The organism is Rhodococcus sp. 5A-K4 (genome assembly GCF_046097995.1).
GTDB classification, from domain to species: Bacteria; Actinomycetota; Actinomycetes; order Mycobacteriales; family Mycobacteriaceae; genus Rhodococcus_F; species Rhodococcus_F erythropolis.
Map to the genome: position 1 here is coordinate 1 of NZ_JBJURM010000020.1, position 57,671 is coordinate 57,671.

The 57,671-nt window shown below is 63.4% G+C and carries 56 protein-coding genes and 1 riboswitch (1 of these 57 running past the window's edge); of the genes, 24 read left to right on the forward strand and 32 right to left on the reverse strand.

Annotation, left to right across the window (positions count from 1 at the left end):
* The first annotated feature begins 103 nt into the window (after window positions 1-103).
* Genes ACKAMS_RS23285 through ACKAMS_RS23300 form a run of 4 tightly spaced genes read left to right on the forward strand, consistent with a single transcriptional unit; the run spans window position 104 to window position 4,682 of the window.
* Complete coding sequence (locus ACKAMS_RS23285) at window positions 104-871, forward strand: TSUP family transporter (RefSeq protein ID WP_080910376.1); 768 nt, start codon at window positions 104-106, stop codon at window positions 869-871.
* 30 nt (window positions 872-901) lie between these two features.
* On the forward strand, window positions 902-2,422 hold the full coding sequence (locus tag ACKAMS_RS23290; protein WP_021344293.1) for a TldD/PmbA family protein: 1,521 nt from the start codon (window positions 902-904) through the stop codon (window positions 2,420-2,422).
* Window positions 2,419-3,777 carry a metallopeptidase TldD-related protein gene (locus ACKAMS_RS23295; protein WP_029255375.1) on the forward strand — a complete coding sequence of 453 codons (1,359 nt, stop codon included), beginning with the start codon at window positions 2,419-2,421 and terminating at the stop codon, window positions 3,775-3,777. The genes ACKAMS_RS23290 and ACKAMS_RS23295 overlap by 4 nt, the downstream gene beginning before the upstream one ends.
* A complete protein-coding gene (locus ACKAMS_RS23300) occupies window positions 3,777-4,682 on the forward strand; it encodes a TIGR01777 family oxidoreductase (RefSeq protein WP_408989601.1) in 906 nt (301 codons plus the stop codon). Before ACKAMS_RS23295 ends, ACKAMS_RS23300 begins: the two co-directional genes overlap by 1 nt.
* 5 nt (window positions 4,683-4,687) lie before the next feature.
* On the opposite strand, the gene ACKAMS_RS23305 is transcribed toward ACKAMS_RS23300, so the two are convergent.
* A complete protein-coding gene (locus ACKAMS_RS23305; protein WP_197942236.1) occupies window positions 4,688-5,068 on the reverse strand; it encodes a PPOX class F420-dependent oxidoreductase in 381 nt (126 codons plus the stop codon).
* Between the two features lie 203 nt (window positions 5,069-5,271).
* Between ACKAMS_RS23305 and ACKAMS_RS23310 the strand changes: the two genes are divergently transcribed.
* On the forward strand, window positions 5,272-6,927 hold the full coding sequence (locus ACKAMS_RS23310; protein ID WP_408989602.1) for a GMC oxidoreductase: 1,656 nt from the start codon (window positions 5,272-5,274) through the stop codon (window positions 6,925-6,927).
* A 39-nt stretch (window positions 6,928-6,966) separates the two neighbouring features.
* On the opposite strand, the gene cobN is transcribed toward ACKAMS_RS23310, so the two are convergent.
* Complete coding sequence (cobN, locus tag ACKAMS_RS23315) at window positions 6,967-10,587, reverse strand: cobaltochelatase subunit CobN (RefSeq protein WP_408989603.1); 3,621 nt, start codon at window positions 10,585-10,587, stop codon at window positions 6,967-6,969.
* 63 nt (window positions 10,588-10,650) lie between these two features.
* Window positions 10,651-10,736, reverse strand: a riboswitch (cobalamin riboswitch).
* Between the two features lie 74 nt (window positions 10,737-10,810).
* Here cobN and cobG point away from each other — a divergent pair.
* From cobG to ACKAMS_RS23355, 8 genes are all read left to right on the forward strand, one after another.
* Window positions 10,811-11,953: a precorrin-3B synthase gene (cobG, locus tag ACKAMS_RS23320; protein ID WP_020969650.1), complete on the forward strand. Its 1,143-nt coding sequence runs from the start codon at window positions 10,811-10,813 to the stop codon at window positions 11,951-11,953.
* 19 nt (window positions 11,954-11,972) lie between these two features.
* A complete protein-coding gene (locus tag ACKAMS_RS23325; protein WP_007729839.1) occupies window positions 11,973-12,599 on the forward strand; it encodes a precorrin-8X methylmutase in 627 nt (208 codons plus the stop codon).
* Window positions 12,596-14,083 (forward strand): precorrin-3B C(17)-methyltransferase, encoded by a 1,488-nt coding sequence (gene cobJ / locus ACKAMS_RS23330; RefSeq protein WP_029255380.1) that lies wholly within the window; start codon window positions 12,596-12,598, stop codon window positions 14,081-14,083. Before ACKAMS_RS23325 ends, cobJ begins: the two co-directional genes overlap by 4 nt.
* Before the next feature lie 26 nt (window positions 14,084-14,109).
* Window positions 14,110-14,469: an HNH endonuclease gene (locus ACKAMS_RS23335; RefSeq protein WP_259120834.1), complete on the forward strand. Its 360-nt coding sequence runs from the start codon at window positions 14,110-14,112 to the stop codon at window positions 14,467-14,469.
* Window positions 14,466-14,870, forward strand: coding sequence for a hypothetical protein (locus ACKAMS_RS23340; RefSeq protein ID WP_259120832.1), 405 nt, complete (start codon window positions 14,466-14,468; stop codon window positions 14,868-14,870). Before ACKAMS_RS23335 ends, ACKAMS_RS23340 begins: the two co-directional genes overlap by 4 nt.
* Complete coding sequence (locus tag ACKAMS_RS23345; protein ID WP_408989604.1) at window positions 14,867-15,106, forward strand: PLDc N-terminal domain-containing protein; 240 nt, start codon at window positions 14,867-14,869, stop codon at window positions 15,104-15,106. Before ACKAMS_RS23340 ends, ACKAMS_RS23345 begins: the two co-directional genes overlap by 4 nt.
* Before the next feature lie 77 nt (window positions 15,107-15,183).
* Window positions 15,184-15,774, forward strand: a complete 591-nt coding sequence (locus ACKAMS_RS23350; protein WP_259120831.1) for a dihydrofolate reductase family protein — start codon at window positions 15,184-15,186, stop codon at window positions 15,772-15,774.
* Window positions 15,775-15,857: 83 nt separating this feature from the next.
* Complete coding sequence (locus tag ACKAMS_RS23355; RefSeq protein WP_259120830.1) at window positions 15,858-15,986, forward strand: hypothetical protein; 129 nt, start codon at window positions 15,858-15,860, stop codon at window positions 15,984-15,986.
* Between the two features lie 204 nt (window positions 15,987-16,190).
* Here the strand turns inward: ACKAMS_RS23355 and ACKAMS_RS23360 are convergent, their stop codons facing one another.
* Window positions 16,191-16,973 carry an alpha/beta hydrolase gene (locus ACKAMS_RS23360; protein WP_046378575.1) on the reverse strand — a complete coding sequence of 261 codons (783 nt, stop codon included), beginning with the start codon at window positions 16,971-16,973 and terminating at the stop codon, window positions 16,191-16,193.
* 274 nt (window positions 16,974-17,247) lie between these two features.
* Here ACKAMS_RS23360 and ccsB point away from each other — a divergent pair, with 274 nt between their 5' ends.
* On the forward strand, window positions 17,248-18,207 hold the full coding sequence (ccsB, locus tag ACKAMS_RS23365) for a c-type cytochrome biogenesis protein CcsB (RefSeq protein WP_408989605.1): 960 nt from the start codon (window positions 17,248-17,250) through the stop codon (window positions 18,205-18,207).
* A gap of 13 nt (window positions 18,208-18,220) precedes the next feature.
* Here ccsB and ACKAMS_RS23370 read toward each other — a convergent pair whose 3' ends face one another.
* The 8 genes from ACKAMS_RS23370 to ACKAMS_RS23405 all read right to left on the reverse strand — a co-directional run bounded on the left by ACKAMS_RS23370 (window position 18,221) and on the right by ACKAMS_RS23405 (window position 24,530).
* The gene (locus ACKAMS_RS23370) at window positions 18,221-18,736 is read right to left on the reverse strand and encodes a DUF1990 domain-containing protein (RefSeq protein WP_408989606.1); all 516 of its coding nucleotides are present in this window, start codon (window positions 18,734-18,736) and stop codon (window positions 18,221-18,223) included.
* A complete protein-coding gene (locus ACKAMS_RS23375; protein ID WP_019748498.1) occupies window positions 18,736-19,095 on the reverse strand; it encodes a VOC family protein in 360 nt (119 codons plus the stop codon). The genes ACKAMS_RS23370 and ACKAMS_RS23375 overlap by 1 nt, the downstream gene beginning before the upstream one ends.
* A 10-nt stretch (window positions 19,096-19,105) precedes the next feature.
* Window positions 19,106-19,747 carry a ScbR family autoregulator-binding transcription factor gene (locus tag ACKAMS_RS23380; RefSeq protein WP_019748499.1) on the reverse strand — a complete coding sequence of 214 codons (642 nt, stop codon included), beginning with the start codon at window positions 19,745-19,747 and terminating at the stop codon, window positions 19,106-19,108.
* A gap of 159 nt (window positions 19,748-19,906) precedes the next feature.
* Window positions 19,907-20,806: a HAMP domain-containing protein gene (locus tag ACKAMS_RS23385; protein WP_225320034.1), complete on the reverse strand. Its 900-nt coding sequence runs from the start codon at window positions 20,804-20,806 to the stop codon at window positions 19,907-19,909.
* A 166-nt stretch (window positions 20,807-20,972) separates the two neighbouring features.
* The gene (locus tag ACKAMS_RS23390) at window positions 20,973-21,719 is read right to left on the reverse strand and encodes a cobalt-precorrin-6A reductase (RefSeq protein WP_047888151.1); all 747 of its coding nucleotides are present in this window, start codon (window positions 21,717-21,719) and stop codon (window positions 20,973-20,975) included.
* A 23-nt stretch (window positions 21,720-21,742) separates the two neighbouring features.
* On the reverse strand, window positions 21,743-22,492 hold the full coding sequence (gene cobM / locus ACKAMS_RS23395) for a precorrin-4 C(11)-methyltransferase (protein WP_019748502.1): 750 nt from the start codon (window positions 22,490-22,492) through the stop codon (window positions 21,743-21,745).
* Window positions 22,489-23,772 carry a bifunctional cobalt-precorrin-7 (C(5))-methyltransferase/cobalt-precorrin-6B (C(15))-methyltransferase gene (locus ACKAMS_RS23400; protein ID WP_047888149.1) on the reverse strand — a complete coding sequence of 428 codons (1,284 nt, stop codon included), beginning with the start codon at window positions 23,770-23,772 and terminating at the stop codon, window positions 22,489-22,491. Before ACKAMS_RS23400 ends, cobM begins: the two co-directional genes overlap by 4 nt.
* Window positions 23,769-24,530: an SDR family NAD(P)-dependent oxidoreductase gene (locus ACKAMS_RS23405; RefSeq protein ID WP_020969664.1), complete on the reverse strand. Its 762-nt coding sequence runs from the start codon at window positions 24,528-24,530 to the stop codon at window positions 23,769-23,771. The genes ACKAMS_RS23400 and ACKAMS_RS23405 overlap by 4 nt, the downstream gene beginning before the upstream one ends.
* A 30-nt stretch (window positions 24,531-24,560) precedes the next feature.
* On the opposite strand from ACKAMS_RS23405, the gene ACKAMS_RS23410 reads away from it, so the two are divergent.
* On the forward strand, window positions 24,561-24,986 hold the full coding sequence (locus tag ACKAMS_RS23410) for a PPOX class F420-dependent oxidoreductase (protein ID WP_019748505.1): 426 nt from the start codon (window positions 24,561-24,563) through the stop codon (window positions 24,984-24,986).
* On the opposite strand, the gene ACKAMS_RS23415 is transcribed toward ACKAMS_RS23410, so the two are convergent.
* On the reverse strand, window positions 24,987-26,123 hold the full coding sequence (locus ACKAMS_RS23415; protein ID WP_020969665.1) for a Xaa-Pro peptidase family protein: 1,137 nt from the start codon (window positions 26,121-26,123) through the stop codon (window positions 24,987-24,989).
* A gap of 37 nt (window positions 26,124-26,160) precedes the next feature.
* Here ACKAMS_RS23415 and ACKAMS_RS23420 point away from each other — a divergent pair, with 37 nt between their 5' ends.
* Complete coding sequence (locus ACKAMS_RS23420) at window positions 26,161-27,126, forward strand: 5'-3' exonuclease (protein ID WP_069146631.1); 966 nt, start codon at window positions 26,161-26,163, stop codon at window positions 27,124-27,126.
* A 4-nt stretch (window positions 27,127-27,130) separates the two neighbouring features.
* Here ACKAMS_RS23420 and ACKAMS_RS23425 read toward each other — a convergent pair whose 3' ends face one another.
* The 7 genes from ACKAMS_RS23425 to pafA form a co-directional block, all read right to left on the reverse strand.
* Window positions 27,131-27,964, reverse strand: coding sequence for a DUF4333 domain-containing protein (locus tag ACKAMS_RS23425; RefSeq protein WP_080945669.1), 834 nt, complete (start codon window positions 27,962-27,964; stop codon window positions 27,131-27,133).
* Window positions 27,965-28,016: 52 nt separating this feature from the next.
* Complete coding sequence (locus ACKAMS_RS23430) at window positions 28,017-30,728, reverse strand: RNA helicase (RefSeq protein WP_021344319.1); 2,712 nt, start codon at window positions 30,726-30,728, stop codon at window positions 28,017-28,019.
* A gap of 48 nt (window positions 30,729-30,776) precedes the next feature.
* Entirely contained in the window at window positions 30,777-31,805 is a 1,029-nt protein-coding gene (tatC, locus tag ACKAMS_RS23435; protein ID WP_019748510.1) for a twin-arginine translocase subunit TatC, read from the reverse strand.
* Window positions 31,806-31,878: 73 nt separating this feature from the next.
* Window positions 31,879-32,154: a Sec-independent protein translocase subunit TatA gene (gene tatA, locus ACKAMS_RS23440; RefSeq protein ID WP_003944836.1), complete on the reverse strand. Its 276-nt coding sequence runs from the start codon at window positions 32,152-32,154 to the stop codon at window positions 31,879-31,881.
* A 134-nt stretch (window positions 32,155-32,288) separates the two neighbouring features.
* Window positions 32,289-33,266, reverse strand: a complete 978-nt coding sequence (locus ACKAMS_RS23445) for a YafY family protein (RefSeq protein WP_020907807.1) — start codon at window positions 33,264-33,266, stop codon at window positions 32,289-32,291.
* Window positions 33,266-34,279 carry a YafY family protein gene (locus tag ACKAMS_RS23450; RefSeq protein ID WP_019748512.1) on the reverse strand — a complete coding sequence of 338 codons (1,014 nt, stop codon included), beginning with the start codon at window positions 34,277-34,279 and terminating at the stop codon, window positions 33,266-33,268. The genes ACKAMS_RS23445 and ACKAMS_RS23450 overlap by 1 nt, the downstream gene beginning before the upstream one ends.
* A gap of 110 nt (window positions 34,280-34,389) precedes the next feature.
* Complete coding sequence (gene pafA / locus ACKAMS_RS23455; protein WP_007729869.1) at window positions 34,390-35,748, reverse strand: Pup--protein ligase; 1,359 nt, start codon at window positions 35,746-35,748, stop codon at window positions 34,390-34,392.
* A 144-nt stretch (window positions 35,749-35,892) separates the two neighbouring features.
* Here pafA and ACKAMS_RS23460 point away from each other — a divergent pair, with 144 nt between their 5' ends.
* Window positions 35,893-37,311 carry a phosphatase PAP2 family protein gene (locus ACKAMS_RS23460; RefSeq protein WP_021344323.1) on the forward strand — a complete coding sequence of 473 codons (1,419 nt, stop codon included), beginning with the start codon at window positions 35,893-35,895 and terminating at the stop codon, window positions 37,309-37,311.
* 37 nt (window positions 37,312-37,348) lie between these two features.
* Here the strand turns inward: ACKAMS_RS23460 and prcA are convergent, their stop codons facing one another.
* The 4 genes from prcA to dop form a co-directional block, all read right to left on the reverse strand.
* Complete coding sequence (gene prcA / locus ACKAMS_RS23465; RefSeq protein WP_019748514.1) at window positions 37,349-38,116, reverse strand: proteasome subunit alpha; 768 nt, start codon at window positions 38,114-38,116, stop codon at window positions 37,349-37,351.
* Window positions 38,113-38,991, reverse strand: coding sequence for a proteasome subunit beta (prcB, locus tag ACKAMS_RS23470; RefSeq protein ID WP_019748515.1), 879 nt, complete (start codon window positions 38,989-38,991; stop codon window positions 38,113-38,115). Before prcB ends, prcA begins: the two co-directional genes overlap by 4 nt.
* Window positions 38,988-39,182, reverse strand: coding sequence for a ubiquitin-like protein Pup (locus ACKAMS_RS23475; RefSeq protein ID WP_003944925.1), 195 nt, complete (start codon window positions 39,180-39,182; stop codon window positions 38,988-38,990). Before ACKAMS_RS23475 ends, prcB begins: the two co-directional genes overlap by 4 nt.
* Before the next feature lie 147 nt (window positions 39,183-39,329).
* Complete coding sequence (dop, locus tag ACKAMS_RS23480) at window positions 39,330-40,829, reverse strand: depupylase/deamidase Dop (protein WP_019748516.1); 1,500 nt, start codon at window positions 40,827-40,829, stop codon at window positions 39,330-39,332.
* A 58-nt stretch (window positions 40,830-40,887) separates the two neighbouring features.
* Here dop and ACKAMS_RS23485 point away from each other — a divergent pair, with 58 nt between their 5' ends.
* Complete coding sequence (locus ACKAMS_RS23485) at window positions 40,888-41,445, forward strand: NUDIX domain-containing protein (protein ID WP_020969670.1); 558 nt, start codon at window positions 40,888-40,890, stop codon at window positions 41,443-41,445.
* Window positions 41,446-41,496: 51 nt separating this feature from the next.
* Here ACKAMS_RS23485 and ACKAMS_RS23490 read toward each other — a convergent pair whose 3' ends face one another.
* Window positions 41,497-42,174 carry a TIGR00266 family protein gene (locus tag ACKAMS_RS23490; protein ID WP_003944961.1) on the reverse strand — a complete coding sequence of 226 codons (678 nt, stop codon included), beginning with the start codon at window positions 42,172-42,174 and terminating at the stop codon, window positions 41,497-41,499.
* A 118-nt stretch (window positions 42,175-42,292) separates the two neighbouring features.
* A complete protein-coding gene (gene arc / locus ACKAMS_RS23495; protein ID WP_003944870.1) occupies window positions 42,293-44,068 on the reverse strand; it encodes a proteasome ATPase in 1,776 nt (591 codons plus the stop codon).
* A 195-nt stretch (window positions 44,069-44,263) separates the two neighbouring features.
* Here arc and ACKAMS_RS23500 point away from each other — a divergent pair, with 195 nt between their 5' ends.
* Window positions 44,264-44,788 carry a hypothetical protein gene (locus tag ACKAMS_RS23500; RefSeq protein ID WP_259120812.1) on the forward strand — a complete coding sequence of 175 codons (525 nt, stop codon included), beginning with the start codon at window positions 44,264-44,266 and terminating at the stop codon, window positions 44,786-44,788.
* Between the two features lie 64 nt (window positions 44,789-44,852).
* Here the strand turns inward: ACKAMS_RS23500 and ACKAMS_RS23505 are convergent, their stop codons facing one another.
* A complete protein-coding gene (locus ACKAMS_RS23505; RefSeq protein WP_007729892.1) occupies window positions 44,853-45,776 on the reverse strand; it encodes a tRNA (adenine-N1)-methyltransferase in 924 nt (307 codons plus the stop codon).
* A gap of 138 nt (window positions 45,777-45,914) precedes the next feature.
* On the opposite strand from ACKAMS_RS23505, the gene ACKAMS_RS23510 reads away from it, so the two are divergent.
* On the forward strand, window positions 45,915-46,805 hold the full coding sequence (locus tag ACKAMS_RS23510; RefSeq protein ID WP_374761972.1) for a RecB family exonuclease: 891 nt from the start codon (window positions 45,915-45,917) through the stop codon (window positions 46,803-46,805).
* 1 nt (window position 46,806) lies between these two features.
* Window positions 46,807-47,616, forward strand: coding sequence for a thioesterase family protein (locus ACKAMS_RS23515; protein ID WP_408989607.1), 810 nt, complete (start codon window positions 46,807-46,809; stop codon window positions 47,614-47,616).
* Window positions 47,617-47,662: 46 nt separating this feature from the next.
* Here the strand turns inward: ACKAMS_RS23515 and hisG are convergent, their stop codons facing one another.
* From hisG to metH, 6 genes are all read right to left on the reverse strand, one after another.
* Window positions 47,663-48,514, reverse strand: a complete 852-nt coding sequence (gene hisG, locus ACKAMS_RS23520; RefSeq protein WP_003944905.1) for an ATP phosphoribosyltransferase — start codon at window positions 48,512-48,514, stop codon at window positions 47,663-47,665.
* A 97-nt stretch (window positions 48,515-48,611) separates the two neighbouring features.
* A complete protein-coding gene (locus tag ACKAMS_RS23525; RefSeq protein WP_003944933.1) occupies window positions 48,612-48,875 on the reverse strand; it encodes a phosphoribosyl-ATP diphosphatase in 264 nt (87 codons plus the stop codon).
* Window positions 48,876-48,934: 59 nt separating this feature from the next.
* Window positions 48,935-49,795, reverse strand: coding sequence for a pseudouridine synthase (locus tag ACKAMS_RS23530; protein ID WP_229757176.1), 861 nt, complete (start codon window positions 49,793-49,795; stop codon window positions 48,935-48,937).
* Window positions 49,796-49,852: 57 nt separating this feature from the next.
* Window positions 49,853-50,713: a rhodanese-related sulfurtransferase gene (locus tag ACKAMS_RS23535; protein WP_003944828.1), complete on the reverse strand. Its 861-nt coding sequence runs from the start codon at window positions 50,711-50,713 to the stop codon at window positions 49,853-49,855.
* Window positions 50,714-50,725: 12 nt separating this feature from the next.
* Window positions 50,726-51,424, reverse strand: coding sequence for an HAD family phosphatase (locus ACKAMS_RS23540; protein ID WP_003944849.1), 699 nt, complete (start codon window positions 51,422-51,424; stop codon window positions 50,726-50,728).
* Entirely contained in the window at window positions 51,417-54,986 is a 3,570-nt protein-coding gene (gene metH, locus ACKAMS_RS23545; RefSeq protein ID WP_020907816.1) for a methionine synthase, read from the reverse strand. Before metH ends, ACKAMS_RS23540 begins: the two co-directional genes overlap by 8 nt.
* 168 nt (window positions 54,987-55,154) lie before the next feature.
* On the opposite strand from metH, the gene ACKAMS_RS23550 reads away from it, so the two are divergent.
* The 3 genes from ACKAMS_RS23550 to ACKAMS_RS23560 form a co-directional block, all read left to right on the forward strand.
* Window positions 55,155-56,009, forward strand: a complete 855-nt coding sequence (locus ACKAMS_RS23550) for a PAC2 family protein (protein ID WP_223257810.1) — start codon at window positions 55,155-55,157, stop codon at window positions 56,007-56,009.
* Window positions 56,006-57,166: an MFS transporter gene (locus ACKAMS_RS23555; protein ID WP_020969675.1), complete on the forward strand. Its 1,161-nt coding sequence runs from the start codon at window positions 56,006-56,008 to the stop codon at window positions 57,164-57,166. The genes ACKAMS_RS23550 and ACKAMS_RS23555 overlap by 4 nt, the downstream gene beginning before the upstream one ends.
* Window positions 57,167-57,311: 145 nt before the next feature.
* Window positions 57,312-57,671: the start of a hypothetical protein gene (locus tag ACKAMS_RS23560; RefSeq protein ID WP_047888145.1), read on the forward strand. The gene runs 726 nt beyond the window's last position; only the first 360 of its 1,086 coding nucleotides appear in the window; its start codon is at window positions 57,312-57,314; its stop codon lies off the right edge, out of view.

Here is a 57,671-nt window from a genome sequence, read left to right on the forward strand (position 1 = left end):
ACGAGCGCCAGCGCGCTGTCCGCGATCATCGGCTTTCCTCGCAGCCACAGGCTGAACCTCCGCATGTGATCAAGAGTGTCACAGCTGTGAAAGAGTCACCGCCGTGGATATTGCTGATTGGGGACTGCTGATGACGGCAGCAACGGCGGCGGGTTGGGTGGACGCCGTCGTCGGCGGCGGCGGATTGATTCTGTTGCCCGCACTCTTTCTGGTCGCCCCGCAATTGACCCCGCAGGCCGCACTGGCCACCAACAAACTGACGGCATTCACCGGGACGAGTGCTGCGGTGTACACGTTCTCGCGTCGAATCCCGATGCAATGGCGGCAGATGGCGCCGGCAGCCGCCTTGGCAGCGGTGACGTCCGCGTGCGGGGCGGCGGCCGTTTCACTGATCGACAAGAAGTACTTCATTCCGATCGTGATGGTCGTACTCGTCGCTGTCGCCGTCTTCGTGACAATGCGGCCGACGCTGGGCACCACGATCGCCACTCATCGTCCGACGCAGCGCAAGACCGTCCTCGTCTTGCTGCTCTCCGCCGGACTCATCGGGCTTTACGACGGTCTGCTCGGACCCGGCACCGGCACTTTCCTCATCATCAGCTTCGCCACCTTCCTCGGAACCGAATTCGTTCGAAGCGCAGCCATGGCGAAGGTGATCAATCTCGGTTCCAATTTCGGCGCGCTCGCCTACTTCGCCGTCACCGGGCATGTCTGGTGGAGTTTGGGTTTGGCGATGGCGGTGTGCAACGTTCTCGGCGCGGTCATCGGTTCGCGGATGGCGCTGAGCAAGGGATCCGGATTCGTCCGGATCACGCTGTTGGTGGTCGTGATCGCCATGGTGATTCGCCTCGGATGGCAGCAGTTCGGTTGAGATCGGCGGTCGTCGGCTAGCGTCGTGTGCGTGACCGTCACCCGAGATGTCGATGCAGATTTCCTCGCCCTCCCGCTGCGAGCCGTCGCTGATGCGGCGCTGTCGGCAGCGAGAACAGCCGGCGCCCAGCACGCCGATGTTCGTGTCCACCGCGTGCTCACACAGTCGATCCGCTTGCGCGACGGCGTAGTTCAGGCGGTGTCCGACGGAGACGAGATCGGGGTCGCCGTCCGTGTGATCGTCGACGGCACGTGGGGATTCGCCTCGCACGCCGAGGTATCCCCTGACGTCGCGGCTGCGCTGGCACGCCAAGCGGTCGAGGTTGCGAAGGCATTACGCTCGCTCAATCGGGATCCGGTCACCCTCGCCGACGAGCCCGTCTATGCCGACGCGACGTGGGTGTCCCCGTACCTCGAAGATCCCTTCGCGACACCGACGGCCGACAAGGTAGCGCTGCTGGTCGACTACTCCGGACGGCTTCAAGCCGCTGACGGCGTGGATCACGTCACGGCGAGTGTCCTCCAGGTCAAGGAGCAAACTTTCTACGCGGATCTGGCCGGTTCGTCGATCACCCAGCAACGGGTGCGTCTGCACCCCGAGTTCGAGGCGACCGCCGTCGACAAGTCGGCCGGCAGCTTCGAATCGATGCGCACCTTGGCGCCGCCGGTAGGTCGCGGATGGGAGTACCTCGGGGCGCAGAGCACGTGGAACTGGGGTGATGAGCTCGCGCAGATCCCGGAGTGGCTGGCCGAGAAGACCAAGGCACCCACTGTCGAAGCAGGTCCGACCGATCTCGTGATCGATCCGACCAATCTGTGGCTCACGATCCACGAATCCATCGGACACGCCACCGAATACGACCGGGCGATCGGCTACGAAGCGGCCTACGCCGGTACGTCGTTCGCGACGCCGGACAAGCTGGGAACGCTGAAGTACGGAACGCCACTCATGCACGTGACCGCCGATCGTAACGAAGAGCACGGCCTGGCCAGCGTCGGGTTCGACGACGACGGCGTCGCCTCTCAACGGTGGGATCTGGTGGCAGAGGGAACACTGGTCGGGTATCAACTAGACCGCGTGTTCGCGCCGAGGCTGGGGCTGACGCGTTCCAACGGCTGCTCGTACGCCGACTCCGCACATCACGTTCCCATCCAGCGAATGGCCAACGTCTCGCTCTCCCCCGACCCTTCTACGGACACCTCGACCGCAGACCTGATCTCGCGAGTCGAGAACGGCATCTACGTCGTCGGTGACAAGTCCTGGTCGATCGACATGCAGCGCTACAACTTCCAGTTCACCGGTCAGCGGTTCTTCAAGATCCGTGACGGAAAGCTCGACGGTCAGGTGCGTGACGTGGCGTATCAGGCGACGACGACGGATTTCTGGGGCTCGATGGAAGCCGTTGGCGGTGAGTCGACCTGGCGCCTGCAGGGCGCATTCAACTGCGGCAAGGCGCAACCCGGTCAGGTTGCGGCGGTCAGCCACGGCTGCCCGTCCGCTCTGTTCCGCGGAGTCAACATCCTCAATACTCGTTCGGAGGCTCAGCAGTGATCGATCCGCAGCAGGTCGTCGAGCGTGCATTGGCCGCGAGGACGGTAGACGAATCGTTGGTGATCGTGACCGATGCGAGTGAGGCGTCGCTGCGGTGGGCCAACAATTCGATGACCACCAACGGAGTTTCGCTGTCCCGGACGTGGACGGTGATCTCGATCGTGCGCGAGGGTGACATCGCGAAGGTGGGCACTGTCAGTTCCAGCAGTGTCGATCCGGAGCAGATTTCTGCGCTCGTACAGGCAAGCGAACAGGCTGCGCGCACAGCCACTCCGGCTGACGACGCGTCCGACCTGATCACGCAGTCGGCGGCAGAGACCGACTGGGACCTGCCGGCCGCCCTGACCGACATCGGTGTCTTTGCGCAGTTGGCTGCCGACCTGTCCACGGCCTTCGACAGTGACGACCAGTTGTTCGGCTTCGCTCACCACCAGTTGCACACCACCTGGCTCGGAACTTCGACGGGCGTGCGACGTAGAACGGCTCAGGCCACCGGCTCCGTGGAGATCAACGGCAAGCGCGGCGACGCCAGCGCCTGGGTCGGATCCGGAACTGTCGATTTCACTGACATTTCAGTGCCGAACCTTTTGTCGCAGTTGACCACTCGACTCGACTGGGCGGAAAATTCGGTCAGTCTGCCCGCCGGCCGCTACGAGACGATTCTTCCGCCTTCGGCTGTCGCGGACCTGATGATCTATCTGATGTGGACCATGGAGGGGCGCGGCGCCGAAGAGGGCCACACCGCACTTTCCACCACCGGTGGTACCCGGATCGGCGAGAAGCTCGGATTGCCACTGACACTCACCTCCGACCCCGGCGCCGAGGGCTTGCAGTCCGCGCCGTTCGTGATCACGACGTCGTCGAGTGAATCCGTTTCACTGTTCGACAACGGTATGGAGATCGAACCCGTCGACTGGGTCCGAGACGGCGTCGTCAATGCGCTGGCGTACCCGCGCCACGCTGCACGAGAGTTCGGTCGACCTGTCGCAGTTCCCGGCGACAATCTCATCCTGACCGGTGGTGACGCCACCTCGATCGAGGACATGATCGCAGGTACCGAGAAGGGTCTACTGCTCACAACCCTCTGGTACATCCGTGAGGTGGATCCGACGACGCTGCTGTTGACCGGACTCACCCGTGACGGGGTGTATTTGATCGAGGACGGCGAGATCGTCGGCGCCGTCAACAACTTCCGTTTCAACGAGAGTCCGCTCGATCTCCTGCGGCGGGTCACCGAGGCTGGACGCACCGAGATCACGCTTCCCCGCGAGTGGAAAGACTGGTTTACCCGCACGGCCATGCCGCCGATGCGGATTCCCGACTTCCACATGTCCTCGGTCAGCCAGGCGCAGTGATGACGAAGGTCGTGATCGCCGGCGGTACCGGCGCTCTCGGCCGCCGAATCAGCGACGATCTCGCCGACCGCGGGTATGACGTCGTGGTCCTGACTCGGTCACCGAAACCCGGCAGGCACAGGCAGGTTCAGTGGGACGGTGTCACGGTCGGCGACTGGGCAGGAGAACTCGACGGCGCCGCGGTGATCAACCTCGCCGGCGAGTTGGTCGATCGCCGACCCACCCCGGCAAACATCGCACTGCTCACCAGTTCCCGAGTCGATCCGACCCGCGCACTGGTCGAAGCGTCGAAACTACTGGCGCACCCTGTTCCGGTGTGGATCCAGGCGAGCACGCTCGCAATCTACGGCGACGCCGGAGAGACCCGACTCGACGAGGCTTCCCCACTCGCTGACGGACCACCTCAGATGACCGACGTCGCAAAGGACTGGGAGGCAGCGGTCGAGGGAGCAAACACGTCACGAGTAGTGATCCTGCGAACCAGCGTCGTATTGGAGAAGGGCACACCGGCGCTCGAGCGACTCCTGTTGCTCGTACGTCTCGGTCTGGGCGGACGCGTTGCGTCAGGGCGACAATGGACAAGTTGGATTCACATCGACGACTGGCTGTCGATCGTTCGTTGGGCCCTCGAACCCGATTCGGCTGCCTCGGGGGTGGTCATCGCGACTGCCCCGGATCCCGTCCGCAATTCAGAACTGATGGCCGGGCTGCGCAAGCACCTTCACCGGCCACCTGCGCCGCCGACGCCCGCTGTCATGGTCAGATTCGGCGCGTTCCTGCTGCGCAGAAACGCTGCCTTGGGCCTGACGGGTCGTCACGCCGTGTCGAAAGTGCTGACGGACAACGGCTTCCCCTTCACCTATCCGCGGTTCGATTCAGCGTTGGACGATCTGCTCGGCAACTGACGCGGTCAAGCTGCAGTGATGGCAAGTCCGATCGTTCCGGTCTTGCCGCGGCGCAGGAGACTGCCTTTCATGGTGATCCAGCCAAGGATTCCGTAGCGACGCGCGATCGCGTCGCGAGCATGATCGGTGCCCGGCGCGTCGAGGATCTCGGCGACGGCGGCAACCGGTTCACCCTTCGGATTTCCCCGCGCGTCACACGCGGCGACTGTGACCAAGGGGTTTCGCGTGATGCGCTTGACCTTGTAGGAATCGGTGACGGTCCACATCAGGAGCTTGTCGCCGTCCGGCGCGGCCCAGAGCGGCGTCGCCACCGGCGTTCCGTCCTTGCGGAAGGTAGTGAGTAGGACGTACTTGGCCTCGGAGACGCGCTTGAAGTCGGAGTTCACTCCTCGAGGATAGGGGCGGGAACCTCTCACTGGACACCGATGAGCCTCGGCGACTATCCGGCGACCTTCCGCAATCGGCTGAAACATGCCACTTATGCACGTTTTATCCGGTTTCTGTGCGCATTCAACATGCCGTTTCGTCCCCAAACTCCATCTCGAGTTATTCTGAGGCAAATCATCGAATTGGGGAGTCGAACAAACACATGCAGCGTCGTGACATGCAGCGTCGTGACTTTTTCAAAGCGGCCGGAGTGGGGGCAGCAGTTGCAGTCGCGACACCGCTCATGTCGACCTCGATCAGCCACGCCGCCCCCGCGCCTCTGCGTGCGCTACCGATGGGTGCCGATCACTACCGCGCACTCGTCCCCGAGTTGTTCGTACCCTCGCCCACTCCCCCGGAACATTCCGAAGCCATCGTCATCGGGTCAGGTTTCGGCGCCAGCGCGACCGCTCTCCGGTTGGCGCAGAGCGGCACCCAGGTCACCATCCTCGAACGCGGACTCCGATGGCCGCATGATCCGCAGCGGGAGATTCACACCTCCGACATGCTGGCCGACGGCCGCGGAGTTTTCCGGCGCACATCGTTCACCAACCTCACCGGACTCCCGGTGGTGTGCGACTACTTCAGCGGCGTCCTCGATGCCACCGACTACGAACACATCTCGGTCTGGCGCGGCGCTGCAGTCGGCGGTGGTTCCATCATCTTCACCGGCGTGATGATCGCGCCCGAGCGCCGATTCTTCGACGCAGTCTTCGGCAACTCCCTCGACTACGACGAGATGGCGTCCACCTGGTACCCCAAGGTGCGCCAGATGCTGCGTCTGAGCCCGTTGCCCGAAGACATTTACCAAACCCCGAATTTCGGTCACTCGCGTCGTTGGGATCAGGACGCTCGTCGTGCCGGATTCGATCCGCAGCGGATCGACGGGATCTGGAACTGGGACGTGGTGCGCTCAGAACTCGACGGCCGAACCCGAGCCTCGGCCACTGTCGGTGACAGCAACATGGGTAACTCCAACGGCGCGAAGTTCGACCTCACACAGAACTACATTCCCGCCGCCGAAGCCACCGGACGAGCCACCGTCTGTTACGGACATCAGGTGCTCGCGATCAGTCGCGAACGTGATGGACGCTACGTCGTCGACGTCGAATCGACGGATCCGACGGGTGGCGTTCTGGCCCGGAAGACTCTTACCTGTGACCGTCTGTTCCTCGGCGCCGGCTCGATCGGCACCTCCGAACTGCTGGTACGCGCCCAGGCGACGGGCGCGCTGCCGAACCTCAACGAACACGTCGGTAAGGGCTGGGGAACGAACGGCGACGCCGGGATGGTGCGCTCGTTCGGCTTCAGTGACGGCACTGCGCAAGCCGCACCGTCGGCATCACGCATCGTCGACGAGTCGGGAATGCCCCTCTCCCTGGAAAACTGGTACGTCCCCGGCCTACCCGTCAACATCGGCATGCTCGGAACCTTGGGTATGACCCTCGATTCGCAGCGCGCCGACTTCGCCTACGACGGGGGCAACGATCGGGTGGTGCTGAACTGGCCGAAGAACGGCAACGACGCCACCGTCGAGGCCCTGCGCGCCGTCCAGAACAAGATGGCCTTCGCCGGCACCACGCTGCCGTCCGCCTTGCCGTTCGCGAAAGACGTCAATTCCTCGTTCACCGCCCATCCCCTCGGCGGTGCGGTTCTGGGCAAGGCCACTGACGGCTACGGGCGAGTCAAGGGCTACGACGGCCTGTACGTGATGGACGGCGCTGCCATTCCGGGCAGCACCGGCACCGTCAATCCGTCACTGACCATCACTGCTCTGGCGGAGCGGAACATCGCTCAGATCATCAAGTCCGGACGCTGAAACACTTCAGCGCCCGGACCTGCTGATGATTCTCGAGGTTTACTCCCCCTCGAGTTCGCCTTCGGTTTCGAGGTACACCTGACGCAAGCCGTCGAGTGTCTTCTGCTCGGGGTGCTCCCACATGTTGCGCTCGGCGGCTTCGAGGAGCCGCTCGGCGATTCCGTGTAGTGCCCACGGATTGGATTGCGTCATGAACTTCTGGTTCTGCTCGTCCAGAACGTAGGTCTCGGCGAGCTTTTCGTACATCCAGTCCGCGACCACGTTGGTGGTGGCGTCGTACCCGAAGAGGTAGTCGACCGTGGCTGCCATCTCGAAGGCACCCTTGTACCCGTGACGGCGCATCGCGTCGAGCCAGCGGGGATTGACCACGCGCGCCCGGAAGACACGTGCGGTCTCTTCCGAAAGTGTGCGTGTGCGAACCGATTCCGGCCTAGTGCTGTCGCCGATATATGCCTCGGGCGACTTTCCGGTCAGCGCGCGCACGGTGGCAACCATGCCGCCGTGGTACTGGAAGTAGTCGTCCGAATCGGCGATGTCGTGCTCACGTGTGTCGGTGTTCTTGGCCGCCACGTTGATTCGACGGTAAGCACTGCGCATGTCGTCGGCTGCCGGGATTCCGTCGAGCCCACGGCCGTACGCGAAGCCGCCCCAGTTGGTGTACACCTCGGCGAGGTCGTCGTCACCGCGCCAGGTCTTGGAGTCGATGAGTTGCAGCAGTCCGGCGCCGTAGGTTCCGGGCTTCGAACCGAAGATACGGGTGGTCGCACGCCTGGCGTCGCCGTGCTCGGCAAGGTCGGCCTGTGCGTGGGCGCGCACGTAGTTCTGCTCGTCCGTCTCGTCCAGTGCCGCGACCAGCTGAACGGCGTCGTCGAGCAGTGCGAGCACGTGCGGGAACGCATCACGGAAGAATCCGGAGATGCGGACGGTGACGTCGATGCGCGGGCGGCCGAGTTCTTCGAGATCGATGACTTCGAGGTTGACGACGCGTCGGCTTGCTTCGTCCCAGACGGGGCGAACACCGAGGAGCGCGAACACTTCGGCGATGTCGTCGCCGGAGGTACGCATGGCGGCGGTTCCCCACACCGACAGACCCACCGAGCGCGGGTATTCGCCGTGATCGGCGAGATAGCGAGCGGCGAGCGACTCGGCCATCGCCTGACCGGTCTCCCATGCCAAGCGTGAAGGAACTGCCTTGGGGTCGACGGAGTAGAAGTTACGACCAGTGGGAAGAACGTTGATCAGGCCGCGGAGCGGTGACCCACTCGGACCCGCGGCGATGAATCCGCCGTCGAGCGCGTGCAGGACCTGCTTGATCTCGTTGTCGGTCTGCCGAAGACGCGGAACCACTTCGGTGGCCGCGAACTGCAGGATCTTCACGACGGTCTCGTCGTCGCTGAGTTGTTCTGCCGCAGCGGGGTTCCAATCGGCGTCGTACATGCCGCGAACCAGTGCGTGCGCCTTTTCCTCGACGTCGTCGACACGGCTGCGCGACTCGTCGCCGTCTTCGCTGAGCCCGAGTGCTTCACGCAAACCGGGGACGCTCTGTTCGCCGCCCCACATCTGACGGGCACGCAGCATGGCGAGGACCAGTTCGATTTCGGCGTCGCCCTGGGGTGCACGGCCGAGAATGTGCAGACCGTCGCGGATCTGGACGTCCTTGATCTCGCACAGCCAACCGTCGACGTGCAGGAGCATGTCGTCGAACACGTCTTCTTCAGGCCGCTCGGCGAGGCCGAGGTCGTGGTCCATCTTGGCGGCACGCATCAGTGTCCAGATCTGCTGGCGAATAGCCGGGAGCTTGGACGGATCGAGTGCGGAAACGTTGGAGTGCTCGTCGAGCAGTTGCTCGAGGCGGGAGATGTCGCCGTAGCTTTCGGCACGGGCCATCGGCGGGATCAGGTGATCGACGAGCGTCGCGTGAGCACGACGCTTGGCCTGTGTTCCCTCGCCCGGGTCGTTGACCAGGAACGGGTAGATCAGCGGCAGGTCGCCGAGCGCTGCGTCGGTGCCGCAGTTGCTGGACATGCCGAGCGTCTTGCCCGGCAACCATTCGAGGTTGCCGTGCTTGCCGAGGTGCACAACGGCGTCGGCGCCGAATCCGCCGTTGTCCGGGGTGGCAGCGATCCAGCGGTAGGCCGCGAGGTAGTGGTGGCTCGGCGGCAGATCCGGGTCGTGGTAGATCGCGACAGGCTTTTCACCGAATCCCCGTGGCGGCTGGACCATGAGGACGATGTTGTTGAATCGCAGTGCCGCGATGACGATTTCGCCGTCCGGATCCTGCGAGCGATCGACGTACAACTCGCCGGGCGCTGTGCCCCAGTGTTCCTCGACTCCGCTGCGCAACTCTTCGGGCAGAGTGGCGAACCAGTCGCGGTACTTCGCTGCCGAGATGCGGATCGGATTGCCCTCGAGCTGCTCGGCAGTCAGCCAGTCGGGATCCTGTCCGCCGGCCGCGATCAGGGCGTGGATCAGCGCATCGCCGTCCTTGGCTGCCAGACCGGGAACTGCGTCAGGACCGTCGACCGGACCGAGGTCATAACCGGCAGAACGCATTTCGGTGAGCAGATCGATTGCGCTCGCCGGAGTGTCGAGGCCGACGGCATTGCCGATACGGGCGTGCTTGGTCGGGTACGCCGAGAGCATCAGAGCAACGCGACGCTGGGTGGTCGGAATGTGACGAAGCTTGCCGTGACGGACGGCGATACCGGCGACACGGGCAGCGCGCTCGACATCGGGGACGTACGTGGACAGCCCGTCGGAGTCGATTTCCTTGAAGGAGAACGGGACGGTGATGATGCGACCGTCGAACTCCGGCACCGCCACCTGCGTCGCGACGTCGAGAGGCGACAGTCCGTCGTCGTTCTCGTCCCAGGTGGCGCGGCTACTGGTCAGGCACAGCCCCTGCAGGATCGGGACGTCGAGTGCAGCGAGTGCGGCGACATCCCAGGCTTCGTCGTCCCCACCGGCGGACGCGGTGGCGGGCTTGGTGCCGCCGGCAGCAAGAACTGTCACGACCATAGCGTCGGCGCGGCGGAGCGTGCTCAGAAGTTCGGCTTCTGCGGTTCGCAGAGATGCGCAGTAGATCGGCAGCGCGGTGCCACCGGCCTCGGCGACCGCGTCGCACAAGGCCTGGATGTACCGGGTGTTTCCGGCCAAATGCTGGGCGCGGTAGTACAGCACTGCGATGACCGGACCGCTCGCCGAGTCGAGATCGGGCGCGAAATCAGCGATGCCCCAGGCAGGCAGGTGAGCCGGCGGCTCGAAACCGTGGCCGGTGAGCAGGACGGTGTCGGAGAGGAAGTGGTGCAGCTGTGCCAGATTCTGTGCGCCACCCTCGGCCAGGTAGTTGTGCGCCTCGGCAGCAACACCGGCGGAGACCGTCGAGCACTCCATGAGGTCGGCATCCGGCGCGTGCTCGCCGCCGAGAACGACTACGGGGAGTCCGGAGGCGAGGACCATCTCCAAGCCGTCTTCCCAGCTGCGACGGCTGCCGAGGATACGAACGATCACGAGGTCGACGCCGTCGAGCAAGGGCGGCAAGTCCTCCGAGACCAGCAAGCGTGAGGGGTTGGCCCAGCGATAGGAGACGCCGTCGCCGGCTTCCTGGCTGGCGCGGGCGCTCAGCAGATCGGTATCGGACGTGGAGAGCAGAAGAATCACGGGTGAAGCCTTCCTGGGGTTTCGCGCCCCGTGGCACAGATCTGTCATCGACGGCGGTTGAGGGTCTGACTCGTGTTTCCGAGCGGAAACACGTCCCGCTCGAGCAACACTCACAGTGGCGCGACCGCACCGGACTTTCACCGGTTTCCTCAACTGCCGTCACTGGTGGTGGTGATGCTACCGGTCCGCAGAAGGCACTCATGACAGGTCGTACCCTGGAGCCATGCCCACGGACCGTTCACAGCCAGACGCGTGCCCGGGTGCACTGCAAGTTCACCACGCCGCCGACGGCGCACTGGCACGCGTGCGCCTACCCGGCGGACTCCTCACCCCGGTCCAATTGCAGACGCTCGCCGACGCAGCGCGCGATCTCGGCAATGGGCAGATGGAACTCACCTCGAGGGGCAACGTCCAACTGCGCTCGGTCTCGGACCCCGAAGCCTTCGCAGCGCGAATCGCGTCGGCCGGTCTGCTGCCGTCCGCGACGCACGAGCGAGTGCGCAACATCCTCGCGTCCCCACTGTCCGGCCGTATCGGGGGCGTAGCCGACATTCGTGAACTGGTCCACCGTCTCGATTCGGCGATCCAAGCGGATCAGGCATTGGCGGACCTGCCAGGGCGAACCCTGTTCACCCTTGACGACGGGCGCGGAGACATCACTGGGCTACGGGGCGATTTCGGGCTCCACGCGCGCAGTGCCACCGAACATTCACTGGTGCTCGCCGGTCACCACACCACTCACCGCGTCCAGGCGGACGACGCCGTCGAATTGCTCCTCGAGGCGGCTCGATCATTCCTCGACGTCCGCGACAAGCACTGGCGCCTGGCCGAGGTTCCGGACGGTATCGAACGCACCCTCGAGCAGCTGGGTCTGAGCGCCGAGTCCACCGGTGCGGCGGACCTCACGCCGGATGCACGGCCCACCATCGGCTGGCTCGAGCAGCGCGACGGGACCGTAGCCCTGGGCGGAGGCTTGCGATTCGGGCTGCTGGACGCTCGGCTGGCCGAGTTCCTGGCCGCCGTCGACAAGCCCGTTGTCGTGACGCCGTGGCGATCGGTGCACATCTTCGACCTCGACGAATGGGCTGCCGAGCAGGTAGTCCGGGTGTTGGCGCCGATGGGGTTGATCTTCGACGAGAACTCACCGTGGCTCGACGTCACCGCCTGCACCGGAAGCCCGGGATGCGAGAAGTCGCTCGCCGATGTGCGCACCGACGCAATCACCGCCGTCGAGCAGGCAGAACTGCCCGTCGTCGGGCGCCAGCACTGGGCCGGGTGCGACCGCAGCTGCGGACGTCCCCGCGGGGACGTAGCGGATGTGATTGCGACGGGTGACGGTTACCGGGTGAATCCGGCCGATCGGTGATGCCTCTATCGTGTGGCACATGATCGAGTACATCCGTGACGGCGCGGAAATCTATCGCCAGTCCTTTGCCACCATTCGGGCCGAAGCCGACCTGAGCCGTTTCCCGGCGGATGTCTCGCAAGCTGTAGTGCGCATGATTCATGCAAGTGGCCAGGTCGATCTCGTCGACGACGTCGCCTTCACACCCGGTGTCGTCTCGGCTGCGCGCGCAGCTCTGCGCGATGGCGCGCCGATTTTCTGCGACGCCCAGATGGTGGCTGCCGGCATCACGCGCAAGCGTCTGCCCGCCGGTAACGACGTCATCTGCACCCTCGGCGATCCGCGGGTTCCCGTGCTGGCGTCGACCATCGACAACACTCGCTCGGCGGCTGCTCTCGAACTGTGGGGAGCCAAGCTCGAGGGCGCTGTTGTCGCGATCGGAAACGCACCCACCGCACTGTTCCATCTCCTGAACCTCATCGAAGCCGGCGCACCCCGTCCGGCCGCCATCGTCGGAGGTCCGGTCGGCTTCATCGGCGCTGCCGAGTCGAAGGAAGCCCTCATCGAACACGCCAGCGGGATCGATCATCTCGTTCTCCGCGGCCGACGCGGCGGCAGCGCGATCACCGCGGCCGTCGTCAATGCGATTGCGAGCGAAGTCGAATGAGTGCAGGCAAGCTCTGGGGTGTCGGTATCGGCCCCGGCGATCCCGAGTTGGTGACCGTCAAGGCCGCCCGCGTCATCGGCGAGGCCGATGTGGTTGCGTTCCACTCCGCGAGGCACGGCAAGAGCATCTCCCGCGGAGTTGCAGCGCCGTACATGCGCGAAGGACAGATCGAAGAACACCTCGTCTACCCCGTGACCACCGAGACCGTTGATCATCCCGGCGGATACCAGGGCGCGATGGACGAATTCTACGAAGCGGCTGCCGAACGGCTGGCAGTTCACCTCGCGGCCGGTCGAACCGTCGCGTTGCTCGCCGCCGGCGATCCGCTCTTCTACAGCTCCTACATGCACATGCACAAGAGGCTGGCCGATCGCTTCGACGCCGAAGTGATTCCCGGCGTGACCTCCGTCAGCGCGGCATCTGCTGCACTCGGAAAGCCGCTGGTCGAGGGTGAAGAGATCCTGACGATCCTGCCCGGAACGTTGCCGCAGGCCGAGCTGACCAGGCGACTCAAGGAGACCGACGCCGCAGCCATCCTCAAGCTCGGACGTACGTTCCCCCCGGTCCTGCAATCGCTCGAGGATTCCGGCCGCTTGGATGAAGCGCACTACGTCGAGCGCGCGAGCACCACACGTCAACGCGTCGAATCCGCTGCCGAGGTCGACCCGGACGGAGTTCCGTACTTCTCGATCGCCATCGTTCCTAGCCCGTCGAACAACCCTCGACCAGCAACCGAATCCCGCGGCGAGGTGGTCGTGGTCGGACTCGGACCGGGCGACACCGCCTGGACCACACCTGAAGTGGCGCATGAGCTTTCGTTGGCCACCGACCTCGTCGGCTACGGCCCGTACGTCGATCGCGTGCCGACGCGTCCGGGCCAGCGGCGCCATTCCAGCGACAACCGCGTCGAAGCCGAACGCGCCGCGATGGCGTTGGACCTGGCGAAGAACGGCGCCCGTGTAGCTGTCGTCTCGTCGGGAGATCCCGGCGTATTCGCCATGGCTGCAGCAGTTCTCGAAGTTGCCGCCGAAGACCAGTGGCGCGGCGTCCCGGTCCGCATCCTTCCCGGTATGACGGCGGCAAACGCTGTCGCCAGTCGCGTCGGCGCTCCCCTCGGGCACGACTATGCGGTGCTCTCGTTGTCTGATCGCCTCAAGCCGTGGGATGTCGTCGCGCGCCGTATCTCGGCAGTTGCAGCCGCAGACATGGCATTTGCGGTCTACAACCCGGCGTCGAAGTCCCGGACGTGGCAGGTCCAAGCCATGAAAGACCTCGTGCTCGAGCACCGCTCCCCTGAGACTCCTGTTGTCATCGGGCGCGATGTTGCCGGCGCCGAGGAATCAGTTCGCGTCGTAACCCTCGGCGAGCTCGAGCCTTCCGAGATCGACATGCGGACGCTGCTGATCGTCGGCTCATCGATGACGACGGTCGTCGAAACCGGTTCGGGCCGTCAGGTGTTCACCCCGCGGCGCTACCCGGAGTGACCACCACTCGGCGATAGCATGGCGTCATGCCCGTCAACCGGACCCGGAAAGCCAGATACGCGCGCAAACGCAAACGCCGAATGGATCTGGTGGAGCACGACCTGTCCGTCGAGCAGTGGTCCGCGCTCAAAGCGGCCTGGGGTGTCTGCGCGTACTGCGGCGAGCCGGACGAGTCGCCGCAGCGTGACTGTGTGCTGGCGATCTCCCGCGGTGGGCGCTACACGCTCGACAACATCGCACCGGCGTGCCGCTCGTGCAATGCAAGCAAATGCAACAGCGAGGTCACTCTCTGGTTGCGGCGCAAGGGGTATGACGAGAAGGCCTTCCTCCTGCGCCACGCGGAGATAGGTATCGAGATGAGGGCGCAGTTCTCGGAGCAGTCGTGACGACCCCGCACGAGTTTCGCCCGATCCTCGACGAGTTGATGGAGTTCGAACCTCTGTTTCACCGAACTCGAGTAGCGATGTCACGAGACGAGTTCGATGCGGTCGTCGACCCGGAGTTCCGGGAGATCGGAGCCTCGGGTGCGCGATACACCCGCGATTACGTGCAATCGGTCGTCGCGAGCCGGCGACTCCGCGGCGAAGTGAACGACGCCGCCGAACTCGGGTGGACGGTTGACCAGCCAGCGCTGAGCAGGATCGCGCCTGACACGTATCTGGTGACGTACCGGCTGGCGCAGGCGCATCGTGTCACCGAGCGATCATCCATCTGGCGGTTCGCCGAGAATCGATGGAGCGTGTTGTTTCATCAAGGCACAGTCGTCGAAAGTGGTCTGGAAGCGTGAACGAATCGATCCACAACCCCACCGTTTCACTATGGGCGGACATCACCTTCACCGTCTTCGTTCTTGCCTGGATCTTCATCACGATTAGCGCGCTCGTGGCGATCGTGCGCACCGACTTCGACCGCTCGGGCGGCAAATTCTGGTGGTCGGCACTGGTGATCGCGGTGCCTGTACTCGGTGCGCTCGTCTGGTTGCTGTTCGGTCGACCCCCGCGTGACTCCAGGTCCCGAACCTGATCTACACCGACGGCCCGGCAGTAGTCTGAGTACGGTCCGGTGCTGTCACTCTGCGCGTATCAGGGGAGAACAACGAGATGAGACCACTTCGATACTCGATCAACGTCACTCTCGACGGCTGCTGCCATCACGAGGCGGGGCTTCCACCCGACGAGGAGTCGATGCGCTACTGGACCGCTCAGATGGAACGAGCCGATGCTTTGCTGTTCGGCCGGGTGACCTACGAGATGATGGAGTCGACGTGGCGGCGGCCCGCAACGGGGACGTGGCCTGACTGGATGGACGAGTGGGAGATCCCGTTCGCCGAGGCAATGGACCGGGCGAAGAAGTACGTCGTGTCGAGCACGTTGAGCGGGGTCGATTGGAATGCCGACCTGGTGCTGGGCGACTTGGGGCCAGCAGTTCAGCGACTCAAGGAGCAGCCCGGCGAAGGCCTGTGGGTTGGCGGCGTGACACTCCCCCTGGCATTGGCAGACCTGGGACTGATCGACGAGTACGAGTTCCTTGTGCAACCGGTCCTCGCCGGACACGGACCGACGTTGTTTGCCGGTCTGCGCGAGCGCATCCAGCTTGAGCTCGTCGATCGCCACGAGTTCCAGTCGGGTGCAGTCGCCGTGCGATATCGGCCCACTCAAATACCGCCCCCGGGTCAGGTATCGGACGGGTAGTCGACGCATGGCTGGACATGCGCGGTTGAAACCACATGTCGTCGCCTCAGTTCGGACGCGAGAAGAGTTTCCAGTCTTGTTCGGTGCTCGGTATTGACCGGATACTCGGCACAGCACGAGCATTAGCCACCGAAGTTCTCCGGACAATCCTCGACGAGATCGAAGCATCGAACTGGATCACGAACAAGTTCGTTCCGCCCGGCGGACCGTAAGGACCACTCGTCGCTATCGAACACTCTGGCCCCCTATTCCACGGGCACTGCACCTCGAGCTGTAAGCACCCCCGGTCGAGGGCCATGCTTGCGCGCACCCTCGCGCGCCTCAGCAAAAATGGCCAAGCTGGACGGCTACTAGCGAGCGAAGGATCGAAATCGCATCGGCGTCCGACACAGGCCGGACGCCGATACGTGTTCACGTCAGCTCACAGGAGCGCCACCGCTCCCGCCGAGGTGGCGGGCGAAGAACCGAGCCGAACTGTCTCGCTCGTAGTCGGGCACCGGATAGTGCCTGCCCGAGTAGGCGTGCAGCGTCTTCTCCTTCGAGCCGAAGGCATCGAACAACGCCACCCCTGACGTGCGGTCGTAATCCTTGTCGTCCCAAGGGATCCGGTACTCGACCGGGACCGTGAGCTTTCGCGCTGCCGCGAGGAGGGAGCTGTCCACAAAAACTCCCCCGAAGCTCACGGCAGCGATCCTGGATTCGACCGGGGCCAACATGAGCCCGGTCACGACCCCTAGCGACACGCCGCCGAAGCCGATCGGAGCGTCGGCGTTGACGTCGGGCAGCGTTTGCAGAGCGTCGATGGTCGCCTGCCATTCCGGCACTGCACGCTCCGCCAACGATCGGTTGTACTCGACGACGATCGGGGCGATCGGCTCGTGGGCCGCCCTAGCCTGGTGGATCGCCTCGACCCACTGTTCGTCCTGTGTGTTTCGCGGCCGGTCGCCATGTCCGGGCGCGTCGATCGCGGCGACTGTGAACCCGTGAGAGCTCACACTGTGGAGTGCGCTGGCAACCAGTCCTGGTGCCTTCTTGTGCATGCCGCCGGAGTGCCCGGACAGCAGAAGGGGTGATTCGACAGATCCGGACGCGGGTGACCAGAGCACACCGGTGATGTCGTCCAGAGTGAAATGGCGTTCGACGACCCCGTTCAACGTCGTCTCGGAAGTGAATTCGATGGTCTGAGAATTGGATTGCATGGTGTTACCTTTCGGGATTGCCTACTCGAGGCGCTCCCGGCGACACCTACGTCAATCGCCGATCCGTGAACACGAGTGGGAGCACCCACATGGTTACAGCGTTCATGGGTCTCACCTCCTGGCGTGTTGTCACGGTCTCGCACAAGCTATCAACCCCAACCGAAGCTCGTCCAATCATTTTCCGGACCACTGATCCGACAGACGGCCCTGCCAGTTCTACGATCGTGTGTAGTAGATTCCAAACGACAACCAACCGGTCGTTATGAGGAGCCTGATGTCGGTCGATCCAGTTCTCGTGCAGTACAGCGACTACGCCTTCGCGTCGTCTTTCGCGATTTACGTTCTCGCCCTGGTTCTTTCCGTCGTCGACTTCTCCAGCACACCCCTCTCTGCCACGGTGCGACCGGCACTCGCACATGCCGGAAGTGCATCGAATCCGGCATTGCCCGGCCGGATCGCATTGCCGCCGAATCGAACCCGCGCCCATCGTGCGGGTCGCGCTGCCATGTCTCTCATCGTCGTCGCCCTGGTCCTCAACGTCACCGCGCTTGCACTTCGCGGCATCTCGACGCACCGATGGCCTCTCGGAAACCTCTACGAGTACGCGCTTTTCCTCAGCGCGGCATTGGTGGCATGCTGGCTGGTCATTCTGCGGCGGTACCCGATTCGATCGTTGACCATCTTCGTTCTGTCACCCACCGTGGTGCTTCTGTTCGTCGCCGCCGCAAGCATGTATGCCGAGGCAGCGCCGGTCGTACCCGCTCTTCGTTCGTACTGGATCGGCGTGCACGTCACGATCATCGTCGCCGCCTCCGGCATCCTTACGTTCGCAAGTGCGGTCAGCGCACTTTTCATGATTGCCGAGGTGGGTCCGCAGTCGAAGAAACGCGCGTTGCGTTGGATTGCGGCACGACTGCCGTCATCCGAATTGCTTGACCGCGTGGCCTACCGAACAACGGTCGTCGGGTTCCCATTGTTCAGCCTCGGGGTGATCTGCGGGGCGATCTGGGCGGAAGCCGCGTGGGGACGTTTCTGGGGCTGGGACCCCAAAGAGACGGTCTCGTTCATCTCCTGGGTTCTCTATGCCGCGTACCTCCATGCGCGCGCTACCGCAGGGTTGAAGAACATGCGTGCGGCATGGATCAATGTTGCTGCGCTCGCAACCATGCTTTTCAACATGTTTGCAATCAACTACGTCGTGTCGGGATTGCACTCGTACGCTGGATTGAATTGACGCCTACAACGGGTCAAACCCGCGATCGGTCGACGCTCGCGCGGACGGCACGGATGTAGCGGCGCGTCACAATCGCCTGAACTCGACGTCCGATCGGAGCGCCGAGACGTACCCACCACGTTCCAGGCTTGGAGAATGCGACGATCTCGAGACGAACCGCTTGGCTGGTCTCGTCGAACTGGACGGCAAACAATTCCTCCCCGCATTCGGGGTGGCCTGCGCGGGTTCCGTACGCGAAGCCCTTGCGATTGGGGTCGTCGACGACATAGACGATCCGAACCGGGATAGTCACCGGACCGAGTCCGAAAGTCGCATCCTGACCTGCCACCGCGGTCGGGGCTGCCGTACGGACGGTCAGACCGGCTCCGCGGTGCATTCCCCATTCCAGGACGGTACGAGCTGCGACCTCGAAATCTTCACGTCCGGATCCGACGATCGCGCTCTCGTGAACGTGGTGATAGCCAGCGGGGAGAACGCCTGCCGTCGCGCCCACCTCGAGGTACGTCAGTCCGCCCGGGCCGGACACCATCACTGCTCGCGTCGGTGGCTGAGGATGTTGATCACGTGACCGTCGGGGTCGGCAGCGAAGAACCTGCGCACACCCCACGGCTCCTCGGTGACGGGGTAGACGATCGTGTCGCCGCGCTGCACCGCGGCCTCGTACGCTGCGTCGAGATCGTCCACCTCGACGGAGACGTCCGGCACGACGGGGGCATGAGCGTCGTGCGTCATGACGCTGATCTGCAAGGACGGATCCGTCGGCGAAGCCAACGTCACGATCCACCCGTGATCCATGACAACTTCGAGGCCCAGCACTTCGGTGTAGAAGCGCTGCGCGGCCTCGAGTGAACTACTCGACAGATCCGAAACTATCCGCGTGACGGCCATGTCCCGCAGGCTACGCCGCCGCCGGAGTCCACCGCGACTTGACGAGGCGCTCGATGTCACCGGAAAGTTCGTCGCTGACGATTCCCGGAAGCAGGATCTGCCACATCTCGTCGACACGATCCGGAAGGTCCGAGCGTCGGGTGAGAACGTTCGAAACCAGCTGTACTCCGGTGAATGCCGAGGGCATGAACCTGCCGAACGATTCTGCACTGACCGATTTTCGGATTTCACCTTCCGCCTGAGCTCTGGCGGTGAGATCGGTGATTGCCGAGATCCATTCGGCGTACGGTTCCACCGGCCCCTCGTACGTGCTCAGTTCCAGCGTCAGGCGAATGCCCGCGCGAACGATCGGCTCGTCGACAATCTGACGTGCCATTTCGTGCGTGAGCATGATCATTTGTTCCAACGGGTCCTTGCCCGTCGCGGAAATCGCCTGCACCGATTCGATCGAGAGCCGATGCTGTTCGGCAATGATGAATTGCGCGAGCTCGTCCTTCGACGCGAAATGGAAGTACAACGCGCCCTTGGTAGTACCGGCCCCCGAGACTATGTCGGCCATGCTGGTGCTGCCGTAACCAGTCTTCTCGAACTGCGCGGCCGCGCCGGCAACGATTTGCTGCCGAGTCAGCTCGGCGCGTGCTTGCTTGACCACTGAATCCCTCTCGTCCTCCAAAGGCCCCCGCCCAGCAAACCCCACGGTTCGCGCCACACTCCAGCTATACCCAAAAACTTCACAATTGCCCCACATTACCAGCGCTCCTTCCATTGCTTCAATTACGAATGCAACAAAGGCGCTGGTCAGACGTCCGATTTAGAGGGAATCTCCTCTCCCCAACGTGCTTTCGTCAACCCGCGCACGGTCCACCAACTCTCCGACGAGGAGCGTCAACTCCATCATCTGGTCCGTGATTTCCTCACGCAACTGCGTTGCATCTGCCTCGGAAATCGCGCCGGACTTGGTATCGAAAGACATCAACAACTCGATATTGGTGCGAAGTGCAGTCAACGGAGCCAGAAGGTCCTGGCCCGCTTCGGTGATCAGACTTCTCTGGCGCGCCCGCGATTCCGACAACGTCCCGAGCATCCGATTGAAACTGACTGTCAACGACGCCAACTCGTCGTCGCCGGTCACCGGAATCGGCGCAAGATCATCCGTTTCGGCAACCCGCCGCGTTGCCGCAGTGAGTCGCGCAATTGGTCGTAATCCTGTGCGTGCCACAGCATCTCCGGCCGCATAGGCGAGTGCGATGCCGGCCGCCCCGAGTGCCGCCAACACCACTGCGAGTCGCTTGAGGACCGAACGGGTCGGCCCCAAGGATTGGGCGACAACCAAAGTTTGGCCCGCAACCGAGGGCTCGACAAGAATTCGATACGCATCGACGGTTGCGATCGTCTGCGACGAATTGCCGTCTGCGATCGACCTGATGGCGTCTGCGCTGGTGCTGAACGGCGGCAGACCGGGAGTCGCCGTCACCAAGGCGCCGTCGGCAGTGAGAAGCCCCACCGCCTGGATGACCGCTGTATCCGCGCCGGCCGTCAATCCCAGAACCGGTGTGACACCGCCGAAATTGACGGTGTCGGTGATCGCGTCACTCGTGCGCTCGAGTTGTCGATCGACGTTGCCTTGCAAATACGCGTTGAACACGATGTACACCGCCGACGCCGACACGATCACCGCGATCGCCACCAGGCCTGCAGTCAGCAATTTCACGCGCGCATGGAGCGTCCGCACGTGAATTCCCGATGGTTTTCGACGGCTCATTCCGGGAACCGACACTCTCATGCGCGGTCCCGCAGTGCGGCGTCGAAAGATCCCAACATCCCTCCAGTATGGTCACGGAACCTTAGACGAACCTGAAGCGAACGCGATGTCGGCCTCACAGCGCCGTTCCACTACCGAAAGCCGTGAGCCAGTCCACCGCCCCGGCTTCGGTGTCGAATGCCGGAGCGGTCGCCGGGATCGGTGGTCGTTCGACGACGATCACCGGGATCGACAATTGCCTGGCGGCGGCGATCTTTGCGTACGTCTGCTCGCCGCCACTGTTCTTGGTGATCACGACGTCGACGCCGTGAGTTCTCATCAGATCGACTTCCGCTTCGACGTCGAATGGGCCACGTGCGAGCAGCAATTGCGAATGAGGCGGCAATGTCCCTGAAGGCGGATCGATGGAACGCACGAGAAACGAGACGTTCTTCACGCGGTCGAACGCCGAAACTCCTTGCCTCCCGATCGTCAGAAAAGCGCGTGAGCCGATCGTCGGCACCAATTCTGCGGCGTGATCGAGATCGCGTACCGGAAGCCAGGTGTCGCCGGGTTGCTCGCGCCACGGGGGGCGTCGATACATGGCGTACGGAACGGAATTTGCGCGGCACGCGTCGAATGCATTTTTGGTGATGCGAGCGGCAAACGGATGTGTGGCGTCCAGCACTGCACGAATATCGTTGGCCGACAACCACTCCGAGAGCCCGTCGGCTCCCCCGAACCCACCGATGCGCACTTCCCCCTCCGGCCATCGAGGATCACGAACCCGGCCGGCCAGCGATGTGACAACTTCGAGGTCGGCTGAATCGGCCAACCGAGAAGCGATCACTCGACCTTCACCCGTGCCGCCGAGCAAGAGCACGCGACGACGAGTACCCGTCGGGGTCAGTGTGTGCTTCTCTCACGCGCCGCCGAGTAGAGATAGCTGTCCGGGAATCCTTCAGCAGTCAACACTCGGCCCACGATCACAACGGCCGTCTTCGTGATGCCGGCTGCATGAACAAGTTCGACGATCGTCTTCAAAGTGCCTCGAACAACGATCTCCTCGGGCCGCGAGGCGAAGGCGACGACCGCCACCGGGCAGTCCTCGCCGTAATTGTCGGCCAACTCGGATGCGATCTGTTCGATGCGATGAGCGCCGAGGTGAACCACCATCGTTGCGCCGCTGCGGCCCAGGGACCGCAGATCCTCGCCCTCCGGCATTGCCGTCGACAAGGTGGAGACTCGGGTGAGAACAATGGTCTGCGAGACGCCTGGGACGGTCAGCTCACGCCTCAGCGCTGCGGCGGCCGCGGTAAATGCAGGAACACCGGGAATCATGTCGAAATCGACACCCGCGGCGTCCAGGCGACGAGCCTGCTCGGCTACCGCGCTGAAGATCGACGGATCACCGGAATGCAGACGCGCGACGTCCAGCCCGGCCGAATGCGCTTCGACAAGGATCGCGGTGATCTCGTCCAGGCTCAGGCGAGCAGTGTCCACGACCTGCGCCCCGACCGGGCACCACTCGAGCAACTCCGCTGGGACAAGGCTGCCGGCGTACAAGCACACAGGGCTCGCAGCGATGATGCGTTGCGCGCGGACAGTGATCAGATCTGCCGCACCGGGACCCGCACCGATGAAATGAACGGTCATTGTGTGGATTCCTCCGGCGTATCTGTGCCTGCGCCTGCAGACGGCTGACTTTTTGTGACGGACCATTGGACCACCGGAAGTTGCGGTCGCCAAACGTTGAACGCGCCCAAAGGCTCGGCGCGCTGCACCTGAAAGCGTCGCAGCGTCCCACCCTGGCGACTCATCCAGCCGAGCAGCAACGATTCGGACTCGGCGGTCACGGCGTTGGCAACCAGACGCCCGCCCACGCTCAACTGCTCCCAGCACGCTTCGAGCATTCCCGGTTGCGTGACGCCGCCGCCGACGAACACCGCATCGGGACGCCGAACCTCTTCCGCAAACGCCTCGGGCGCGGTCCCTTTCACTGCCAACGCAGGCACGCCGAGATTGAGTGCATTGGCACCGATCTGCGATACCCGGCTCGCCACTTTCTCGAATGCTGTTGCAGTGCAACGCGGGTGGGTTCTCATCCACTCGATGGCGACGGTGCCCGACCCTCCGCCGACGTCCCAGAGGTGTTCTCCCGGCGCCGGTGCGAGTGCACACAACGTCAATGCGCGGATCTCCTGCTTGGTCATCTGACCGTCGCCGACAAACGCAGCATCCGGTAGACCCGGGATTCGAGTCAGCCGCAACGGATGATCGACCGAGATGCACTCGACGGCCAGAACGTTCAACGCGTCCACGTCCTCGTCCGCGTGATCCCACTCGTCCGCCACCGTGACGGTCCGCGATTCCTCGGCCCCGCCCAGCTGGGCCAGTACAGTCAGAGTCGATCGTCCGAAGCCCGCGCCGGCCAACAGACGTGCCACCTCCCCCGGTGTCGAGCGCCCGTTGCTCAGAACCAAGAGGCGCGCGCCATCGACCACTGCCGCCAAGACGGTCGCCGAGTCTCGGTTCACCAGGCTCACGATGTCGACCTCGGCCGATGCCCATCCCATTCGCGCGCTCGCCAACGCCACCGACGACGGGTGCGAGATCACTCGCACGTTGTCCGCGCCGAGCAGCCGGACCAACGTGACGCCGAGGCCGTGGAACATCGGGTCACCGCTGGCGAGCACACATACTTTGCGGTCCGCGTTCTCGGCGAACATCGACGGCAACGCCGGAATCATCGGAGACGGCCAGGTGAGCCTGGTGGGCGCACGCCGTGCCCCGAGATGTGCCGCCGGGACCAAGTCCAGCTGGCGCGGCGACCCCATCAGGACCTCCGCACCGAGGATTGCACCCTGCGCGCTCTCGGACAGCCCTTCCCAGCCGTCGGCGCCGATGCCGACGATCACCACCGGGTGTGCGGTCATCGCGGCATCCGGCGCCAGATCGTCTGAGGCAGAAGCCGCATGACGAAGAACACCGGCTGCAGAATTCGCGGAACCCACACCCGAGTCGCCCCGGAGTTCAGTCCCCGTACGACGGCGTCGGCGACCTGCGACGGAGTGCTCGACATCGGGGCAGGCGACATTCCCTCGGTCATCTTCCCGATGACGAACCCTGGCCGTACCAGCATCAACTGCACGCCCGAACCGTGCAGCGCGTCGCCCAGACCGCTGGCAAAACCGTCCAAGCCGGCCTTTGCGCTCCCGTAGACGTAGTTGGCGCGGCGAACCCGAACGCCGGCGACGGACGAGAACACCACGATCTTTCCGGTTCCCTGTCGGCGCATGATCTCCGCGAGGTGCGTGAGGATGCTGATCTGCGCCACGTAGTCGGTGTGCACCACCGCGACCGCATGCGCCGCGTCGGTTTCGGCACGCGCCTGATCGCCGAGAATTCCGAAGGCCAGCACTGCAACCGAAATCCGACCGTGCTCGGCGACTACGGCCTCCAGGAGGTCTCCGTGCGTGTCGACGGCGTCGGCGTCGAACTCGACGGTGGAGACGCCGACCGCTCCGGCGTTCCTGAGCATCTGCTCCTGCTCCGACAGCTCGCCGCTGCGTCTGGCAGCCAGAACGATGTTGCGGCCCGGCGCGAGCCTGACCGCGATCTCGAGGCCGATCTCACTTCGTCCGCCGAGGAGCAGTACCGTCTCGATGTCATTCACGTTCGCACCCGCAGTCACCGCTCCAGTGTCCTGGATTACCGTCGTGGCATGACGCTCACCCCCTCCACCACGCCATCGGCACAGCAGACTCTCACCGAAGACGGGCTGAAGTTCGTCGGTGAATACCACCTCGCGACACTCACGACGTTGCGTCCGAACGGCACCCCACACGTCGTGGCCGTCGGGTTCACCTGGGACCAGGAAGCCGGAAAGGCGCGCGTGATCACCAGCGGTGGTTCACAGAAGGCGATCAACGCAGCGCGTGGCGGATACGCCGCAGTCAGTTCGGTCGACGGTGGTCGTTGGCTCACGCTCGAAGGGCCGGCACGCGTGCTCGCCGACGAGGACTCCGTGGCCGACGCCGTTCGGCGCTATGCCGAGCGGTACCGCCAGCCACGGGTCAACCCAGCGCGCGTGGTCATCGAAATCGACGTCACCCGCATCCTCGGGTCCGCGGCGTTCAAGGAAAGCTGATCAGCCGAGGACAGTCAGGCCGTGCGGACGGTTGTTGAACGACTCGCAACCGTCCGCGGTCACGACGACGATGTCCTCGATACGGGCACCCCAACTTCCGCGGAAGTAGATTCCCGGTTCGATGCTGAAGGCCATACCTTCGACGAGTTCGATGGTGTTGCCCTCGACGATGTACGGCTCCTCGTGCACGGACAGCCCGATACCGTGACCGGTGCGGTGAACGAAGACCTCCGCAAGACCTTGTGCGGCAAGCACTTCGCGGGCGGCAACGTCGACGGATTCTGCGGATACTCCTGGCCGCACCGAATCGACGGCAGCCTGCTGTGCCGCTTCGAGTACCGCGAACTGCGCTGATACCTCGGCGGACGGCTGCCCCATGCTGTACGTGCGGGTGGAATCCGAGTTGTAGCCGGGCTCGACCGGTCCGCCGATGTCGATCACCACGATATCGCCGCTCTCGATCACCCGGTCCGAAACCTCGTGATGCGGATCGGCGCCGTGCGGGCCTGATCCGACGATCACAAACGCGGCCTCGGTGTGCCCCTCTTCGAGAATCGCCTCCGAAATTGCCTCGCCCACTTCGGCTTCCGTACGGCCGACGATCAAGAACTCGGCCATGCGGGCGTGAACACGGTCGATCGCCGCACCGGCCCGTCGCAACGCCTCGATCTCGGCGTCGTCCTTGACCATCCGCAATTCACGCAATACGCCGGTAGCGAGGATCGGCAACGCGCCCAAGGTGTCTGCGAGCGGGATCAGGTGCAATGCAGGCATCGCATCCGTCACCGCAACCTTGGCGCCGGTCGGGAGTTGCGCCGCCACAATCGCATACGGGTCGACACCGTCGACCCAGTCGAGGACGGTCAGCCCGAGATCGCCCACCGCCGATTCCTTCAACGACGCCAACTCCAAGCGAGGAAGCACGACAGACGCCTTCGCCGTGTCCGCAGCGATGACCAACGCGGTCAAGCGCTCGAACGAGTCGGCCCGAGAACCCGTCAGGTACCGCAGATCCGGGCCTGGAGTCACCACCAGACCGTCGAGTCCTGCTGATCGAGCCAACTCCGCGGCGCGAGCGATACGTGCGCCGTACACGGCGCTGGAGAATCGGGAATCCTGTTCGGCTGGAGACGTCATGGCTTACAGGTTAGTGCCGACTGGCAGGATGGTGACCATGAGTGGGCCATTGCTTCTCCTCGACGGTGCCAGCCTGTGGTTTCGTGCGTTCTACGCGCTGCCCGAGTCATTCGTCGACCCCGACGGAAGACCTGTCAATGCCGTGCGCGGTTTCACCGACATGGTGGCTTCCCTGATCACCAAACACCAGCCGAGTCGTCTCGCGGTGTGCCTGGACTTGGATTGGCGACCGCAGTTCCGCGTCGATGCGGTCCCGACCTACAAAGCGCATCGCGTCGAAGAAGGCTCTGACGGTTCGTCCGAAGAAGTTCCGGACACGTTGACGCCTCAGGTCGACATGATCATGGACGTGCTCGCAGCAGCAGGAATCGCGACAGCGGGTGCCGTCGGACTCGAAGCCGACGACGTGCTGGGAACGCTTGCCGCCACCGAGCGCGAAGATCTCACCGTTGTCGTCAGTGGTGACCGAGACCTTCTGCAGGTCGTCACCGACGAGTACGTGCCCGTTCGTGTCCTCTACGTGGGCCGTGGCTTGTCCAAGGCAGAACTCTTCGGACCGGTCGAGGTTGCCGAGAAGTACGGAGTACCCGGTGATCGTGCGGGCGAGGCATACGCCGAACTCGCGGTACTGCGCGGAGACGCCTCCGACGGTCTACCCGGCATCAAGGGTGTCGGTGAGAAGACTGCGTCGACGCTGATGCTGCGCTACGGCTCGTTGGCCGGACTTCGCGCGGCCGCAGCTGATCCGGAATCCGACATGGCCAAGGGAATTCGCGCAAAACTCACCTCACCAGAGGCCATCGCTTACCTTGATGCTGCGTTGCCGGTAGTACGAGTGGTTCGCGACGCGGACGTTCAGTTCTCGAAGGACGACCAACTCCCGGCGACCCCTGCCGATCCCGCACGCTTCGAGGAAGTAGCGGCCTCGCTGAACATCGAGCGCTCGGCCGGACGGCTTGCCGCCGCGCTCGCGGCTGCGGCGGCAGGCCGTTCCGACCAGTAGAGCGTCAGCTCGGGCGGCTGACCTCGTACGTGCCGTTGTCGTCGACAAACGTCACAGTCACGTTCGACTTCACACCCGCGATCGAAAGCGTGCAGGTGAACTTGTTGCCTGACTTGACTTCCTGGTCCGCGGGGCACTGAACGTTGCTCACGTTCTTTGCCCCGTAGGACTCGGTGACGATCTTTTCGACGCCGGCCTGAGCCGCGCTCTGATCGAGTGTGTTCTTGCCGAAGACACCGAACACCAGGGCCACCACGACAGCAGCAAGAACGACGAGAACACCGATCGCACCGAAGATCAAAGGCTTCTTCGACTTACCCGACTGGTTTCCGGGCGCACCGGGACTCGGGAACGGCTGAGCCTGGTTCCACTGATTCTGCTGTCCCGGCGCTTGGCCGGGAGCGGCGGCGCCCCATGCCTGCTGAGGTGCGGCAGCAGGCGGCTGACCCCAGGCCTGGGTTGCGTCAGGTGCCTGCTGTTGCCCGGGCTGACCCCACGGCTGAGCGGGAGGCTGCTGCTGGGGTTGTCCCCACGGCTGTTGCTGGCCGGGTTGTCCTTGTCCAGGTTGCTGCGGCTGACCGTACGCAGGCTGACCACCAGGCTGCCCGGGCTGGCCGTAGGCAGGTTGTCCCCACGGCTGTTGCTGGCCGGGTTGTTGACCGGGCTGCGGTGTTTGACCAGACTGACCCCACGGCTGCTGCTGGCCGGGCTGCTGACCAGGCTGCTGCTGACCGCCCGGCTGCTGAGGATTCTGCCCCCACTGCTGCTCGTTCGGCTGCTGCTGATCACCAGGACCCCATTGCCGATTCGGATCGTTCGGTCCGTAAGGCCCGCTCATGTTCGCCTCCCACTCGAAATACCAGTCTGCGAATCAAACCACATAGTTGCGGTCATGCTGCGTCGACAGCAACTACCCCGCGACGAATTGCAGCTACCGCCCGCGCCGCAGTCTTCGCGACGTCGGCATCCGTCGATGTCAGGCGGACCTGATCGAGCAGATCGATCACCTGACGACACCAACGTACAAAGTCACCCGCAGACAACGCACGGCCCTGCACTCCGGCCGCGATCAGTGCGTCGACAAGCGAGTTCTCACTCGCCCAGTGATAAACGGCGGTGACGAATCCGAGATCCGGTTCCCGCGTCGGCGGCAGCTTGTGACGAATCTCGTCCGACCGCAGTTCGCTCCACAATCGTTGAGTGTCGTTGAGGGCGTGACGAAGCGCCGCTGTCGGCACCCGATCAACGGTGTCGCCGTCCCGACGTGATTCGTAGACCACCGAGGAGACGACGGCCGCCAACTCGGCCGGGCTGAGACCTGTCCACGCCCCGGTCCGCAGGCACTCGGCGACCAGAAGGTCGCTTTCCGAGTAGATGCGGCTGAGTCGTCGTCCGGATTCGGTGACTTCGGGCGCTGCTTCGGCAGTCATGTACTCACGCTCTTTGAGTAGCGCAATGATGCGGTCGAACGTCCGCGCCAACGAGTTGGTGGTGGCCGCTGCCTTTTCCCTCATCGACTGCGTTTCCCGGGCCAGTCGGTTGTAGCGCTCACCGATCCGGCTCAGATGTTCACGATCGGGCCAGCTGTGGCACGGATGCGAGCGAATAGCGCGTCGCAAAGTAGCGACCTCGGCGTCTTCGGACGCGCCCGCCTTGTGGCGCTTCTTCCGCCGGGGGGCACTGATCCCGGTACTACGCAATGCCGAGGCCAGATCGCGCCGGATCCTTGCGGTGTGGTGATCGACATGCTTGGGCAGTCGCATCTTTCCCAGAACGTCGGCTGCTTCCGGGAAATCACCCGAGGAGAGTCGGCCGGCCCACTGATCGGCAGTCAAAACCAGCGGACGCGGGTCCTTCGGATCGTTGTCCGGGACGAGGACCACTGCCACCCCGGAATGACGACCGATGGGAATTGCGATCACGTCACCGCGGGCGAGTGCACGGAGGGACTCCACCGCATCTCCGCGTCGGTCTTCGCGGCCCTTACGTTCGAGCGCGCGCTCGCGCGCACTGAGCCGCTCACGCAACGACGCGTACTCGAAGTATTCGCCGTCCGCACCGCCGAGTTTCTCCTGCAAACCCTTCAGCGCTTCTTCGTTCCGCTCGATGCCACGCACCAGGCCGACCACCGAGCGATCCGCTTGGAATTGTGCGAAGGAACGCTCGAGCAGCTTCCGTGAATCGGCCGCGCCCATGCGTTCGACGAGGTTGATCGACATGTTGTACGAGGGGCGGAACGAACTGCGGAGCGGGAACGTCCGGGTCGACGCCAAGCCGGCGACATCCGTGGGCTCGACCCCGGGCTGCCACAGGACCACAGCGTGCCCTTCGACGTCGATGCCGCGTCGGCCTGCCCGACCGGTCAGCTGCGTGTACTCCCCCGGTGTCAGTTCGGCATGCGATTCACCGTTGTACTTGACCAGACGTTCGAGGACCACCGTGCGTGCCGGCATGTTGATGCCGAGGGCCAGCGTCTCGGTCGCGAAGACCGCACGCACGAGACCCTTGACGAACAGTTCCTCGACTGTCTGGCGAAATGCCGGCAACATGCCGGCATGGTGAGAGGCCAGTCCGCGTCGCAGTGCCTTGCACCAGTCCCGATATCCGAGAACTTCGAGATCCTCCTCGGGTAGTTCCCCGGTGTGTTTCTCGATGATGGTGTCGATCTCGCGAACCTGCTCCGGCGAAGTCAGATCCAGTCGGGACCGCAGGCACTGTGCAAGAGCCGCATCACAACCGGCGCGGCTGAAGATGAAGGTGATCGCCGGGAGCAGTCCGGACTGGTCCAGCTGCGCGATGACGTCGGGGCGTGGCAAGGGCCGGAAATCGTTGGAACTCTGGTAGCTGCCACGACGCCCGCGGCCACGCGGCTGCCAGCTCTCGACGCGTTCGAGAGCCTGACGCTGCTTGACGTGGCGAACCAGATCCTGGTCGACGAGCACGGTCTTCGGCCCAGCCGCAGGGTGACTACGACTGTCGAAGAGATCGAAGATCCGTCGACCGACCATGATGTGCTGCCACAGCGGGATCGGCCGCGTCTCGTCGACGACCACGGTGGTGTCGCCGCGGACGGTTTCCATCCAGGAGCCGAATTCTTCGGCATTGCTCACGGTCGCCGACAAACTCACCAGCCGAACATCCTCGGACAGGTGCAGGATCACTTCCTCCCACACCGCACCACGGAACCGGTCCGCCAGGTAGTGCACTTCGTCCATGACTACGTGCGAAAGCCCGCGCAGTGCCTCGGAATTTGCGTAGAGCATGTTCCGCAGGACTTCAGTGGTCATGACGACCACCGGTGCGTCGGAGTTGATACTCGAATCACCCGTCAGCAGGCCGACCTCGCTCGGGCCGTACCGCTCGACGAGTTCTGCGTACTTCTGATTACTCAACGCCTTGATCGGCGTCGTGTAGAAACACTTGCGGCCCGCCGCGAGAGCCAGGTGGACAGCGAACTCGCCGACCACGGTCTTGCCTGCGCCGGTCGGCGCGCAGACAAGGACTCCGTGGCCCGCTTCGAGCGCAACGCATGCCTTCACCTGGAATGGATCGAGTTCGAACTTCAGGCTGGACGCAAACGTGCTCAGTTCACTCTTGTTCATAACCACCTCGTCAGGGTTTCACACGCCGCCGACGTGGTGGCACGGCGCTCAGAGGGTGTCAGTGAAATCCTGACCGGGCGCGTTGTCGCCGCCGGTGTCGGATTTCTCCGCAACCGGAGCCTTGGACTTGGACTTACGTCCGAACAAACCACTCGATTCGGCCTTGGGTTTGGTCGGATTGTCGAAAGCCTCGTTCAGATCGGACGGAGACGAGATGGAGGACGCTTCCTCGTCGGACAGTGCGCCCCAGTCTTCACCGGCTCGCTTGGCCTTACGTTTGTCGTTGAGGCGAGCGATCTGAACAGCGACCTCGAAGAGAAGCGTCAGGGCCAGCGCGAGCGCCAGCATCGAGAACGGATCCGAACCCGGCGTGGCGACTGCAGCAAATACGAAAAGCCCGAAGATCAATCCTCGACGCCAGGCCTTCAAACGCTCGTACGTCAGAATGCCGGCAAAGTTCAGCACGACGACGAGCAGTGGAATTTCGAAGCTGACACCGAAGATGAGCAGCAGGTTGATGATGAAGCCGAAGTACTCCGAACCACTGAGCGCGGTGATCTGGACGTTGTCACCGATGGTCAGGAGGAAGTGCAAAGCCTTCGCCACGACGAGGTACGCCAGGATCGCGCCGAGAATGAAGAGTGCGGCACCAGCGGTGACGAATCCGACCGCGTATCGACGTTCTTTGGCGTAGAGCCCCGGGGTGATGAATGCCCACAATTGGTAAAGCCACACTGGGCAGGCAAGAACGATGCCGGCGGTGAGCGCCACTTTGAATCGCAGCATGAACTGCTCGAACGGCCCGGTCGCCAGCAATCGGCACGCGTCGTCGGTGCTGAGGTTGGCGCGACTCTCGGACGGAAGCTCGCAGTACGGTCCACGAAGCAGATCGCCCAGACTCTCGAGACCGAGTATCGAGTGTGAGTACCAGAAGAAGCCGAACGCCGTGGTGATGATCACGCCGAGGAATGCGAACAACAAACGAGTCCGCAATTCGTACAGGTGGTCGACCAACGACATGGTGCCGTCTGGGTTGACCTTCCGCTTGCGGTTACGCGGATCTAACGGAATACGCACTGTGCATCCTGGTCTTGGTCAGCAGACAACCGGGGTGAACGAATATTTCACCCCGGCTAGAACGCAGTGTGTACTAGAGCGGCTTGACTTCGGTCGGCTGCGCAACAGGTGCTGCTGCACCGTTTGCGACCACCGCGGTGTTGGCCGTCGGCAACTGTGCCGGAGCAGGCTGTGCGACCGGCGCGCTTGCGGGCGCCGCATCGTCGTTCTGCATTTCCTTGACTTCGCTCTTGAAGATGCGGAGTGAACGACCCAGACCGCGTGCTGCATCGGGAAGCTTCTTCGACCCGAACAGAATTACGACGACAACAGCGACAATCAGCCAATGCATCGGCTGCATTGCACCCATAACGACCTCCCATGATCAGATTCCTCGATGCTACCGGACACAACCGGCGCTCGGAGGTGTCAAAGCACTTACTTCAGCTACCTTTTACCTGTTTGTTTCCTGCGAACCCACTGAACGCGCAGTTTCCCCAACTTTTACGAACCGATTACGTCGTAGGCGTCGAGTGCCGCAACGGCCCGATCATGGACTTCAGAGACCAGTTCCGGCGGATGAAGGACCCGAACTCCCTCACCGAATCCCAACACCAGCCTTGCCATCCATTCGAGTGTTCCGAAACTCATCGTCGCCTCGACCGACCCGTCACCGTTCACGTGCTCGACGTCCATCGGGTAGTAGTCGAGCATCCACACCCACTCTTTGGTGATGAACAACCGTGCTTCCGGAAGGGAACCGTCGCCGCTGAACAACTCGAGATTCGAATCCTCCTCGAGGGCCTGCGGCGGCGGGTCGGCCGGCTCGTCGAGTTGGACGGCGGCATCGATCCGATCGAATCGGAACAACCGCACACCCTCGGCCTGACGGCACCAGGCCTGGAGGTAGCTGTAGTTGTCGACCAACACGATACGAACGGGATCGACGATGCGCTCGGAGACCGCGTCACGCGAGGCCGAGTAATACGTCAATCGCAGGGCGGTCTTGTCTGCGAGCGCGGCTCTGACCGTCGCGGCGATCGGGTCTTCGGCGATGTCCGGCGCCGGCGATGTATCCCGGTCCTGACCGATAGCTCGTGCCGCGGCCGAGCCTGCTGCGTCCTCGATCTTCGCGATAGCGCGCTGGGCCGACGACGGATCGACCATGCCCGGCATTTCCACCAACGACCGAAGGGCGATCAGCAATGCCGTCGCTTCGGTAGAGGTGAGGCGCAGCGGGCGATCGATCCCGGCCGAGAACGTGACCTCGATACTTTCCTCGGAGAAGGACAGGTCGATGAGATCGCCGGGACCGTACCCGGGCAGTCCGCACACCCACAGCTGATTCAGATCGGTCATCAGTTGAGTCGTGCTGACGCCGAGTTCCTCGGCCGCCTCGGCGGGACTGATGCCCGGATTCGCGATGAAGTACGGCACGAGGTTGAGCAGCCGTGCCAACCGCGATGACAGTCGATTGCTCATCAGTTGTCCCCCTGTCCGTCATTGCTGGTGGCCGGGCTCGCCGCGGCGGCGCGAAGCTTCGCGACGACCTCAGCACGCAAATCCGGTGGGTCCAACACCAGTGCATCCAAACCGTGACCGGCGATCAACCGAGCGGTCCATTCCCAGGATCGGACGGGAATGGCCAGCACGCTGCCATCACGATCGGTCAGCCGCCGATCGGACGACGACGTCGCAAGCCGCCGAAGCTCATGTGCGCGGCCGTCTGCGACCCAGACCGTGGCGGTTCCGGTGACGACTCCCGATCCGGTCACGCGGTCGACGACCTCGCGAAGATCAACACCTTCGGGTTTGTGAACCGAACCGGCCGGGCCGAACTCCCTGACATCGTCACCGATCCGGGAGAGCCGGAAGGTCCTCACCGCATCACGGTCGACGTCGTGCCCGACCAGATACCACTTGCCGTTGTGCGTGACTACGCCCCACGGCTCGACGGTGCGCTCGGTGAACGGTTCGTTCAACGCGCCGCGGTGCTGAAAATGAACTGCTCGTCCGGCGTCGACGGCTGCAAGCAGCTTGCCGAGCGCGGGCTCCGAACCGCGGGTGCGCGCGGGAATCGCCGTGACCGGCGCGGCACTGACTTCTGAGTCGACCTGGACGCCGGCCGCTCGGAGTTTGAGTAGTGCACTCTGGGCTGCCGAAATCAGTTCCGGCGACTCCCACAACTGCACGGCGACGGCAACCGCAGCAGATTCCTCGCTGGTGAGGTCAACGTCCGGAAGCTCATAGGCATTGCGATTGATCCGATAACCCTCGACCGTCGAGAACCGTCCTGCCAGACCGGTTTCCAACGGGACACCCAGGTCACGAAGTTCGTTCTTGTCGCGTTCGAACATGCGACTGAACGCTTCGTAGTTCGCGGAATCGTTGTACCCGGCCACACTGTCGCGGATTTTCTCCGCCGTGAGGAACTGTCTGGTGGACAGCAATGCGATCACCAGGTTCATCAACCGCTCGATTTTTGATGTCGCCACGCCGAAATCCTAGTGGCTATCCGATAACCGAACGCGCGCCGGACACTTTCGTGCCCGGCGCGTCGCCGCAAAACAGACCTGCCGTGTTGTAAATCGTGAAAGTGGGTGACCTACATCGAAGCGATCAAACGCTCGACACGCTCGTCGACGGAACGGAACGGATCCTTGCAGAGCACCGTTCTCTGCGCCTGGTCGTTGAGCTTGAGGTGAACCCAGTCGACCGTGAAGTCCCTGCCTGCGGCCTGGGCGGCAGTGATGAAGTCGCCTCGCAATTTGGCGCGCGTGGTCTGCGGCGGATTCTCGACGGCATCGTCGATCGTCTCGTCCTCGGTGACCCGCTTGACCAAGCCCTTTCGCTGCAGCACGTCGAAGACACCCCGGCCGCGTTTGATGTCGTGGTACGCCAAGTCGAGCTGCGCGATCTTGGGATCGGACAGGTCGAAACCGTGACGGTCCTGGTAGCGCTGGAACAGCTTGCGCTTGATGACCCAGTCGATTTCCGTGTCGACCTTCGCGAAATCCTGAGCTTCGACGGCATCGAGGGTGCGACCCCACAGGTCGACTACCTGCTCGACCTGCGGGTCCGGTTCGCGGTTACGCAGGTGTTCGACTGCCTTGGCGTGGTATTCGCGTTGAATGTCGAGGGCACTGGCCTGACGACCACCAGCTAGACGGACAGGCTTTTTACCCGTCACGTCGTGACTCACCTCGCGGATGGCACGAATCGGGTTGTCCAAAGCGAAATCGCGGAACGAAACCCCGGCTTCGATCATCTCGAGCACGAGTGCTGCAGAACCGACCTTGAGCATCGTCGTTGTTTCGGCCATGTTCGAATCGCCGACGATCACGTGCAGTCGGCGGTACTTCTCGGCGTCGGCATGCGGTTCGTCGCGGGTGTTGATGATCGGACGCGAGCGCGTGGTCGCCGACGAGACACCTTCCCAGATGTGTTCCGCACGCTGCGAGAGGCAGAACGTCGCGGCCTTCGGCGTCTGCAGCACCTTGCCGGCGCCGCAGATCAACTGGCGCGTGACGAGGAACGGCAACAAGACATCCGAAATGCGGGAGAACTCACCGGCGCGCGCGACGAGAAAGTTCTCGTGGCATCCGTACGAGTTTCCGGCCGAGTCGGTGTTGTTCTTGAAGAGGTAGATGTCGCCGCCGATCCCCTCCTCGGCGAGTCTCGCCTCGGCGTCGATCAGCAGTTCTTCGAGCACTCGCTCACCGGCACGGTCGTGATTGACCAACTGGATGAGGCTGTCGCACTCTGCGGTCGCGTACTCCGGGTGCGAACCCACGTCCAGGTACAAGCGGGCTCCGTTACGGAGGAAGACATTGGAGCTGCGACCCCACGACACGACACGACGGAAGAGGTAACGAGCAACCTCGTCGGGGCTCAGTCGCCTGTGCCCGTGAAAGGTGCAGGTAACGCCGAATTCCGTCTCGATACCCATGATTCGTCTCTGCACACTTCGACACTACAACCAGAATGCGAGGTTCACCCGTGTACTTCGATCGCGTCGTAAGTCACGACTCGACAACGTCGGGCGGCGGCATAGTGTGACGGTGTGAGCCTTATTCGCCGAAAAGTTGTCCGAAGCGACGTCAAAGTCATGGAAAGCACTGGAGCACTGCGCCCTTCCGTGCTCGACCCGACCATGCGGTTTCTCTCCAGAGCTGCCGATCACGGCGTTTTGTGGATGGTTGTCGCGGCCTTGCTCGCGATGATCGGTGGCCGCCCCAGGAGGGCAGCGGCACGTGGGATGCTCGCGCTGGCAGGTTCGAGCGCGCTGGCCAACGGCATACTCAAGCCCCTCTTCCCCCGCCGGCGCCCACCGGCGCGTGTCTGGCTGAGCCCGAAGCGAGGCGTCGACATTCCGACGTCGTCCTCGTTCCCCTCCGGGCATTCGTCTTCTGCCGCGGCATTCACCGCGGCAGTGGCCATGGAGTCCCCGGCGGCGGGCGCCGCACTCGCGCCACTGGCCGCAGCAGTGGCGTACTCACGCGTTCACAACGGAGTGCACTGGCCGTCCGACGTCTTCGCAGGCCTCGCGGTCGGCGGCGCAATCGCTGCCGGCACACGTCGTTGGTGGGCGGTGCGAGACGAAGAACCCGCCGAACTCGGACCCGAGTGTGTGGTTCCCGCGCTCGCGCGCGGAGAAGGCTTGTTGGTCTTCACCAATCCTGGTTCAGGCTCCGAGGACGACGGGATCGTGGAATCGATTCGAGAACTGCTACCGGAGGCCATCGTCTACGAGTTCGACGCGGACATCGACTTCGACATGCAGATCGATGCCAAGATCCCCGAACTCTCGCCGAAAGCGTTAGGAGTATGCGGCGGCGACGGAACAGTGGTCACGGTCGCGACCGCGGCGACAAAGCACGAGCTACCACTTGCGGTCTTTCCCGGCGGAACGTTGAACCATTTCGCCCGCGACGTCGGGGCGGTGAATGTCGAGGAGACCGCACAGGCAGTCGAGTCCGGTCAGGCGGCATTTGTCGACCACGCGGTGGTGCGCACGGATTCCGGAGTGACTGCACGGTTTCTCAACACAGCCAGCCTGGGCGGATACCCGGACGCTGTGCGTCTGAGGGAAAAGTGGGAACCGCGTTTCGGTAAGTGGCCGGCCGCTGGTGCTGCAATGATCCGGGTTCTCGCAGCGGCAGAGCCGATGACTGTCACCATCGACGGGAAGCGGACCACCATCTGGATGCTTTTCGTCGGAAACGGGCGATACTCCCCCGCTGATCAGGTGCCGATGTCGCGTCCGGAGATGAACCGTGGACTGCTCGACGTCCGCTACTTGCGCGCGGACAAGAAGTTCTCGCGTTCACGCCTGCTGTTTGCTGCTGCCACAGGAACATTGGGCAGCTCGCGGGTCTACGTTCGCGAACTCGTGTCCTCGATGTCGGTTCGAGTGGCCGATTCACCGGTCGCCATCGCCACCGACGGTGAAGTGGTGGCAGACGCGCGCCGGTTCGATTTCGACACCGAACCGGGCGCGGTGGCCGTCTACAGAATCACTCAGTAACCCCAGACCTGCAGTAACTCCCAGACCGACGCAGCAACTACGAGGGTGCGTCGCCGTTTGCCGGCGGCGCGTCCTCAGTTGCTGCCGGAGTTGGAAGCATCTCTTCCAATGCCGAACCAGCGATTCTTTTGAACGCACGGCGTGGACGGTTGCTGTCGAGAACGGCAACCTCAAGTGCACTCACATCGAGTGTTCGCGGTTCCGCCTCAGTAGTTCCGGCCGGCGCCGGACCGCCCTTTTGAAGCGCCCCGACCGCGAGCCGCACCGCGGATTCGAGGTCGAGGTCTCGCTGGTAGGACTCGCGCATCGCCGTCACGATCGGTTCGGTTGTACCGCCCATGACCACGAATTCCTGCTCGTCCGCGATGGAACCGTCGTACGTGATCCGGTAGAGCTGAGCCGGCGTACTACTCCCGAAACGGCCGATCTCGGCAACGCAGATCTCGACCTCGTACGGCTTGGGCTGCTCGGTGAAGATCGTTCCCAAGGTCTGTGCGTACGCATTGGCGAGGGAACGCCCCGTGACGTCCCGACGGTCGTACGAGTACCCACGCATGTCGGCGTGGACGATGCCCGCGCGGCGCAGATTCTCGAACTCGTTGTACTTGCCCACTGCCGCAAATCCGAGACGGTCGTACAGTTCACTGACCTTGTGCAGCGCCCTCGACGGGTTCTCGGCGACAAAGAGCACTCCGTCGCGGTAGGTGAGAACGACGACGCTGCGTCCGCGGGCAATTCCCTTGCGCGCCAATTCCGAACGATCGCGCATGATCTGTTCGGCTGATGCGTAGTACGGCATCGTCATAGCGCAGACTCCCCTTCCGGACTCGCTGTCGCAGTACGAGCCGCGACGATCTCCCTTGCGATCTCGGCAGCCTTGGCCGTCGACAACTCCACGGCACCGGCCGAGGTGATGGTGACCGCTGTCGGATAGATCCCGCGTGTCAGATCAGGACCACCGGTAGCCGAATCGTCATCTGCCGCGTCGTACAGCGCCTCGACCGCGAACCGAAGCGCGGTGTCCTCGTCGATTCCCGGGGAATACAGCTTCTTGAGCGCCGATTTCGCGAACAGGGAACCGGATCCGACTGCGTGATAGCCCGCGCGCTCCTCGTATCGCCCACCGACGACGTCGTAGGAGACGATGCGACCTGCCCTCGACGGATCGACCGCGTCCAGGTCGTAACCCACGAGCAATGGCACGACCGCCAAACCTTGCATCGCTGCTCCGAGATTTCCTCGAACCATCGACGAAAGTCGATTGGCCTTGCCGTCGAACGTGAGTGGGACGCCCTCGATCTTCTCGTAATGTTCGAGCTCGACCGCGAAGAGCCGGACCAGTTCGATTGCGATCCCGGCCGTACCGGCGATACCCGCAGCCGAGTAGTCGTCCGTGACGTACACCTTCTGCACGTCACGGCTGGCGATGAGGTTGCCCATCGTCGCTCGGCGATCACCCGCGAGCAGAACTCCACCCGCATAGCTGATCGCGACGATGGTGGTGCCGTGCGGAGCTACGTCTCCCCCGCCCATGACAACACCTCCTGTGTCGGCGAAGCGGTTCTGCGGAAGATGCTCCGGTGCATGCACCCGAAGGTATTCCGAGAATGACGACAGATTCGAGCCGAAGCTCAACCGTGTGTCCCCGTCGGTGATCCGGGGCGCGCGATCCACCGTCACTGGCCGCCCTTCTGGACATAGGCACGGACGAAGTCCTCGGCGTTCTCTTCCAACACGTCGTCGATCTCGTCGAGCAGGTCGTCGGTTTCTGCAGCGAGCTTCTCGCGACGTTCCTGGCCGGCACTGCCGTCGCCACCAGTGGTTTCGTCGTCTTCGCCGCCACCGGCACGCTGCGTCTGTTCTTGAGCCATCGCCGTCGACCTCCTTGTGTGAAGGGAGCTCTCGCGAGCATCCTGTTCGGCCCAGCAGAGTCGGTAACTGATCCCGCTCGGACCTTCACCCTACCGAGCGGCACCGTCAGGTGTGGAGAGACGCGACGGCGAGCCGCATCGGCTGTTTCAGTGAGTGAGCTGATCAACCAGTTCCGCGGCGCTGTCAACGGAGTCGAGCAACGCTCCGACGTGCGCTTTGGTACCTCGAAGCGGCTCGAGGGTGGGGATGCGGATCAACGACTCGCCGCCGAGATCGAAGATGACCGAATCCCAGCTCGCGGCCGCGATATCGGCCCCGAATCGGCGTAAGCACTCGCCACGGAAGTATGCGCGAGTGTCGGTGGGAGGGTTCGTGACCGCGTCGAGAACCTGCTGTTCGGTGACAAGCCGCTCCATGGAGCCGCGAGCAACCAGACGGTTGTAGAGGCCCTTGTCGAGTCGCACGTCGGAGTACTGCAGATCCACCAGATGCAATCGCGGCGCCGACCACGCGAGTCCCTCACGATTGCGGAAACCTTCGAGCAGACGCAGTTTGGCCGGCCAGTCGAGGATGTTCGCGCACTCCATGGGATCACGCTCGAGGAGATCGAGAACCATCGCCCACTTGGCGACGATATCGTCCGCTCGCGGATCACGATCCGCCTCGCGATCGAGGAACTTCGAGACACGTTCGAGGTAAATACGTTGCAGCGCAAGCCCCGTCAGTTCACGACCGTCGGCCAGCGCAACGGTCTTGCGAAGAGTGGGGTCGTGGCTGATGTGGTGGACGGCGGTGACCGGACGTGCCAGTTGCAGATCGGTGAGGTCGACGCCCGCCTCGATCAGGTCGAGTACCAGCGCGGTTGTTCCCACCTTGAGGTAGGTCGACATCTCCGCGAGGTTCGCGTCACCGATGATGACGTGCAGCCGGCGGTACTTGTCCGCATCCGCGTGCGGTTCGTCGCGGGTGTTGATGATTCCGCGCTTGAGCGTGGTCTCGAGGCCTACTTCGACCTCGATGTAGTCGGATCGCTGCGAAAGCTGGAATCCGGCCTCGTCGCCGGACTGACCGAGACCCACACGACCGGAACCGCAGATCACCTGCCGCGACGCGAAGAACGGCGTCAAGCCGGTCACGATCGAGGCGAACGGGGTGTCACGCGAGCAGAGGTAGTTCTCGTGCGTGCCGTACGACGCACCCTTGCCGTCGACGTTGTTCTTGTACAACTGCAACCGTGGGGCACCCGGCACGCTGGAGGCGTGCCGCGCAGCTGCCTCCATCACTCGTTCGCCGGCCTTGTCCCAGATCACGGCATCGAGCGGGTCGGCGACCTCGGGGGCCGAATACTCCGGATGGGCGTGGTCGACGTACAACCGTGCCCCGTTGGTGAGAATCATGTTCGCGGCGCCGATCTCGTCAGCGTCGATGACCGGTGCGGGCCCGCTCATTCGCCCCAGATCGAAGCCTCGGGCATCTCGCAGCGGAGATTCGACCTCGTAATCCCAGCGTGTGCGCTTGGCCCGTGGCACGCCCGCTGCGGCGGCGTAGGCAAGCACCGCCTGGGTTGAAGTGAGAATCGGATTCGCCGACGGCTCACTGGGTGAAGATATTCCGTATTCGACCTCGACACCGATGATCCGCTGCATGACACAAGAGCCTATGTGATTGCGGCGAGGCACCCACAGGCGTGGCACAGTTGGAGGAATGCACCAACCTCTCACCGCAGACCTGAATCCCGCGGACGAGGTAGTCGCCGTGTACGACCGGACGGGTAATCCGATCGGCCGAGCACCACGTTCCGTCGTCTACTCGGGTGGGCTCTGGCACGCGAGTGCGGGCGTCCTGGTTCGCACCGGGGACGGCTCCCGCATCTACGTCCATCGCCGAACCGACACGAAAGCGGTGTTCGGTGGCTATCACGACTGTCTTGCCGGAGGTGTCGTTGATCCAGGTGAGACGCCGCAGGAAACCGCGATCCGTGAAGTCGGTGAAGAACTCGGAATCTTCGGAACAGCAGATCAGCCACTCCAACTGACGGAGATCGCTCGAATCTCCTGGGACGGCGAGTGGAACAACTCTCCGTTGCGCTGTCACCTGTTTGCGTTCGAACTCAGATACGACGGGCCGATGGCACATCAACCCAGCGAGATCGCCGAAGGTTGGTGGTGGACGCCGAAAGAACTCGGCGCCCACCTGCAGGACCCGTCGTGGCCGTTCGTTCCGGACTCACGCGCGCTGCTGGCCGACTATTGCTGGAGCTGAACACCGCTGGAGCTGAACACCGCTGGGACTGAACACTGGTGGGACCTGTGATCAGCCCGGGGTGATCGCCGAGAGCCAAGCAGCAAACGCGCTGGGGTTGCGGGTCTGCGCGAGAACGCGTCCGGGGCCGGTGAAGTCGAAGACAAATCCTTCACCGGACTTCATCGACTGAATGGTGCGCCCCTGAACGGCGCGCCGCATGTTGAAGTTCATCCCGAGGTCGTAGGCGACCACGTGACCGGTATCGATCGTGACCGTCTCGCCTGGCTGCAAGTCGATGACGTCGATCGCGCCGTAGACGGCCAGCACTACTTCACCGTCGCCACTTGCCCGCAGACCGAATCCACCCTCACCGCCGAAGAGGTTGGACATGCCTCCCCATTTGGACTCGACGGTCACGCCGTAGGAGTTGGCCAACCAGGTTCCACGGTTGAGGAAGAACGGGCGATCGGACGTGATGGTCAGTGGGATCAGATCGCCGGGAAGCACGCCGGTCACGTCGACCCAACCACCTTGCGGCGGAGCGGTATACGTCGTGACGAAAAACGACTCCCCACTGAGCATCGACCGCTTGAGTCCCTGCAGGACGCCGCCCTGCGCCTTCGCTTCGAGAACTACGCCGGCGGAATGCGCGAGCATTGCCCCGCTCTCCACGCGCAGCGGTTCGCCGGGCGCGAGGTAGCAGCGAGCGACAGTGGACGACGGATTGTGTCGAAGATGTATCTGCACGGCGGGACTCTAAACCAGCACGACCGACCGGTCCAATCGCAACGGAGGGAACGGCAGCGACGCACAGATCGGGCCGACGACTCCCGAAGAGTGGCCGGCCCGATCGGTGTTCGTTTCGCTACAGGTACTGGCCCGTGTTCGACTCTGTGTCGATCGCGCGGCTGGCACTGGCGTTCTTACCGGTGACGAGTGTGCGGATGTAGACGATCCGCTCACCCTTCTTGCCCGAAATACGTGCCCAGTCATCAGGATTGGTGGTGTTGGGCAGATCCTCGTTCTCGGCGAACTCGTCGACGATGGAATCGAAGAGGTGCTGCACACGCAAGCCAGGAGCACCGGTGTCGAGTACCGACTTGATCGCGTACTTCTTGGCGCGGTCGACGATGTTCTGGATCATCGCACCCGAGTTGAAGTCCTTGAAGAACAGAACTTCCTTGTCGCCGTTGGCGTAGGTGACCTCGAGGAAACGATTCTCTTCGCTCTCCGCGTACATGCGATCGACGACGCGAACGATCATCGCCTTCAAGCATGCGGTGCGATCGCCACCGAACTCGGCGAGGTCGTCCGCATTGATCGGCAGACCGTCCACCAGGTACTTCGAGAAGATGTCCTGAGCGGATTCCGCGTCGGGGCGCTCGATCTTGATCTTCACGTCCAGTCGGCCGGGACGCAGGATGGCCGGGTCGATCATGTCCTCACGGTTGGAGGCGCCGATGACGATGACGTTCTCGAGCCCTTCCACGCCGTCGATCTCGCTGAGCAGCTGCGGAACGACCGTTGTCTCCACGTCGGAAGAGACTCCCGAACCACGGGTACGGAAGATCGAGTCCATCTCGTCGAAGAAGACGATCACCGGCGTCCCCTCGGACGCCTTCTCACGAGCACGCTGGAAGATCATCCGGATGTGACGCTCGGTTTCGCCGACGAACTTGTTCAGAAGTTCCGGGCCCTTGATGTTCAGGAAGTAGGACTTGGCGTCCTTGCTGTCCTGACCGCGAGCTTCGGCGATCTTCTTGGCCAACGAGTTGGCGACGGCCTTGGCGATGAGCGTCTTCCCGCAACCAGGTGGACCGTAGAGCAGTACACCCTTCGGCGGCCTCAGCGAGTATTCGTGGAACAGGTCCTTGTGCAGGAACGGGAGTTCGACGGCATCACGGATCTGTTCGATCTGACGCCCGAGACCACCGATGTCGTCGTAGTGAACATCCGGAACTTCTTCGAGAACCAGATCTTCGACCTCGGCCTTCGGGATGCGCTCGAAGGCGTACCCGGCCTTGGTGTCGACGAGCAACGAGTCGCCCGGACGCAGTTTCCTGGTCGGAGAATCGGCGTCGTACGCGATGATGTCGGCTTCGGGGTCGGCGAAGACGGCTGCCAACGGTGCTGCGAGCCAGACGATGCGCTCTTCGTCGGCATGACCGACCACCAGTGCGCGCAAGCCGTCGTCGAGTACCTCACGGAGCGTGCTGATCTCACCGACCTGCTCGTAGGTGCCGGCCTCGACGATGGTGAGTGCCTCGTTGAGGCGCACCGTCTGTCCGAGGGCAAGGGTGTCCGTGTCGATGTTCGGTGAGCACGTCAATCGCATCTTGCGACCCGACGTGAACACGTCGACGGTCTTGTCCTCGTGTACCGAGAGAAGGACTCCGTAACCGCTCGGCGGCTGACCGAGTCTGTCGACTTCTTCACGAAGTGCGATGAGCTGCTGACGGGCCTCCTTGAGGGTGTCCATCAACTTGCTGTTTCGGATGGACAGCGAGTCCACCTTCGACTCCAGCTCACGCACCTGCTCCGGCGATTGTGCAAGTTGTCGGCGCAGTACTTGTGCTTCCACTCGTAGCGCGTGGAGTTCTTCTGCTGCCGCAACCGAATCCGGGTTCTCTGTCGAGCTCATGTGCGTCTCCTCCCAGTGCGATCCATCAACGCTACCGGCATAAGGCCCCAAGTGTCGCCAGACACGGTGCGCGAGTGCGAATTCACACCTGAGTACGGACCGTGCCGACTGGTCTCGAGCCAGGTTTTGGTCATGTTAGCCTTGCCTACAAGATGGAGACAGCGCCTGTCTCTCTTTACAACGAAAGGTAACGCTGTGATCATCCGCAAGACTCTCATCAGCGCTTGTGCCGTCGCTGCCGTCCTGACCATGGGTGCATGCAGCTCGGACGACAACAAGGAATCGACGGCTGCCAGCTCGACTTCGGTCGCCGCCTCGAGCACCACGGCCAAGGCCTCGGCTTCCGCTACGACGCCTGCTGCCGCTGCTGCAACGGCTCCGACGGCCGAGGAGCTCAACGCTTCGCTCGTCGCTCTGATCGATCCGGCCAAGCCGATCGAGGAGAAGACCGCTCTGGTGGTCGACGGAACCAAGCGTCAGGCCAACATCGAGACGATGAGTGCTGCGCTGGGCGGTAACCCGGCCTACGCGATCACGTTCAACGTGGACAACGTCAAGGTCGACGGTCAGACCGCAACCGCCGACGTCGCCGTCGTCAGCCCGCACGGCGCCGCACCGGCCACCCCGTGGACCTGGGAGCTCGAAGACGGCTCCTGGAAGCTGTCCGACACCTCGGCATGCGTGCTCCTGGAAATGGGCCGCGCTTCCTGCACCGCATAACTTCCAGCTACGACAAGAGCGGCGATCCGGAATCCGGATCGCCGCTCTTGTCGTTTTCGCGTGACTACTTGGCTGCCGTGTTCGAGCCCTTGCCCGCGCGCCGCTGCGGCTTCGGGGTGACCGTTCCTTCGGCCAGACGACGAGCGCTCACGAGGAACGCGGTGTGGCCCTGCATCCGATGCTCGGGACGCACCGCCAAACCGACGACGTGCCAACCGCGCACGATCGATTCCCACGACCGTGGCTCGGTCCAGCATTCCTGCTCACGCATCGCTTCGACGACTTTCGAGAGCTGAGTAACGGTCGCGACGTAGACGATCAACACGCCGCCTGGCACGAGCGCCTTCGAGACGGCGGGCAGGACGTCCCATGGAGCCAGCATGTCGAGTACGACGCGATCGACCTTGCCGCCGTGCGCTTCCGGATCGAACTCTGCCAGATCGGCGATGGTCAGTTCCCAGTTCGGCGGACGTTCACCGAAGAAGGTCTCGACGTTGCGAACCGCGTGTTCGGCATGATCGTCGCGGACCTCGTAGGAGATGACCTTGCCCTCGGGTCCGACGGCACGCAGTAGTGAACACGTCAGTGCGCCGGAGCCGGCTCCGGCTTCGAGCACGCGCGCTCCTGGAAACACGTCGCCTTCGTGGACGATCTGAGCTGCGTCCTTCGGGTAGATGACCTGTGCACCGCGCGGCATGGACAGCACGTAGTCGACCAGTAGCGGACGCAGGGCGAGATAGGGCGTGCCGTTGACCGACTTGACGACGCTGCCCTCGTCGGCGCCGATCAAATCGTTGTGAACGATTCCGCCCTTGTGGGTGTGGTACTCGCGGTTCGCCTCGAGAACGATCGTGTAGTGGCGTCCCTTGCCGTCGGTCAGCTGGACCCGGTCGCCGACGCGAAACGGCCCCGACGGCCGCTTGCCCGGCGCAGTGAGATCAGCTTCCGGAAGCTCTTGTTCGGGAATCTCGGCGACAGCGGACTGCACAACCTCATCCACTTCGGTCGTGCCTTCTTCTGGTTGCAGCTCGTTCGCCATGCGCAGATGATCCCTGTTCGCTTGTTTCCGGTGTCCTCGCCACCGGCTCCGACGGAGTTGTCGGACCAACCGCATAGCCTGCCAGGTGTGAGCTCTGTCGAATTGCCAACCCCCACTCCAACGGGTGCAACATCACAGGAGCGCCCGCGTAGTAGGCCGGCGCTCTCTCCTTCGCGTGCGGGTGACTACAAGCAATGCCCCCTGCTCTACCGGTTCCGAGCGGTCGACAGAATTCCGGAAACACCTACCAGAGCCCAGGTCAGAGGCACCGTCGTCCACGCGGCCCTGGAAGCGCTGTTTGCACTCCCCACCGGTCACCGGGTTCCCGATCGCGCAGCCGAACTCGTCCGTCCCGCGTGGGAACGTGTCAGTGCCGAGTCTCCCGAAGCGGCTGATCTGATTCCGGAAGACGAGCTGGACGCGTTTCTCGGCGAAGTCGGCAAGCTCGTCGCGACGTACTACACGCTCGAAGATCCCACTCGATTCGATGCCGAGGCGTGCGAGGTCTACGTCGAGACCGAGTTGGAGAACGGCGTTCGACTCCGCGGCTTCGTCGACCGGATAGACGTTGCACCGACCGGTGAGGTGCGGGTGGTCGACTACAAGACCGGAAAGGCACCCCGCGAGTTCACCGAGTCCAAAGCGCTCTTCCAGATGAAGTTCTACGCGCTCGTACTACTGCGCACTCGCGGAATCGTTCCCGCGCAACTGCGCCTGATCTATCTGGCCTCCGGCTCGATTCTGACGTACGCCCCGGATCACGACGAGCTCATTCGATTCGAGCGGACCCTCTCCGCCATTTGGAAAGCGATTCTCGCAGCAGGTGCGACCGGAGACTTCAGACCCAAGCCTGGCAAACTGTGCGACTGGTGCGATCACAAGTCACTGTGCCCCTCGTTCGGCGGAACACCACCGCCGTATCCAGGTTGGCCGGACCTGATGAGCACCGAACCTGTTGCTGCAAAGGAGAATTCATAACATGACGGACAGTTCGTACTACCGCTACCTCGGAACCACGGAGGAAGGGCACGAGCGGTTCGCGAGCACGCAGGCAACTGTCAGCATCTGGGGCCCGACACTGCAGCACGGCGCTCCCCCGTCGGCGCTGTTGGTACGAGCACTCGAGCGGTGTGGTGCGCGCGACGAAACCCGTCTGACGCGCGTCGTCGTCGAGATTCTCGGGCCTATTCCGATTGCCGACCTCGAAGTCCGGTCGTGGATCGAACGCCCCGGTCGCCGAATCGAATTGATCGTCGCAGAGCTGTGGGCAACCACCGCCGACGGATCTGCCCGCGCGGTTGCGCGCGGTACGGCATGGCGGATGGAGACCGTCGATACCGGCGAGGTCGTCCACGTAGTCGATCCCCCGCTCGAACCCCGTGACAGCGGCGCCCCGGGCGTTCTCGAGGGTCTCTGGAGCGTCGGCTACCTCAAGACCCTCGACTGGTCCTGGATTGCTCCGATCGGGTGCGTGGGAACCGGGAAGGTCTGGGCGCGCCCCAAGCCCGAGCTGGTCGAGGGCGAGAAGATGTCTGCCCTCGAGCGTTTGTTCGCGGTGGCCGACATCTCCAACGGCGTCGGCGCCAAGCTCGACCCTGAGCACTGGACGTTCCTCAACACCGATCTCACGGTGCATATCTTCCGTGTGCCCGAGGGCGAGTGGGTCGGTGTCGCCGCCGAAACCACGACCGGTCCGGATGGCGTCGGCATGTGTGCGGGAGTGCTCTACGACGAGCAGGGTGCCGTCGGCCGTATCGCCCAGACTTTGCAGATTCGCGCCCGTTCCTGATTTCCAGGAACGGGCGCGAATGCGCGTAAATCTATTCAGACAGTGATCAGAAAGCGCGTACCGAGCGGATGTTCGACGCGAGGATGGCCTTGGCGCCGAGTTCCGCCAAGGCATCCATCACCTGGTTGTGTCCCTTGATCGGAACCATTGCGCGAACCGCGACCCAGTCGGGGTCAGCCAACGGCGAGAGGGTCGGCGACTCCATACCCGGAGTCATCTTGATGGCGTCGTCGAGGATGGTGCGCGGGCAGTCGTAGTCGATCATCAGATTCTGCTGCGCGAAGACAATTCCGCGTACGCGTTCGATGAGCTGATTGCGTGCGGGATCGTCTTGCGGAGCGCCGGTGCGCTCGATCAGGACACCTTCGGAATCGCAGAGCGATTCACCGAAAGCAACGAGGTTGTGTTGGCGGAGAGTACGACCCGACCCGACCACGTCGGCGATCGCGTCGGCGACACCGAGCTGAATCGAAATCTCCACTGCTCCGTCGAGACGGATGACGGTTGCGTCGAGTCCACGATCGGTGAGGTCCTTGCGGACAAGGTTCGGGTACGACGTCGCAATGCGCAGGCCGGACAGATCCTCAACGGCCCAGTCCTTGCCTGCCGGTGCTGCGTAGCGGAACGACGAACGGCCGAAGCCCAGTGACAGACGCTCGGATACGGGAGCGCCCGAGTCGCCGGCGAGATCACGACCAGTGATGCCGAGATCCAGCTCACCGGAGCCGACGTAGATCGCAATGTCCTTGGGACGCAAGAAAAAGAACTCGACCTGGTTGGCAGGATCGAGGACCGTCAGATCACGGGAATCGGTGCGTCGACGGTAGCCGGCCTCGCTGAGAATTTCGGCGGCGGACTCGGACAGTGAGCCTTTGTTGGGAACTGCTACGCGCAGCATGGTGGATGTCCTTTCGGAAGGTGTGGGTGACGTGAGACGACATGAATCGGAAGCCCTGGACGAGCGAGATGGCGAACATCTCGCTGGTCAGCTCCGATCACAGATGTCGGTACACGTCCTCGAGGGTCAGTCCGCGACCGACCATCAACACCTGCGTCCAGTACAGCAGCTGGGAAATTTCCTCGGCTAGCTGCTCATCGCTCTGGTATTCCGCAGCGATCCACACTTCACCGGCTTCCTCGATGACCTTTTTGCCCTGAGCATGCACACCGGCGTCGAGGGCGGCGACAGTGCCGGACCCCTCGGGGCGAGTAGCAGCACGCTCGGTCAATTCGGCGAACAAGGATTCGAAGGTCTTCACGGGTACACATTCTTTCACGAGGACGGAAGCGGTTTGCACACGCCCACGAACAGCGGTGTTCACAGGCCTGCGTCGAGGCTGCGCGAACTCACGAACCTGCGAGTCTGCCCGGTGATCGGATCCGGGTATTCCAACGCCCGCGCCAACAATCGCAACGGAGTCGAGAAGTCGCCGGGCACCGCGGGAAGGTACTCGGGGTAGTAATTGTCACCGACGATCGGGACGCCCAGCGAGTTGAGGTGCAGCCGAAGCTGATGGGTACGGCCGGTCCGTGGGAGCAACCTGTATCGACCGAGAGTCCGGCCGGCCGAGTCGGTGATCGTCTCGATCAGTTCGATCGAAGTCTCACTGTTCGGCTCGCCATCGATCTCGGTAGCCGTCATCTCGCCGTGAACTTTGTTGATGCGGCTACGCACCGTGCGAGGGAAAGTCAGTTCCGGATCGAACCCTGCAATCGCCTCGTATTCCTTGACGATCCGCTGCTCGGCAAAAAGTTCCTGGTACGGCCGTCGTAGGTCCGGTGTCACCGTGAACACGATGACGCCCGCCGTCATTCGGTCGAGGCGATGAACGGGCGCAAGATCCGGAAGATCCAGATCACGACGCAGTCGCACGACGGCGCTTTCGACGATGTGCGCTCCCCGTGGAATGGTCGCCAGGAAGTGCGGTTTGTCGATCACGAGAATGGAGTCGTCGCGGTACAAGATCTCGATCTCGTGCGGAACCGGAATCTCGGGGGCCGGCTCGCGGTAGAAGTACACGAAACGGGTCGGCTGATAGGGCGTTCGGCTCGTGATCTTCCGCCCGTGCTCGTCGACGACGTCTCCGGCATTCACGAGGTCCGCCCACAGGTCCCGCTCCCCCGGGTGCTCGCCGATCAGATGCTCGAGGACGGTATGCGCCGACGACTCCGCCGGCATCCGCAACCGGTCGGGTCCGAGACCGTTTCGGATCGGCAACGGAGCCTTGGGCACTACTCAGTCCTGCTCGAGGTCTGGTGAACAACTCTCGCAGAGCAATTCGAGGGTGCGGCCGTCGCCGTCGATCCGATTGCGGTACCGCGGTGTCGGAGTACCACAATCGACACACACGCCGAGTGTCTTGGCTTCGGATGAGAACTCGATGTTCATCCGCTTGTCGAACACGTACAGGGAGCCGTCCCAGAGGCCCCGGTCGCCGAAAGTCTCGCCGTAACGGACGATTCCGCCGTCCAATTGGTAGACCTCGTCGAAGCCACGTGAGCGCATCAGCGAAGACAACACCTCACAGCGCACTCCGCCAGTACAGTACGTGACTACGGCTTTGCCCTTGAGATGGTCGTATTTTCCACTGTCGAGTTCGTCGACGAAATCGCGGGTGGTGGCGACGTCCGGAACTACCGCATCCCGGAAGCGGCCGATCTCGGCTTCGAAGGCGTTGCGGCCGTCGAAGAACACAACGTCGTCACCGCGACTGTCGACGAGTTCGTGTAGTTCCTTGGGCGCCAGATGAACTCCGCCACCGACAACACCGTTCTCGTCGACTTTCAGCTCGTCGGGGGCTCCGAACGTCACGATCTCCGAGCGAGCCTTGACGCTGAGGCGAGGGAAGTCGTTTCCGAGTCCGTCCGACCACTTGATGTCAGCGGTACGGAACGGCTCGTAGCCACGCGTTCCGCGGACGTATCGCTTGACATCCTCGATGTCTCCGCCGACCGTCGCATTGATTCCGTGAGGCGAGACGATGATCCGGCCCGTCAGGTTGTTGGACTCGGCCAGGCTGTGCTGCCACAGCTTGATCGCTTCCGGGTCCGCCAATGGCGTGAACTGGTAGAACAGAACAATTTTCGGAATAGCCACAGCAAATCCAGCCTAACGTGCCGCGCTCGAGTGAACGTCGTGAAGATCGTGAATGGACAAGTCCACCAGAGACTCTCGAAACACGCGTCCTGGACCCGCCGGGACATCGACCTCACACGGAACGACGAGCACCGCGCAACCCGCGGCGCTTGCCGACGCAGTACCGGTCGGCGAGTCTTCGATGGCGAGGCACTGCGCCGGTTCGAGTCCGAGCAGATGCGCTCCGCGCAGGTACGGATCCGCCGCCGGTTTTCCGTTGGGAACCTCGTCGCCGCACACCGAGTGGTCGAAGAATTCACGGCCGAGCATGCCGAGTGCCCGATCGACCAGTACTCGCTCGGTGTTGGTGACCAGTGCAGAACGCAGACCACCGTCACGCACGGTCGCCAGTGCATCGCGAGCACCCGGCCGCCAGGTCACGCCGTCCTCGAACAGATCGCCGACGCGGGTGTACATCCAGTCCTTCGCCTCGGCGACGGCATCGGGATGCTTCTCCAGGCCGAGCGCGTCGAACACCGTCGCCAGAGCGAAGGGGCTCGACGCACCGATGACGGCGATGCGTGTCGCTTCCGTCATCGGTCCGCCCAGGCGTAGGGACAACTCACGAAGCGCGATGTCCCACAGCTTCTCCGAATCGAGCAGGGTGCCGTCCATGTCCCACAGGACACCACCGAGGGTCGATTCGGATACCTCGGTCAACAACTCAGACATTGAAATACTTTGCTTCCGGGTGGTGCAGGACAAAAGCGTCCGTGGACTGCTCGGGATGCAGCTGCAGTTCTTCGGACAATTCGACGCCGATTCGCTCGGGTTCGAGCAACGCCACCAACTTGGCACGATCCTCGAGGTCCGGGCACGCGCCGTATCCGAACGAGTAACGAGCGCCGCGGTACTCGAGATCGAAGTAGCCGGCAACCTCGGTCGGGTCCTGCTCCGCGACGGTATGCCCCTCGGGGAGCACAAGCTCTTCACGAACGCGTCGATGCCAGTACTCGGCCAGAGATTCCGTGAGTTGGACGCCGATTCCATGAACCTCGAGGTAATCACGGTACGAGTTCGACGCGAACAACTCGTTGGCGAAGTCCGCGATCGGCTGACCCATCGTCACTAACTGGAACGGAAGAACGTCGACCTGACCGGTCGCTTCTGCTTCCTTACGCGAGCGCACGAAGTCAGCGATGCACAGGAAACGGTCGCGATGCTGACGCGGGTAGGTGAACCGGAACCGTTCAGGTGCATCCGGTTTCGGTTCGGTGAGCACGATGACGTCATCGCCCTCCGAGATCGCCGGGAAGTAGCCGTACACAACCGCGGCGTGCGCGAGAATGCCCTCGGACGTCAGCCGATCGAGCCAGTACCGGAGCCGCGGACGGCCTTCCGACTCGACCAGTTCCTCGTACGTCGGACCGTCGCCCTTGCGCTGACCGCGAAGGCCCCACTGGCCGAGGAAGAGAGCGCGCTCGTCGAGCAGCCCCGAGTACTCGGACAGAGAGATGCCCTTGACGATGCGCGAGCCCCAGAACGGCGGTGTCGGCACCGCAATGTCGGTAGCGACATCGGAACGCTCCGGCAGGACGACGGGAACCGCTGCAGCTTTACGCTTTTCGGCGATGCGCTTGGAACGCTCGTGACGAGCCTTACGCTCGGCAGCCTTCTCGCGAGCAGCGATGGCCTCCGGGCTGTCCGGCGCCGGGCCGCCGCCGCGCTTGGTCGTCATGATCTGGTCCATCAAGTTCAGACCCTCGAAAGCGTCGCGGGCATAGCTGACGTCGCCCTCGTACACCTCCTGCAGATCGTTCTCGACGTACGAACGCGTCAGCGCGGCACCACCCAGCAAAACCGGGAACTGTTCCGAGACACCGCGAGAGTTCAGTTCCTTGAGGTTGTCCTTCATGACCACTGTCGACTTCACGAGCAGTCCGGACATGCCGATGACATCGGCCTTGTGCTCGATCGCAGCATCGAGAATGGTCGCGATGGGCTGCTTGATGCCGAGGTTCACGACGTCGTAACCGTTGTTACTCAAGATGATGTCGACAAGGTTCTTGCCGATATCGTGGACGTCGCCCTTGACCGTCGCAATGACGAGGCGGCCCTTGCCGTCGTCGTCCGTCGCTTCCATGTGCGGCTCGAGGAACGCAACTGCTGCCTTCATGACCTCGGCGGACTGCAGAACGAACGGCAACTGCATCTGTCCGGAACCGAACAGTTCACCGACGGTCTTCATGCCCGAAAGCAGTGTCTCGTTGATGATTTCGATCGGGGACTTGACCGTCATCGCTTCGGTGAGATCGTCGTCGAGGCCGTTGCGCTCGCCGTCGACGATACGACGCTCGAGCCGGTCGAACAACGGAAGTCCGGCGAGTTCCTGCGCACGGGACTCGCGCGCCGACGCAGCCGAGACACCCTCGAACAGAGCCATCAGCTTCTGCAGCGGGTCGTAGCCCTCGCTACGACGGTCGTAGACCAGGTCGAGTGCGGTTTCACGCTGCTCGTCCGGAATTCGCGCCATCGGCAGAATCTTGGACGCGTGAACGATCGCCGTGTCCAGACCGGCCTCGGTGCACTCGTGCAGGAACACCGAGTTGAGGACCTGCCGTGCCGCCGGGTTCAAACCGAACGAAATGTTCGAGATACCCAGGGTGAAGTGCAGTTCCGGGTACGCAGCCTTGAGCTGACGGATCGCTTCGATGGTCTCGATGCCGTCGCGTCGCACCTCTTCCTGACCGGTGGAGATGGGGAAGGTCAAGGCGTCGACGATGATGTCGGACTCGGCGAGTCCCCAGTTTCCCTTGATGTCCTCGATCAGACGCTTGGCGATGGCGACCTTGGTCTCGGCTGTGCGAGCCTGGCCCTCTTCGTCGATGGTCAGGGCGACGACTGCCGCGCCGTGCTCCTTGACCAACGTCATGATCTTGTGAAAACGCGATTCGGGGCCGGCGCCGTCCTCGTAGTTGACGGAGTTGACAGCGCAGCGGCCACCGAGGTGTTCGAGACCGGCCTGCAACACGGCAGGCTCGGTGGAGTCGAGCATGATCGGCAGCGTCGAGGACGTCGCCAGACGGCTGGCCAGTTCCGACATGTCGGCGGCACCGTCGCGGCCCACGTAGTCGACGTTGAGGTCGAGCATGTGTGCGCCGTCGCGGGTCTGGTCCTTGGCGATGTCCAGGCACTTCTGGTAGTCCGCGGAGAGCATTGCCTCGCGGAAAGCCTTGGAGCCGTTGGAGTTCGTGCGTTCACCGATCATCAGGATGCTGGCGTCCTGCTCGAACGGCACCGCCGAGTACAGCGAAGAGGTACTCGGCTCGTGGATCGGGGTGCGCTGGGCCTTCTCGACCTGACGGACCGCGTCGGCGACCGCGCTGATGTGCTCGGGTGTCGTACCGCAGCAGCCGCCTACGAGGCCGAGTCCGAACTCGGAAACGAAACCACTGAGGGCTTCGGCCAATTCGTCGGCGGTCAGCGGGTACTCGGCGCCCTTGGGGCCGAGCTGCGGCAGACCGGCATTGGGCATGACCGACACCGGCAGCGTCGAGTACTTGGACAGGTGCCGGAGATGTTCGCTCATCTCGGCCGGCCCGGTGGCACAGTTCAGGCCGATCATGTCGATACCGAGTGGCTCGAGTGCCGTCAGCGCCGCACCGATCTCACTGCCCAGGAGCATCGTTCCAGTTGTCTCTACCGTCACGTGCGTGATGATCGGCAACCGCAGTCCGAGTTGCTCCATCGCGCGCTGACTGCCGAGAATGGCAGCCTTTACCTGAAGCAGGTCCTGGCAGGTTTCGACGAGGATGGCGTCGGCGCCACCGTCGATCATGCCGAGCGCAGCTTCGGTGTACGCGTCACGAAGGACTGCGTACGGTGCGTGTCCGAGGCTGGGGAGCTTGGTTCCCGGTCCCATCGAGCCGAGTACGAATCGGGCCATGCCGTCGCGGCCTGGTCCCATCTCGTCCGCTACTTCACGGGCGAGAGCAGTGCCTTTTTCCGCGAGTTCGCGGATCCGGTGAGAGATGTCGTAGTCGGCGAGGTTGGGCAGGTTGCAACCGAAGGTGTTGGTCTCGACGGCATCGGCACCAGCGGCGAAGTACGCACGGTGGATGTCTTTGAGCACGTCGGGACGGGTGTCGTTGAGGATCTCATTGCACCCCTCGAGGCCGAGGAAGTCGTCCAGGGTGAGGTCCGCGGCCTGCAACATGGTGCCCATCGCTCCGTCGCCGATGACAACGCGCTGTTTCAGCGCATCAAGCAGGGCAGAGTTAAATGGGGCAGACATGCCGTCCAGAGTAGTGGGCGCACCGACAAGCTCTGGCCGTAGGCTGGGTGGGTGAGTCCAAGTGAGTTCCCCGTCACTCCCGACGGCCCGGTCGATTTCGACGATTCCGCGGCCTTCGAGAGCCCTGACGGCTTTGCCGTCGACAGCAGCGACCGCCTCGAGGGCGACATCCCTGTCCTACGTGATCCCATCCTCGTTGCAGCTTTCGAGGGCTGGAACGACGCCGGTGACGCAGCCAGCGGTGCGGTCGAACATCTCGAGCTGATCTGGGATGCCCAGCCGCTCGCCGAACTCGATTCCGAGGACTACTACGACTACCAGGTCAACCGTCCCACGGTCCGTCAGGTCGACGGTGTCACTCGCGAAATCGTTTGGCCGGCAACACGTTTGTCGGTCTGTTCGCCTCCAGGCAGTGAGAGCGACATCGTCCTTCTTCGCGGGATCGAACCCAACATGCGGTGGCGTAGTTTCTGCGAGGATCTGCTCGAGTTGATCGACCAACTGAACGTCAAGACGGTGGTCATCCTCGGCGCCCTGCTCGCCGATACTCCGCACACCCGCCCGGTGCCGGTCACGGGCACGGCGTACAGCAGCGAATCCGCGGCACGATTCAACCTCGAACAGACCCGATACGAAGGCCCGACAGGCATCACCGGAGTTCTTCAGGACGAGTGCGTTCGTGCTGGTGTACCCGCTATTTCGTTCTGGGCAGCGGTTCCGCACTACGTCTCGCAGCCACCCAACCCGAAGGCCACAGTGGCCCTCCTTCAACGAGTCGAGGATGTTCTCGACATCGAGGTCCCCCTCGGTGAACTCCCAGCTCAGTCGGAGGATTGGGAGGAAGCGGTCAACGAAATGACTGCGGACGACGAGGAAATCGGCGAATACGTGCGCACCCTGGAAGAGCGGGGAGACGCCGAAACCGACATCAGCGAAGCAATCTCCAAGATCGACGGCGACGCCATCGCCGCGGAATTCGAGCGCTACCTCAGACGGCGAGGCCCCGGCAGCTTCGGACTGTGAGCAAGAACACTCCAGAAGAAGGTGGAAGTACACAGCGCCCACTGCGCCTCCGGCTTCAACTGATCGCGCTGTACGCCGGCGGGTTCCTCGGCCCGTTCGGCGGCGGCGTGGTTGCCTCGATCCTCCCCGAGATCGGTGACGATCTAGGGGTCGGCCCGTCGGCGGCCGCCTCCTCCCTCACCGCGTACCTGCTCCCCTTCGCCGCTCTGATGTTGGTGTCGGGGACGCTCGGGACGCGGTGGGGCAAGGTCCGGACGGTGCGGATCGCATACGGCGTCTACGTCTTCGCGTCGTTGGCATGCTTCCTCGCCCCGACACTCGAGATCTTCCTGGCCGCCCGGGTACTGCAGGGATCCGCGAACGCATTCACCACGCCGCTGCTGCTTGCTTCGTTGGCGGCCGCAACTCCGCAGGCTCGATTGGGTCGAGCCCTTGGCGCCTTCGGCGCATTCCAGGCTGCAGGGCAGTCGTCGGCTCCGTTGATCGGCGGACTGGCGGCCGAATTCGACTGGCGTCTGGCCTTTCTCGTCATCGCAGTGGTCGCGGGTATCCTGGGAGCCGTCGGACTCCCGAAGTCCGAAGCACCGGCAGCGACCACTCCCGCCCGTCTCCGCGATGCATTACGCCCCGAAGTGCTCCGCATCGGTATCGCTGCATTGCTCGGCTGGGGCGCCCTCGGTGGACTGAGCTTCCTGCTCGCCTTCCGCTTCGAAGACGAGTTCGGGCTGTCCCCCACCGTCCGCGGCCTACTGCTCACCGTCTTCGGCGTGGCCGGCATCCTCTCGGCCCGGCGCATCGGAATCCTCATCGATCGCATCGGCGCACGCTCCTCCGTGATGATCGGTGCACTGGGCGGAGCAGTTCTGGTCTCCGTCGTCGGCCTTGCCGGCTTGGTGCCGGTGATCGCGATCGCATGGTTTGTCGCAGGCGTCGCGAGCCAGTTCGTCCTTGTCGGCGTCAACGCGGCGGTGCTCGGATCCGCGGGGCCCAATCGCGGCGGCGCCGTGTCCGTCGTCCAAGCGATGCGCTTCGGCGGCGCCGCTCTTGCTCCCCTGGCCCTGACACCGATCTACGACTCTTCGCCTGCCGCGAGCTTCCTGATCCCCGCACTACTGCTCGCCGTCGTCGCGCCCCTGATCATGCCGAAGCAACGCTGATCGGTCTCGGCAATTTGGAATTGAAGTTGTGTAGGTAGTGAGTTTGTCGGCGAAAGCGACCACCGTTGTCGCGAGGCTGACAGGGCGAACATTATTCGGAAAATCTTGTGTTTCCGTCGTCGACAGATATTGATACCATTGGAACATGAGCGAATCTGAGTCGGAACCGGAACGGCCGATCGACATTTTTCGGCGATCGGTTGCCGTCATCGAAGAAAATTTGCCTCCTACCTGGTCTTTGTCGACGCAGCGCTCCCCCGACCTGTCCGAGGCGCCACTTCGACTCGACCTCCGCTCCCCTGACGGCGCGGTGGCCAAATTCGGCGTCTACGCCGCTCACGGTGTCCTGAGCAGCGACGTTCCCGGTATCGCCGATCGCTTCCCCACCGGTCAACCCGGCTTCGTGTGCGCAAAATATCTGTCCGAGCCGGTCCGCCGGCAGCTCGATTCCCACGCGATCTCGTACGCAGACGCCACGGGCAATGTGTCGTTGACCGCTGATCGA

Excerpts from the sequence above, each read along its gene's own strand:
- ACKAMS_RS23300 (WP_408989601.1), top strand. The coding sequence starts at position 3,777 with ATGACGAAGGTCGTGATCGCCGGCGGTACCGGCGCTCTCGGCCGCCGA.
- ACKAMS_RS23310 (WP_408989602.1), top strand. The coding sequence starts at position 5,272 with ATGCAGCGTCGTGACATGCAGCGTCGTGACTTTTTCAAAGCGGCCGGA.
- cobG (WP_020969650.1), top strand. The coding sequence starts at position 10,811 with ATGCCCACGGACCGTTCACAGCCAGACGCGTGCCCGGGTGCACTGCAA.
- ACKAMS_RS23325 (WP_007729839.1), top strand. The coding sequence starts at position 11,973 with ATGATCGAGTACATCCGTGACGGCGCGGAAATCTATCGCCAGTCCTTT.
- cobJ (WP_029255380.1), top strand. The coding sequence starts at position 12,596 with ATGAGTGCAGGCAAGCTCTGGGGTGTCGGTATCGGCCCCGGCGATCCC.
- ACKAMS_RS23335 (WP_259120834.1), top strand. The coding sequence starts at position 14,110 with ATGCCCGTCAACCGGACCCGGAAAGCCAGATACGCGCGCAAACGCAAA.
- ACKAMS_RS23350 (WP_259120831.1), top strand. The coding sequence starts at position 15,184 with ATGAGACCACTTCGATACTCGATCAACGTCACTCTCGACGGCTGCTGC.
- ACKAMS_RS23360 (WP_046378575.1), bottom strand. The coding sequence starts at position 16,973 with ATGCAATCCAATTCTCAGACCATCGAATTCACTTCCGAGACGACGTTG.
- ccsB (WP_408989605.1), top strand. The coding sequence starts at position 17,248 with ATGTCGGTCGATCCAGTTCTCGTGCAGTACAGCGACTACGCCTTCGCG.
- ACKAMS_RS23370 (WP_408989606.1), bottom strand. The coding sequence starts at position 18,736 with ATGGTGTCCGGCCCGGGCGGACTGACGTACCTCGAGGTGGGCGCGACG.
- ACKAMS_RS23375 (WP_019748498.1), bottom strand. The coding sequence starts at position 19,095 with ATGGCCGTCACGCGGATAGTTTCGGATCTGTCGAGTAGTTCACTCGAG.
- cobM (WP_019748502.1), bottom strand. The coding sequence starts at position 22,492 with ATGACCGTTCATTTCATCGGTGCGGGTCCCGGTGCGGCAGATCTGATC.
- ACKAMS_RS23400 (WP_047888149.1), bottom strand. The coding sequence starts at position 23,772 with ATGACCGCACACCCGGTGGTGATCGTCGGCATCGGCGCCGACGGCTGG.
- ACKAMS_RS23410 (WP_019748505.1), top strand. The coding sequence starts at position 24,561 with ATGACGCTCACCCCCTCCACCACGCCATCGGCACAGCAGACTCTCACC.
- ACKAMS_RS23415 (WP_020969665.1), bottom strand. The coding sequence starts at position 26,123 with ATGACGTCTCCAGCCGAACAGGATTCCCGATTCTCCAGCGCCGTGTAC.
- ACKAMS_RS23420 (WP_069146631.1), top strand. The coding sequence starts at position 26,161 with ATGAGTGGGCCATTGCTTCTCCTCGACGGTGCCAGCCTGTGGTTTCGT.
- ACKAMS_RS23425 (WP_080945669.1), bottom strand. The coding sequence starts at position 27,964 with ATGAGCGGGCCTTACGGACCGAACGATCCGAATCGGCAATGGGGTCCT.
- ACKAMS_RS23430 (WP_021344319.1), bottom strand. The coding sequence starts at position 30,728 with ATGAACAAGAGTGAACTGAGCACGTTTGCGTCCAGCCTGAAGTTCGAA.
- tatA (WP_003944836.1), bottom strand. The coding sequence starts at position 32,154 with ATGGGTGCAATGCAGCCGATGCATTGGCTGATTGTCGCTGTTGTCGTC.
- ACKAMS_RS23445 (WP_020907807.1), bottom strand. The coding sequence starts at position 33,266 with ATGAGCAATCGACTGTCATCGCGGTTGGCACGGCTGCTCAACCTCGTG.
- ACKAMS_RS23460 (WP_021344323.1), top strand. The coding sequence starts at position 35,893 with ATGGAAAGCACTGGAGCACTGCGCCCTTCCGTGCTCGACCCGACCATG.
- prcA (WP_019748514.1), bottom strand. The coding sequence starts at position 38,116 with ATGACGATGCCGTACTACGCATCAGCCGAACAGATCATGCGCGATCGT.
- ACKAMS_RS23475 (WP_003944925.1), bottom strand. The coding sequence starts at position 39,182 with ATGGCTCAAGAACAGACGCAGCGTGCCGGTGGCGGCGAAGACGACGAA.
- dop (WP_019748516.1), bottom strand. The coding sequence starts at position 40,829 with ATGCAGCGGATCATCGGTGTCGAGGTCGAATACGGAATATCTTCACCC.
- ACKAMS_RS23485 (WP_020969670.1), top strand. The coding sequence starts at position 40,888 with ATGCACCAACCTCTCACCGCAGACCTGAATCCCGCGGACGAGGTAGTC.
- arc (WP_003944870.1), bottom strand. The coding sequence starts at position 44,068 with ATGAGCTCGACAGAGAACCCGGATTCGGTTGCGGCAGCAGAAGAACTC.
- ACKAMS_RS23515 (WP_408989607.1), top strand. The coding sequence starts at position 46,807 with ATGACGGACAGTTCGTACTACCGCTACCTCGGAACCACGGAGGAAGGG.
- hisG (WP_003944905.1), bottom strand. The coding sequence starts at position 48,514 with ATGCTGCGCGTAGCAGTTCCCAACAAAGGCTCACTGTCCGAGTCCGCC.
- ACKAMS_RS23530 (WP_229757176.1), bottom strand. The coding sequence starts at position 49,795 with ATGCCGGCGGAGTCGTCGGCGCATACCGTCCTCGAGCATCTGATCGGC.
- ACKAMS_RS23540 (WP_003944849.1), bottom strand. The coding sequence starts at position 51,424 with ATGTCTGAGTTGTTGACCGAGGTATCCGAATCGACCCTCGGTGGTGTC.
- metH (WP_020907816.1), bottom strand. The coding sequence starts at position 54,986 with ATGTCTGCCCCATTTAACTCTGCCCTGCTTGATGCGCTGAAACAGCGC.